This window comes from Rhodococcus sp. 14-1411-2a, from assembly GCF_002259485.1.
Taxonomy (GTDB): Bacteria; Actinomycetota; Actinomycetes; order Mycobacteriales; family Mycobacteriaceae; genus Rhodococcoides.
Window position 1 is genome coordinate 1 of the sequence record NZ_NPGA01000012.1, and the last position, 57,671, is coordinate 57,671.

Sequence of the window (57,671 nt, forward strand, 5' to 3'; positions counted from 1 at the left end):
GGACTCCGGGGCGGCGGGGGCGGTCAGTCGAGGCGAGCGAGCACCACGCGCAGTCCGATGACACTGGCGATGGGGAACAGGGCGGCGACCAGCCATGGGATGGCTGCGCCCCAGCCGGTGTCGGGGGAGGCGTCGATCACCACACCGAGTGCGGTCGATCCGATGAGCACTCCGATGCCCCCGAGCGAGGCCATGAAGCCGTAATACGAGCCCAGGCGACGTTCGGCGGCCATGCGCGGCACCAGGTCTCGGGCCTGTGGCATGGCGATCATCTGCCCCAGCGCCAGCAGCAGCACGAACAGAGCGGCCGGGACGAGACCGACCGGACCTTCCAACTCGAAGGGACTGAATGCCGCGACCAGGGCGAAAGAAACTGCCATGACGGCGAATCCGATCGGCAGCGTGATCCTCGGTGATACCCCGGCGACGCGTCGGGTGATGGGCAGTTGCGCAGATACCACCAGTACTGCCGAGATCGCGAAGAACCACCCCAGCACCGTCTGCGAACCCCAGGCGCGTTCGACCTCGAGGGGCAGCAGCAGGTACAGCTGGTTGTAGGCCACCAACTGCGCGCTCATCGCCACCGCGAACAGCACGAAGGTTCGGTTGCGCACCACGTCGGTCCAGCCCGAGAGCCATGGGTCGTCGCGATGCTCGCCGCGCTCACGCGGCAGCCACCGCATGTGAGCGGCGACGACCAGAACGAAGATCGCCGCGGCCACGAGGCACGCGATCCTGAAATCGACGAGCAGCAACACCGATCCGACGAGCGGGCCGGTGAACGAGCCGATCTGGCTGCACACCGACATCAGCGCGAAGCTCTCCACGCGCGTGGGTCCGCCGTCGCGTTCGCTTTTGCCCGCCTCGATCGCCACTGCGGATTCGACTGCAGGGGAGAACAATGCGGCTGCGAATCCCACCATCACCGTCGCGATCAACACGGCAGATAGCGAATCGGCGAAGGCGAGACCGACAAATCCCAGCACCCGCAGAACACAGCCGACGAGAACGACCGGCTTGATACCCCACCGATCGGCGAGGGTGCCACCGACGAAGAACAGTCCCTGCTGCGAGAACGTTCTGATTCCGAGAACCACTCCGACGACCGCGGCACCGAGCCCGAGGTCGCTCGTCAGATGCACCGACAGATACGGCAACACCATGAAAAAGCCGATGTTGAAGGTCATCTGAGTGAGGACGAGCAAGCGAACGGTGGGGGTGGCCCGCCGCAGATCGACCAAAAACGACCACCGCCACCGCGTCGGCGATCCGTCGGTCCTCGTGCTCACGTACTGCGCCCTCCTGCGTCGACTTTCTCGATGACGCTACCGGTCTTGCGCACGCGTCCCGAGGTGGCACCGGCGAGCGAGACTGCGAGAACGGCAAGTGCGATCAACGACGCGAGCGGAGCGGCGGTGACCCACGGTGCCCGCTCGACGGCGGCGACCCCGTCGGACAGTATCAATCCCCAATCCGCAGTGGGGGGTTGCGGACCGAGGCCGAGGAATCCGAGGGCCGCGAGAGCAAGAGCGACACCGGGAAGCCGAATCATGGCGTGCCGCAGAACTACCGGAACGACGCTGGGCACGATGGATCCGAACAGGATTCGCGCATTGCCTGCCCCGAGTGTCGGCAGAATGGAGATGTACGGCCGAGCACGAGTCTCCTCGACCAGAGCGGCAGTGTGCGCGGCGAGCGGAGCCCACGTGACGATGAGAACGGCAACGGCCGCCCCGCCTGCACTCGGACCCCAGATCGCCGCGATGAGAATGCCGGTGACGACGGGCGGTGCCGCATTGGTGACCTCGACCAGACCACGCGAGGCCCGCGGAATCAGTCCCAGCAGCACGCCGACCACCAGGGCCGCGAACGTCACCGCCAGCGAGAGTCCGATGGAGCGCAGTGCGCCGTCGGCGACGCGGGCCAACAGATCTCGGCCCGACGCGTCCGTACCGAAGGGGTGGGCCGATGATGGCGCCGCGAACTTCTCCCGCGTCGTCGCCTGGCCGTCGCGTGGGAGTCCGGCCACGACCATGATCAGCAGGACCGACGCCGCCGCGATCGGCACCACCCAACGCCGGGGTGACGGGTGGAAGACGCCGGACGGGATGGGCATCGCCTTCTCGTGCAGGGCGCTGCCGAGCAGTAGCCGTCGCACGAGTTCGGCGGAAATCCCCAGAACGGCACTGACGGCCAGCAGAAGGATGATGTCGATCTGCAGGGCGGGAAGATCCTGTGATTGCGCATCACCGAGAGTGGTGCGGCCCAATCCCGGTATGGCGAAAACCTTTTCGACGGCCACTGCGCCACCGGTCATGGCGACCATGATCAGCCCGATCTGCGATGCGAGCCCGGGGAGGGCGCGTCGCAGAACCGCACCGGCGATCTGCCGCCGCGAGAATCCTGCGACCGTCCACGTGATGACCCAGCCCTCGGTGAAGGTGACGGCGATCGCGTCGGCGAGAAGGCGTCCGATCAGCCCGCCGGCAGGCAACCCGAGCGCGAGTGCAGGCAACACCGCGTACTCCGGGCCGTTCCAGCCGTACGCCGGGAACGACAGCCACACGGCTCCGACGAGGACCAGCACCGAGGCGAGCAGAAACTCCGGCATCGACGTGAGCGCTGCGGCGACGCCACCCCCGGTTCGCTTCGGGGTGCCGCGCAACCCCGCCCGCACGCTGGGGAGCACGACCAGTGCGGCCGTGACGACCGCAACCAGCATCGCGAAGCCCATGAGGGTGAGCGAGACCGTCAATGCATCCAGGGCACCGGGCAGTACGGGCTTGCCGGTGTTCCACGATGTTCCGGGATTGCCCGACGCGATGCCGGTGAGCCAGTCCCAGAACATCCGCAGCGGCCCGGCATCGAGACCGAGGTCGCGGCGAATGGCCGCCAGAGCCTCGGGGGTTGCTTCCTGTTCGGCCGAGCGAGCTCGCAGAATGCTCAGTGCCGGATCGCGATTCGAGAGCCACGGCAGCATGCCGACGATCAGGACGACACCGGCGACGGCAACCAGCCGCGAGGCGGTTGTTCTCACTGCTTACTCGAAGGCGGTCTGGTTGGTGATGAGCGTGCGTTCCCGCGGATCGCGGGCGACACCGGTGAGGCCTTCGGATTCACCCTGGATGACGCGTTCGTGCAGCATCGGCACGGCCGCATCCTTCTCCAGGATGAGCTTCTCGGCGGCCAGGATCGCGGCGCGGCGGTCGTCTCCGGGCTCGGTGGCCGAGGCGTCTGCCAGCGCCGCGTCGACCTGCGGGTCGCAGAACTGGGAGATGTTGAACGATCCCTCGCAGGCGAAGTCGGAGTACATGTATGCCACCGGGTCACCCGAATCGAGGACGGTGGCGCGGGAGAGGATGAAGGCATCGAATGCACCACTGAGAGCATCGGTTTCGATGAACTGGTATTCGCGCACCACCTGCTCGACCTCGAAGCCCTTCGCCTCGAGTTCCTGCTGCAACAGCACGGCGACCTCGGGAAGTTCGGCGCGGTCGGTGAACGTGGCGAGGGTGATCTTCTTGCCGGTGGCATCGCCCGCCGGGGTCTCGGTGCGCGCCGGACGGTCCGCCGCCCACGGCAGCGCGGGGCCGAGCAATCCGTTCGCGGCGTCGGCACGACCCTCGTACACCTGCTCGACCAGACGATCCTTGTCCACCGACTCCCGTGCGGCGGCGCGCATGGCGGGGTCCGCGAACACTCCGGACGACGTGTTCAGGTACAGGGTGTTGGTGCGCGGCATCGGAACCTCGTGCACCAGCGACTGGTCGATGTTGGCGGCCTGCGACACCGGAATCGCCTCCACCACATCGGCGGTGCCGTTACGTAGCGCTGCTGCGCGGGCCGTACCGTCGGGCACGAAGTCGACGTCGATGCCGGCGAGCTTCGCGGGCTCACCCCAGTAGTCCTCGTTGCGGTCCAGCGTGGCACTGGACGTGCCGTTCACTGCGGTGAGCACGAAAGGTCCGGTGCCGGTTCCGACGGGGTCGCTGCCGCCTGCAGAGTAGGCCGCGGGTGCCAGGATGGCGAGCTGCGGGCTCGAGAGTCGTTGCGGCACCAGTGGATCGATGTCCGCGGTGGACACCTCCACCGTGTCGTCGTCGGTAGCGGTCACCGTCAGCTCGACCCCGTCGAGGATGCGCGGCTTCGGCGCGGCGGTAGTGGCAGCAGTCAGTGCGGTGACGACGGCAGCGGAGTCGAGTGGTGCACCGTTGTGGAACCTCACGTCGGGTCGGAGGTCGAAACTCCAAGTCCGGTCGTCGACGCGATTCCAGGCGGTGGCCAGCGCGGGCTCGGCGTCGCCGAGATCATCGAGGGTGACGAGGGTTTCGGCGGTGGACCAGCGCGACAGCTTGAAGGCATCATCGCTGAACTGCGAGAGCCCCGAGCGCGGCGGTTGCAGCATCGCCACGCGGGCTCGATCTGCGGTGTCGTCGGCAGCGCCCGAAGAGAAGCAGCCGGTGAGCGTGAGGGCACCTACCGCTGCCAGGGTGCCGATACGGAACACGTTGGTAGACAACAGAGTGGTGGTCAATGGATCTCCTGTGGTGGTCATGCAAGCCGGGGTACGGCGTCGATCAGGTCTCGGGTGTAGGAGTGCTGTGGTTCGGTGAGAATGCCTCGTAAGCTGCCGGTTTCGACGATTCGGCCGTCGTGCATCACCGATACGTCACTGCAGAGTCGAGCGACTGCAGACAGGTCGTGGCTCACGATCAGCAACGCGCTGGGCAGTCCGGCCAGAACCGCGAGAACCTGCTCACGCAGATCCGGGTCCAGCCCACTGACCGGCTCGTCCGCCAGCAGATATTGCGGTTCGCATGCCACCGCGCGCGCGATGGCGACGCGTTGATTCTGACCACCGGACAGTTCCGTCGGTCGGCGTTGCAGATAACGCTCGTCCAGCCCGACAGCGGCGAGTGCGGCACCCGCTTTGGCTCGATGATCGCCGTCGACGCCCAGAAGTCGAAGCGGCGTCGCCACCAGATCCAGCACACTGCGGCGTGGATCGAGGCTGGTGGCCGGATCCTGGGGTACGTACTGCACGAGTCTGCGAAACCACCGCAGCGAGCGGACGGAACCGGGACGCACTGGGCACCCGTCCAATTCGATGACCCCTTCGGAGGGCACATCCAACGCCAACAGCATGCGCAGCAACGTCGTCTTCCCCGAACCGGATTCGCCGACGACGGCGACGCGACCGGCCGGTGGCAGCGTGAACGAGACGGCGTCCAGCGCGGTACGAGAAGAGCCGTGCCGTACGTAGGTGCGCGTGATGTCCGTGGCCACCAAGCCCGTCATCGCGCGACCAACTGACGAAACGGATCGGCGGCGCGAGCCCGCTCGAGCATGCGCACCACGAGATCGGATTCCGGGCTGTCGAGAATCGCTGCCGTGGAACCGGATTCGACGACCTTGCCCGAGTCGAGAACCATCAGGTGATCGCACAGCTGCGCGGCGACGGCGATGTCGTGCGTGATCAGCAGCAGAGACGCCACCTCACGGAGAGCGTCGAGCACCCGCGCCTGACTGATCACATCGAGGGCCGTCGTCGGCTCGTCCGCGATCACCAGCGGACTCTCACGCGCCAATGCGACTGCGATACAGACGCGTTGACGCTGGCCACCGGACAGCTCGAGCGGGTGCGAGGCCAGGATGCGTTCGGTGTCGCGCAGACCCACGCGCTCGAGCAGCGCGGAGGCGTCGGGCGTGCGGAGTTGCTTGCCGACGGTGACCATCGGGTTCAGTGCGGTGGCCGAATCCTGGAAGACCATCGCCGGACGGGCGGGGCGTGGCCGGCGGGGCGTCGGAACTCCGGCGACGTCGTGGCCGTCGACGACGATGCGGCCGGTGCAGGTGATGCCCGGCGGGAGCGCTCCGACCAGTGCCGACGCAATCAGCGACTTTCCCGATCCCGACGCACCCAGCAGGCCGAGGCGTCGACCCGCTGGGATCTCGAAGGAGACGTGCCGGACGATGCGCGAGCGTCCGGCGTCGATGCAGAGGTCATCGACGGCGAGCACGGTTTCTCCTGAGGATAGACATGGGAACGACTTCGACAATCGTTGTCGATAGACGACTGTAGGCGAGTCGGGGGGACGACACAAATTAGGCTGACCGGATGAGCAGGGCGAGGGACGCGCAACGAGCGGCCGTCTACGACGCAGAACAACTGGTTCGCACCATGTTCGATCGCGCCGAGGAGCGGGACCTTCGCATGGTGCAGGTGATGGGTTCGCAGATCACGCTGCCGATCGAGCGCAAGTTCGCCTCCATCGACTCGGTGCAGGCATACGTCGATGCGGTGCTCGCTCTGGAGTGGGTTGCCGCAACGTGGCCCGACGCCGGTCGGGTGGTCACCGTCCGAGCCCGATCGGGTTCGGCTGCGGCGCACTACGAATCGGACACCGCCACCATCGCGGTGCCCCTGCACAGGGGCAACAGGGCGTGGGCGTTGCGGGAACTGGTGGTGTTGCACGAGCTCGCGCACCACTTCGCCGACGAGAACGAGGAGCAGCACGGCGGCGCATTCGTCGACCACTACATCACTCTCGTCGGCGAGATCGTCGGCTCCGAGGCCGGGTTCGTCCTGCGCGCGATGATGGCCGAGAGCGGCGTCCGCATCGGCTAGTGGTTTTCGGGTGCATCATGGGAGACGCAGCCCACACGACGAGGAGATGTCCATGACCGTCAAGATCGGTGTTCAGCTTCAGCCCCAGCACGCTCCCGACTATCAGTTGATCCGCGACGCGGTGTTGCGCTCGGAGGATGCGGGCGTCGACATCGTCTTCAACTGGGACCACTTCTATCCGCTGTACGGCGACCTCGACGGTGCGCACTTCGAGTGCTGGACGATGCTCGGGGCCTGGGCCGAGCAGACATCGAACGTCGAGATCGGCGCACTCGTCACCGGCGGCGGATACCGCAATCCGGACCTGTTGGCCGACATGGCGCGCACCGTCGACCACATCAGCGGCGGACGGTTGATCCTCGGCATCGGCGCCGGATGGAACGAGAAGGACTACGACAACTTCGGGTACGAGTTCGGCACGGCCGGTTCGCGACTGGCCTTGCTGAAAGAGAGCCTCGCCAGAATCCGCCACTGCCTCGACGTCGGAAACCCGGCCCCGACCCGCGACATCCCGATCCTGATCGGCGGCGGCGGCGAGAAGAAGACGCTGAAGATGGTGGCCGAATACGCGCACATCTGGCACAGCTTCGCCGACCTCGAGGCGCTGAAGCGCAAGTCCGAGATCCTCGCCGAGCACGGCACCACCGTCGGACGCGACGTCTCGGTCATCACCCGCTCGGTCGCGTGGCCGGGAGCGGACACCGCCCAGGACTTCGTCGACGCCGGAGCCACCCTGTTCACCGTCGGCGTCAACGGACCCGAGTACGACCTGGCCGAGCTGGGCCAGGCCATCGAGTGGCGGGACGCGCTCGAGTAGTCACACGTCACTCCAGTTCGCTGAGCGAAACCCTTGCGCGTGGCGCGTTTGGGTGAGTGGGCCCTGGTCCGCTTAGGGTTTTGTACATGGTTGCCGTACGCGCCTCACGCGCGCTCGTGGTTCTCGTTCTCGGACTGTTGATGGCCCTCACGCTCGCCGCGTGTGGCACGTCGAATTCCGATGATCAGGCGGCGGCAGGTCCGACCGACCTGTGCGCCCCTCCCGGAGTCGACAGTGCATCGTCCACCCCGACGAACTTCGACGCTGCCGCAGCGGCCGCGACGGAGGACAGATACACGACGGACAATGTCACGCCCCTGGACCGGATCGACACCGCATCCCTCGGATTGGCGACGCCGGGAGTGCTCACCGTCGGAACCCTGTCCGACGCCCCGCCGAGCATCTGCCTGGACTCGGCCGGCCAGTACACCGGCTACGACAACGAACTGCTGAAGGCCGTCGCCGAGAAGCTCGGTCTGCAGATCAACTTCTCGGGCACCGAGTTCTCGGGTCTGCTCGCGCAGGTTGCGGGCCGCCGCTTCGACGTCGGGTCGTCCTCGATCACGACGACGGACGAGCGACGCAACACCGTCGGGTTCACCAACGGATACGACTTCGGCTACTTCTCCCTCGTGGCCACCACCGGTGGCCCGATCACCAGGTTCGAGGACCTGAACGCGGGCAGCAGGATCGGCGTCGTGCAGGGCACCGTGCAGGACGACTACGTGGTGAACACGCTCGGCCTCGATCCGGTGAAGTTCCCGGACTACAACACCGCGTACGCGAACCTGCGCACCGGGCAGATCGACGCCTGGGTGGCCCCGTCCCAGCAGGCGGAAGGCTTGGTCAAGCCGGAAGACGGCACCGCGATCACGCAGAACACGTTCTCGCTGAACAACTTCGTCGGCTGGGCCGTCGCTCGCGACAATCAGCCGCTGATCGACGCGTTGAACTCCGGGCTCGACGCGGTGATCGCCGACGGCACCTGGGCCACCCTGTACTCCGACTGGGTTCCACGCGAGCTGCCCGACGGCTTCAAGCCCGGCAGCAAGGCCGCCCCCGAGCCCGAGCTACCCGACTTCGCTGCCATCGCAGCACAGAACGACGCGGACGCTCCCGAAGCCGTTGCCGTTCAACCCAAATCCACGCTGGCACAGCTGGGGGATACGTTCTTCGACTGGTCGCTGTACAAGTCCGCCATCCCCGACCTGTTCAAGGTAGGCCTGCCCAACACGCTCATTCTGGCGTTGGCGTCGGGCATCATCGGTACGGTCCTGGGCATGTTGCTGGCCCTGGCCGGGCTGTCTCGCACACGCTGGCTGCGCTGGCCGGCGCGTGTCTACACCGACATCTTCCGCGGATTGCCCGCCGTGGTGATCATTCTGATCATCGGACTCGGAATCGGACCGGTGGTGCAGGGGGTGACCGGCGGCAATCCGTACTGGCTCGGCGCCGCGGCACTGTCACTGCTCGCCGCCGCGTACATCGGTGAGATCTTCCGATCCGGCATCCAGAGCGTCGAGGCCGGTCAGATGGAAGCTGCGCGGGCACTGGGCTTCAGCCGTCGCCGGTCGATGAACCTGGTCGTCGTCCCACAGGGTGTCCGACGCGTTCTGCCGGCGCTGATGAACCAGTTCATCTCACTGATCAAGGACTCGTCGCTGATCTACTTCCTCGGACTGCTCGCCACTCAACGCGAGCTGTTCGCCGTCGGTCGAGATCTCAACGCACAGACCGGAAATCTGTCCCCGCTCGTCGCCGCCGGATTGTTCTACCTGGTGCTGACCGTGCCGCTCACCCATCTCGTGAACTACATCGACAAGCGACTGCGCACCGGCAAGGCCGAGCAGACGCTGGACCCGGTCGAGCAGGCCGTCGTCGTGGAAAGAGGCTGACATGACTTCTGTTTCGCTCGTAGGCAAGGACATTCACCTGTCCTTCGGTACCAACAAGGTGCTGCGCGGGGTGAGCATCGACGTTCCGGCGGGCACGACGACGACGGTCATCGGACCGTCGGGCTCGGGTAAGTCGACGCTGCTGCGTGCTCTCAATCGACTGCACGAGCCCGAGCAGGGAGACATCCTGCTCGACGGCAAGTCGGTGCTGAAGGACAACCCCGACGAGCTGCGTCAGCGCATCGGCATGGTGTTCCAGCAGTTCAACCTGTTTCCGCACAAGACCGTTGCGGACAACATCGCTCTGGGCCCGCGCAAGCTGCTCGGCCTGTCCAAGGAGGCGGCTCGTGCGGCGGCGATCGATCAGCTCGAGCTGGTGGGACTGACCGACAAGGCGGATTCGCGTCCGGGCAACCTCTCCGGTGGCCAGCAGCAGCGCGTCGCCATCGCCCGGGCCCTCGCCATGAAGCCCGAGGTGATGTTCTTCGACGAGGCCACCTCCGCTCTGGACCCCGAGTTGGTGAAAGGTGTGCTGGCGCTGATGGCCGACCTCGCGAAGGGCGGAATGACGATGGTGGTGGTGACCCACGAAATGGGCTTCGCGCGATCGGTGTCCAACAGGGTGCTGTTCATGGACCACGGCAGCGCCGTCGAAACCGGAACGCCGGAGCAGTTGTTCGACGATCCGCACACCGATCGACTGAAAACGTTTCTGTCGCAGGTGCTGTAGCGAGCATCGGTCAACCCGGTACCCGGTACAGACGCCAATCCGGTTGATCTGCACCGTCGTTCGGAACTTCGAGGACGAGTGGATACAGGTCGGCTCCGTTGTCGTAGATCGTCGGATATCGCCGGTTGACCGCATCGGACACTCCGCGGCCCTCGTTGGGCACCGTCAGCAGATACTGCACGCCCGCCGATGCCGGGTCGTTGAGGATCTCGGTGAAGTCCAGGTCGGACGGAACCACGAACCGCTTCGGGTGTTCCGACGCTGCCACGACGGCGAACCCGTAGACGGTGTCGAGGAGGATCGACCCCTCCGGGAGGTTCTGGCCGTCGAGGTACGACGCCAGTCGGCGTTCGGTGGAGAAGGAATCGATGACTCGACGGGCCGCCATCGCCTGGGGATCGTCGGCCCGGGGATTTTCGTCGAGGAGACTGCCGAGGGCGTACTGCTGACTCGACAACCCCGGCTGCACCATCGCCCACCCAGTTACCGGAAGAGCCAGCGCACAGACCGTCATTGCCACCGCCGCGGCGGCAGGACGCAGCGGCGCGAGCACGGGGCGGTGCCGTCGATAGGCCCCTGCGCGCCGGGTCGGCCGATCTCCGGTGGCCGGAAACAGTTGCACCACAACGACTGTCGCCAACGGAACGGCACAGATGAAGAACCGCAGGAAGCCGAACGTCGAGCCGGTGATGTAGCTCGCGGCCTGAAATCCGAGCACCCCACCGAAAAGCAATGGTGCCACCAGGAATTCGAGGTCTCGGCGACGCAGCGCCAGCACCACGGCCAGCGGTAGCGTCACCAGCAACGCCGGTCCCAGCACGACGACGGCACCGAGCGAGAACAGGCCGGTGCCGATCAGGTCACCGCTGGGCCCGCCGGACTGCGTCAGAATCGCGGCGTTTCCATAGCTCGAGGACAGCTGGGCGAGCGCCTCACCGGTGATCAGCCAGCTCGTGCTGATCCACACCAGAAACACTGCCGTGCCGGGCCCTGCAACGAGCACTGCGTCCAGAATTGCTCTGCGGCGCATGCTTTTCCAATACGGCTGGCCCCGACGAAGAGCCGTCACGACCGCCACCAGTACCGCGGCCAGAGCTATCGGAACGACGCCCTCGTAGCGAGCGAGGAAGGCGAGAGCCAATGCGACGCCTGCCAACAGGAGATCGTGAACGTCGTCGGTGTTCATCCATCGAATCAACCGTCGTACAGCCCAGCAGAGGAAGAACAGGAAGCCTGCCTCGCTCATGCCGTTGGCTCCGTAGAAGACGATCATCGGGTTGATCGCGAAGACGACGGTGAGCAGGAGGCTGTATCGGCCGGGCAGTCCGCGGTCTCGGCAGATCCCGTGGATCATCACCACTGCACCGGCCATGAACATCGCCGACACCGCGATGCCCGAGATGTTCCACCGGGTGATCGCCGGCCACCACGATGCGAAGGCGACCATGGGCAACTGTGCGAGGGCCGTCAACGGCGTGAAGATGAAGCCGATGGCCGACACGTGTGGATCGCGGCTGAGCAGCACCGCCTGCGCGGCCGAGGTTCGCGACAATGCGTCGCCGAGGAGATAGCCGAAACGCATGCTCAGAGTCAGCCCCACCGCCAGGTAGCCCGCCAGCGCGCTGCCGAACACGATCCAGGGGGTGCGCCGATTCACGTGTTCTGCTCTTCGCCGACCGGCGTCGGCGCGGCGGGGCCGGACAGGCCGTGGAACGTCTTCTCCCAGTACGACGGATTGCGAACCAGCTGCCAACACCCCTTGATGGCGGCCACGCTCATCATCACCCAGTACAGGGGCATCGTGAGGCTGGGAACGAGCAGGTACGCGTTGTCGCTCTCTCGGCTCGCGATGAGGTACATGTACACCGTGGCGATGTTGCCCACCACCAGAGACAGCAACGAGAAATAGTAGATGTACGGCGGAAAGAGCTCGGCCACCAATGCCGGCTGGCCGAGAATCCATGCCGCCGTGGTGAACCAGAAGACCATGTTGATGCACGCGGTGATCGGTGTTCCCGCGAGCAACAATGTGAAGCGGTAGGTGCCGACCGGGCCGAGGGCACGCACCGTGGCGACCGGTCTGCGCATGTGCACCAACCACGTCTGCAGATAGCCCTTGTACCAACGAGAGCGCTGGCGAACCCAGTTGATCGGATCGCTGTTGGCCTCTTCGAGAGTGGTGGAGTCCAGCACCGCCGTCGAGTAGCCCGAGGCCGCGATGCGCACACCGAGATCCGCGTCCTCGGTGACGTTGAAGCCGTCCCAGGCCCCCACCTCGTCGATGACGTCGCGGCGCAGATGATTGGAGGTTCCGCCGAGGGGAATCGGCGAGGTGCTGGCCATCAGGCCCGGCAGCAGGTACCCGAACCACAGGGCGTAGTCCGCGGTGAACCACCCGGTCAGCAGATTCTGAGAACCGTTGTGAAAAGCCAACTTCGCCTGCACGCACGCGACGGTGTCGGGCAGCCGCTCGAAAGCAGCGACGACGCGACGCAGTTGCAGTCGCTCGGGCAGATCCTCGGCATCGAAAATCGTCACGATCGTCCCGGTAGCGAAATGCAATCCGTAGTTGCATGCTTTCGGCTTGGTGCGAGGGTCGCCTGCGGGGACCAGGACCACGTCCACCGAATCGCTGACGCCGCTGCGCGCGGCCGCCTCGATGGTGACCTCGTCGTCCTCTTCGAGCAGCAACAGAACCTGCAGCTTGTCGGCTGGATAGTCCAGGCCGGTCATCGCCGCGATGAGGTCACCCACCACCTCCGGCTCGTCGTACGCCGGAACCAGAATGGTGTAGTACGGCAACCGATCGTCGGGAACGGCCCTGGCTTCCTCGTCGGTCACCGTGACGATCGCCGACGCGTCCAGACCTCGGGAGAACAGCAGTAAGCGGTCGATCATCGCCAGCAGATATCCGATGGTGCACACGACCGTGACCACGAGCAGCGTCCCGACCGGAGCGAACACTCCACAGGCGAGGAGCGAAAGCGCAGCCCCGATCGCCGTGTACTTCTGCCAGGGAACGAACGCAATTGCGGCCGACGCCAGCGGATTTCGATCGGCCAATCCGTTGATCGCGTCGTAGAGCGCAGCTGCTCGGAACTCTTCGGTTTCCGTTCCGACACGCGGGGGCGTCGGTCGTCCCTCCGTGGGAGTTGTGGTCACAGCGGCGCACCGTTCGCCGGGGCCCACTGCTGGCGAACGAGCCCGGTGCCGAAGGTCGTCAACAGCTCACGATCCTTGTACTCCGGATCGTCGTCGATGGAGATGGCGTTGCCCCGAAGCAAGGTGCCGATCGCTGTACCGAGATTCGATGCCATCGACGGCATCGGCTGCGGGAACGCGGCATCGAGGTCGTGATTGTCGACGCTGATGACGGTCACACGTTGGAACACATCGCCTCGCTGCCAATGGAACACGAGCTTGGTCCAGGTGAGCAGCAACGCGTCGCTGACCGAGGTGTACAGCGCACCCGTCACCCCGCGTCCGAGATCGATGGTCAGGGGTTGGCTCGTGCGCGTGTTGGTCAATCGATACAGGGTGCTCTCCGGATAGACGGCCAGACTGGCCCGATTGGTCGTCGACAGAACGTCGACCACCACGGTCCGTGGTCTCGACCGCAGGTCCCAGGCGGAATTGCCTTCGTCGGCGCGCATCGTCTGCCGGGTCAGAGTGGCACGACTTCCGAAGAACGCGCGGACCCAATCGAATTGCTCCATGTCGATCTCGCTGAAACCGACCGGCGGAACCAAGGGAACAGATGCCGCACCAGGTGGTCCCGTCGGTGCCGCCACGGGGGTGCGGTCGGGTAGGGGAACGAGAGCCAGGACCGCAGCCGCCACGATCGAGACGACGATCGAGCTCGGCGACCACTTCGCCGTCGGGACAGCGAGGCGTCGCGGCCGTCGCTCGTCGAATCGGCCGCGACGCGCAGTGAGATAGAAGCCGCTTCCGGTGACTGCTGCCGCGCCGACGGTCGGGACGAGCTGCAGCCAGGTGATGTCGATCTGGGGCCACACCGCCAACATCACTGCCGCAACTGCCAATCCGGACGAGACGGTGCACACGAACCCGAGCCATCCGCGACGCCTGGTGCGGCCGACGGCGATGGCACCGGCGATTCCTGCCAAGAGCACCATCACCGCCGCGTAGGCGAAACGGCCTCCGCCCAAACCGATGGCGACCAACCGGTAGCCCAGCGGACTCAACGCGAGCAGCAACAGCCAGACGGACCAGAACCGACCCACCGGACGCAGTCCGAACATCAGGATCGCGCCACCGAAGAAGAACGTCAGCGCCGCAAGGACATCCAAGTGCGCCAGCTCGTACTGATCGGCGTAGCGCGGCAGCCACAGCGCCTTGATCGCGATGGACACCAGCAAGCCGATACCGCCGACGATGTTGTCGGTCTGCCGATCGTGGATGGGCAGCTCGTCGGCCCTACGCCGCGCTACTCCCTGCGCCGCAACGACAGCGAGCAGGGGCAACACGAAGATGTACGCGGTGATGGCACCGTCGGACGCCTCCTGCGCCAGCCGCACCCAGGTGGGAAGGAACGCGAGAACGACACAGGCGAGGAGAACCACCCAGCGCACGACCAGGATGGCGAGCGGACGCCGTGCTCGCCACCGAGGTGGCGCGGTCGGTACCGCGCCCGTGTTCGGTGCGGTGTCCACTGTCATGTCGAGTCGCTCATGTCGAGTCGCTGTGCCGGCTCGGCGCGGTCGTCGACCGGCGCGCTCGGAGCGCGAGCACGAGTGCGCCCACGCCCGCGGCTGCGAGGACCGCAAGACCGACTCCCACGACCAGCACCGTCGTTCGGTCGGTTGTGTTCTCGGGCGCCGCTGCGGTGTCGTCCGCACCGGACAGTGCCGCGCTCGACAGAGAGATCGGTTCGGTGTTCTGCGCAGCGAACACGATGTCGCCGTCGAGCGCGAACCACCGAGCCGGGTCGTCGTCGAGCCAGGACAGCATGGCGTCGAATCGGTCCGGTGCCGAGTTCCAGGATCCGACGAGGACTGCGTTGTCCTGCACCGACGTCACCTGCACCGTCGCGAAGGGCTCGTCGGTGTCGACCGTCAATTCGGTGGCACCGCCGGCGGAGTCAGGGTCGGCGACCCGGAATGTCGTCTCGTCGATCGACGACAGCGGCAGGGTCACCGTCTCGGGCAGTTCCGAGGCAGGCGCGATCACGAGGGCGGGTCCACTACCGTCGAGCGCCTGTTCCATCGACACGACCTCCGGGAGGAGGGGCAGACTCGACAGACGCTGCAGTCCGGTTGCCATCGTGACCGCTCGGACGACTCCCGCGTAGGACTCGTCGGCCATCGCGATCTCGAACTGCGGCATCAGCGCCTGCGGCATCGATCGCAGGCCGAGCGGGGCCGGTGTCGTGGAATCCGACGACCGCACCAGAGTCGAACCGTCCACGGTCACACTCGTATCGGCGGCCGCGGAGCAGCCACCGCCACCCGTGGTCGACGGATGGTCGACGGAAATGTCGAGTGTCTCGACGCGGGACAGGGACGAATTCGGAATGTCGATCCAGCGATCGAGCCGACCGGTGTCGTCGGCCTCCCACACTGCGAGCGGTGACCCGTTCACCGTGGCCCGCACCGATCCCGCGCCCGGTGTGTAGCTGCCGATCAGGTGCACGGACAGGTTCGATGCCGATCGGCCGAGCCGCGTCTGATCGATCGTGATGGACGCAGTCGCCGTGGCACCGCCCGAACCGGTCACCGTGCCGATGCCGAGGTCGTCGAGCGTGATCGATTCGGGCGGAAGTTGCGCTGTTGCCGACGATGGTCCTGCCGAAGCAGCCGTGGAGACCGCGATGTCGGAGAGATCACTGGTGACGAGGCGGGCCTGATCGGTCAGATCCGACCCCGTTCCGGTGAGGTACATCCGTGGTGGAGCCTGGTCGACGGGGTAGATCAGTTCCACACCGGCGTCGGAGCTCCTTGCCAATACGACTGATCTCTCGAACGGTCCGTCCGGTGCCGCCCCTGCAAGCTCACTGTCCGGCCGAACGGCCACCCGGACCGGCTGCGCCCCGTAGTGGTGGATCACCGAGGTTGCCACAATCGTTGCGGCGGTGACGGTTTCGCGATCCGCGTCCGACGGGACGAACAGCGTCAGCGTCCTCAGCACTACCGGCAGAAAGTCCGCAATGGTCTCGGGCACCGCCGGTTGCCCCTGGTAGGCCACGGTTGCGTCGATCAATCGGACGGCATCGGAGGCAGGATCGGGGCAGTAGCGATCGTCGGGAATCAGAGACGGGATCAGATCGAGGGCGATTGCTCCGTCGACCGTCGGTGCCGCAGCCAGTGGAATCGACACCGCGGTGGTCGGTGCGGTGTTGTCGAGCGTGATGCGGGTGATCGGCCGACCGTCCGATTCGACGTCGACCCAACCCCGGTCGAGCCAGGCAGGCACCGTCATCACTGCATCGAGCATCGAGGGCACCGAGCCTGCAGGGGACGGCACGGTCAGTCTGGTGGCCTGTCCGGTCGAGTCCACGGTGGTGGACCGACCCAGTCCCAATTCGCCGAAGGTGAAGCGATCAACATAATCCTGTTGCTCTCCATCGATCGGCTGCGCCGATACGAACGGGGCCGTAAGCAGAAACGTAGTTGCGACGAGAACTGCCGTCGATGCAACGTATGCGATTCGCATTGGGGGATTTCCAGCTTTCGCATAATGAAACGGAAACCCGAACTGTACTGCGTATTCCCGATCTTCGGTACATCGGAAAGTCGTACATTTACCCATCTGGATCGAAATTCGGCCAGAAACATACTGGGAGACACGAAAGTTCGACTCAATGAGCGGCTCGGCCCGGTGGAATCGAATTCCGACGCAACGGAGCTCGTCGAATTGTACGAATACGGTGATATTGCCGTCCAGGGGCCGTCGAATTCACAATTCGGAAATTCGTGCAGCAGACATCTAGCATTACGCCGATGCGGATCGTTTCGATGTTTTCACGGTGCGCAGTGGGCGCAGCAATGGTGCTGTCCCTCGCGCTGAGCACCGGTGTGCCCGACGCGGCAGCAGCCCCCGAGTCCGGTGCCCGCGTCACGGCAAGCGCCGACGGTCTCGCACTCGACGGAAATCCTTGGTGGCCGACCGGATTCAATGCCTATCAGCTTGCGACCGATTGGTCGGTCAACGCAGGCTGTGGAGCGATGGTGGACCTGAACGGCTACTTCGGTGCCCTGCCTTCACATTCCCTCACGCGGTTCAACGCGTTCCAAGCGCTGACGATCAACCGATTCACCGGCGCACTCGACTTTCGCCCGATGGACGCGGTCTTCGCGGCGGCCGAGGCGCACGGGCAACTGGTCGTCCCGGTTCTCTCGCCACAGGACGGGGCCTGCGAAGGAAACGCCTTCAAGGGCAGACAGTGGTACGTCGACGGATGGACGACGCCCCCTGCCGTCCCCGACGCGAATGCGGTGACGAGTTTCGAGCAGTGGATGCTCACTGCTGTGAACCGGTGGAAGGATTCGCCCGCACTGGCAGCCTGGGAATTGGTCGGTGAGCCGGAAACCAGCTCGTGCACCGACGCGGCGTGCTCGTGGACCACCCGAACCTGCACCGCAGACGCCGCCCAGGTTCTGCGCTCCTTCTTCGACACCGCGGGGCAACAGCTCCGCACTGTCGATCCCCGCACCCTGATCACCGCCGGTCTCACCGGCGGCGGACAGTGCGGTAGCCAGGGTGACGAGTACGAGTACCTCGCCCAGTCGCCCTTCGTCGATGTGCTGCAGTACCACGACTACGGATACGACGGTGTGCCGTTGCCCGGAGATCAGTGGAACGGGCTGCAGCGGCGGATCACCCAGAGCGCTGCGGTGGGCAAACCCCTCCTGGTCGGGGAGATCGGCCAACTCGCCGGTTCCTGTGGCGATATCGGCTCTCGCGCAACGAGTATCGCCACCAAGATCGACGGCCAACGCGCCGCAGGCACAGCCGGAGCCCTGCTGTGGGCCTTCGTACCCGACCCGCGGCCGGACGAGTGCACCTACGACATCGGACCCGGCGATCCGTTATGGCAGACGATCGGACGTTAGGGCATCCTCGTTGTCCGCGACTTCACCTGAACGTTCCTTTACTTTCGCTTTTGGGTGACAGCGTGCCGTGACATGAAGCCACTACCCTTGTTCGCGGTTCACGACGGAAGCTCCAAGCGGTCAGCATTGACGTGCAAGTACAAGTGCGGGGATGCGTGTTTCCACGAGGTTCCCAACACGTCGAAGGGTCAGTACTTCGGCGACATCGTCAAGACCGCCATGTCGCGGCGCGGTGTGATCAAGGGCGGTGCCATGGCGGTACTCGCCGTGGGTGCCGGTAGCGCTCTCGCGGCGTGCTCGACCGACGAGCCCGCCACCACCGGAGGCGCAACCTCGAGCACGTCGGGTACCGATACCCCGCCCGTCGACGGCGTGGATTTCGTTGCGGTGGAACCGAACACCGAGGACGCAGTCGTGATACCCGAGGGCCACGAGCAGGCCGTCGTCATTCGCTGGGGCGATCCGGTGCTCGACGGCGCTCCGGCGTTCGACTTCGACAACCAGACCGGTGCGGCGCAGGCCATGCAGTTCGGCTTCAACAACGACTTCGCCGGCCTACTGCCGGTGGAGGGCACGCCCAACGCATTCCTGCTGGTGGTCAATCACGAGTACACCACCGAGCCGGCGATGTTCAAGGGCTACGACGAGGAGAACCCGACGCGTGAGCAGTTCGACGTAGCGCTCGCCGCGCACGGTCTGACGGTGGTTCAGGTTCAGGGCGAGGGCAACTCGGGCAAGCTCACCCCTGCGATGGGCCGGTACAACCGCCGTATCACCGGCACCACGGAGTTCGTCGTCACCGGCCCCGCCGCGGGCAGCGACTTCCTCAAGACGAGTGTCGACCCGACGGGCACCCGCGTGCTCGGTACGTTCAACAACTGTGCAGGCGGCCTGACGCCGTGGGGCACGGTGCTCTCCGGCGAGGAGAACTTCAACCAGTACTTCGGCAACGCGGAGTCGGTCACCGAGACCGTCGCCGCCGAGCGGCTCGCCCGCTACGGCATCGAGGGTGCCGCCAGCGATCGCAAGTGGGAGACCTTCGACAAGCGCTTCGATCTTGCCCAGGAGCCCAACGAGGCCAACCGATTCGGGTACATCGTCGAGGTGAACCCGTGGGATCCGCAGTCGGCTCCGATCAAGCACACCGCGCTGGGACGCTTCAAGCACGAGGCCGCCACCATCTACGTCACCGACGACGGCACCGTCGTCGCCTACAGCGGCGACGACGAGCGCTTCGACTACATGTACAAGTTCGTCTCGAGCCGCAAGATGATGCCCGGCACCGGCGCGGCCGCGATGCGCAACAACCTGACGCTGCTGGACGCGGGCACGCTGTACGTCGCTACGCTCACCGGCGACTCCCCGGACGAGATCGACGGCTCCGGCACCCTTCCCGCCAGCGGTGAATTCAAGGGCACCGGAACGTGGGTGCCGCTGCTGCGCACGAACGAGGACGGCCGCGGCGAATCCCTCGTCGACGGCATGACCGCCGAGGAGGTGGCGGTGTTCACCCGCCTGGCCGGCGACAAGGTGGGCGCGACCAAGATGGACCGCCCGGAGGACTTCGAGCCCAACCCGGTGACCGGCAAGGTCTACGTCGCGTTGACGAACAACGCCAACCGAGGCACCGAGGGCAAAGCCGGGGCAGACGAGGCCAACCCCCGCAACACCAACAAGAACGGCCAGGTGCTCGAGCTCGAGGACGACCACGCGGGCACGTCGTTCACCTGGAACCTGCTGCTGGTGTGCGGTGACCCGAACGAGGCCGACACGTACTTCGGCGGCTTCGACAAGAGTCAGGTCAGCCCCATCTCGTGCCCCGACAACCTCGCGTTCGACTCGAAGGGCAACCTGTGGGTCTCCACCGACGGAAACGCTCTCGACTCCAACGACGGCCTGTTCGCCGTGGTGCTCGACGGCCCACGCCGTGGTGAGACCCGCCAGTTCCTGACGGTTCCCGCGGGCGGCGAGACCTGCGGTCCCATCGTCTCCGACGAGCGGGTCGTGGTGTGCGTGCAGCACCCGGGCGAAAGCGACGATGCCACCGCCGACGCACCGATCTCGCATTGGCCCGACGGCGGCGACACTCAGCCTCGGCCGTCCGTCGTCGCAGTGTGGAAGTCGGCGTAGCCATAGCTGTTTCGCATCGATCGGAACGCGCCCGTGGTCGAAGACAGTCGACTGCGGGCGCTTCGGTTGTGTCAGGCGTCCTCGGGGGCGCTCAGTCGGCAGCCGTATCTGCCATCAGCCGTGCGACGACCCAGGCCATCGCACGGCTGACGGCATCACGCGATTCGCCGGTGTGATCGAGCATGTCGAATCCGTGTTGTCCGTCGGGTACGTCGGGTACGTCGATGATGTCTAGGTTCGTAGCGTGGGCAGCCTCGACGAAAGCGTTCACCCCCGAGACGAATTCGGGGCGATCGCGGCCCACACGTGTGAGCAGAATCGGCAGTGCTCCCGAATCCGATACGGCGAGAGTGGAATCGAATCGCGGCTCGACCCCCCATTCAGGGAGGGTCTGCAGCACCGGGTATGTCGATGCGAGACAGGTCAACCACGCCGGAGGGTGTTTCAACCAGTCGGCAGCGAGCAGCCCGCTCTCGGAAAAGAACCACAGCGCAACTCGATTGGGATCCACTCCGGGGAGTTGTCGAACCTGGTCGACTCCGATGGCGATCTCATCGGCAGCCGCAGCACACTCGGCCAGCGAGGACATGTGATGTTCGAGTACGACACCGACGACACCTGCTGCCGCAGCGATGGATCCGTATCCCACGAAAACCGGTTGATCTCGGGGTCGCCATTCGACGCCCGGCGGACGCGGACCACCGTGGACGAAGACAACAGCGGGCCGAGGAGCGTCTTCGCCGGGTGCCGTGTCGGGTGCCCGATATACGTCGAACGATGGTGCGCTGGAATCGGTCGAGTGCCCAGGCGTCACGCTTCACCTCACGACCCGGGTTGTGCGGCGATTCGCCTCGCTGCCTCCACGACAAAGCGTCGACGTGCCGCCCGTGCCTGCTGGTCGTTGGGTCCAGCACCGGTGATCATTTCGGCGAGCTGCGGGACGGTCTGCCACCAGGCGGCCAGCGCGATCAGCGTGAACACCAAGTGCGCAGGATCGATCTCCGAATCGATGAGGCCGTGTCGCTGGGCGTCGGCGAAACGCGCCACCTTCTCTCGGTAGTGCGTCGTGCGCACCTCCGCGTGAGCCGGCGGGCCAGGCTGGAGACCCTCCCACTGCAGCAGGCGGCCCAGTTCGGGATGAGATGCGTGATAGTCGAACGTCGCTCCGGCGAATTCGCCGATGTCGTCCAAGTCGACCCCTGTGAGTTCGACGCCGGTCGCAAGGCGCTCCAACTCGGTTGCCAGGACGAGGTCCCAGAGAGCCTTCTTGTCGCCGAAGTAGCTGTAGAGCCTCTCCTTGTTGACGCCTGATCGAGTTGCGATGGATGCGACGGTCGTGCCCTCGAACCCGTGAGCTGCGAATTCCACCAGCGCGGCATCACGGAGTCGACGCCGTGTCCCGTCCGTGTCCCAGGCCATCCGCCGAGATTACCAACTTCTGAGTTGGAATTTCCCCGCGCTCGAGAGGTAGCATTCCAACTACATCGTTGGAGTTGGAGAGTAAACATGAACGTCGTCGACAGTCTTCCCGCAGAAATCCGATCGCCCGCGCCGAACTCGGTGGCTCTGGTGACGGGAGGGAACAGTGGCATCGGTCTCGAGACGGCGCGGCAGCTACTGGCTCTCGGCGTGAACGTATGGATCGGAGCGCGGGATCTCGACAAGGGGCAACGCGCAGCCGCAGAACTGGGCTCGGGCGCGCGCGTCGTGCAGCTCGATGTCACGGACCCGTCTTCGGTCGCCGCAGCCGTGCAGCAGGTCGGCGAACTGGACATACTCGTGAACAACGCCGGGGTGAACCCAGGCAACGACGACGTCGTCGGCACCACGCTCGAGCAGTTGCGTACTGCGTACGAGACCAACGTCTTCGGTCTCATCTCCGTCACTCAGGGATTTCTCCCTGCGTTGCACAGGTCCGCGCACCCACGCATCGTCAACGTGTCCAGCGGAACCGGATCCCTGACCTGGAACAGCAGCCCGAACCCACAGTTCGACTGGGAACGAGTGAAGGGCGGCGGCGTGGCCTACCGAAGCTCGAAGACAGCCGTCAACGCCGTCACGCTGCTGACCGCTCAGACCCTCGGCGAGAAGGTCAAGGTCAACGCCCTGGCACCCGGGCTGCGCCACACCAACCTCGTCGCGGGCATGTCGGCGGGCGGAGACCCGGCCGAGGCGGCTACGGGAGTGGTCCGTCTCGCCCTCCTCGCCGACGACGGCCCCACGGGAGCCCTGTGGTCGTGGGACGGTACGCGCGTGCCCTGGTGACGGAGTGCGCAGCCGTGCAGTTTCAGGAACGTCACCAGCGAGCGAGTACTCGCAGTGATTCCGGTGTGCCCGAATAGTGGTTGATGTCGGTACGCCCGTCGATTCCGGGAATCGTGCCACGGTCGGTGAACTGCCAGAAAAGCCAGTCGGTCCAGCCGCCGGGCAGCGGCCCCAGCTCGTCGTCGTAGTCGGCGATCCACAGCGGATAGTTGTTGAACTCGTGGGTGTCGGCCATCGCCGTCCGCCAGAAGTTGGGATAGGTGTAGATGATCGGCTGACGTCCGGTCAGCGTCTGGACGGTATCGAGGTACCGGTGCGTCCAATCGATCACCTCGGCCGGCGACCTGCCCTTGGCATCTTCGAGGTCGAGCACCGGCGGCAGATCGCCCGGTCCGTTGATGCCCAACACCAGTGCCGAGTAGTACGCGGCCTGCAGCTCGGGTGACAACGTCACATCGGCGTAGTGGTACGCCCCGCGCGCCACGTTCGCCGTGCGCATGACGATGGAATCCTCGACGAAGTACGGGTTGACGTAATCCAGCCCCTCGGTGGCCTTGACCATCGCGAAGCCGTGGCCCGCAGCCTTGACGGCATGCCAGTCGATCGCGGTGCCGTCGATGTGTTGCCACGACGAGACGTCCGGACCCTGCGGAACAGCGGACGCGATGCCGGGCGCAGCGCAGGCGATGACGCCGACGGAGAACAATCCGAACAGGGCACGCAGCGTGCGGGAGAAGACCACCCGGGTGAGGTTAGGGGCCCGGACCTGGGCACTCAATGGTGAACAGTCACTAATGCGTTCTGTCCACAGACGTGATTGAGTCGTCGGTGATGAGACGTGGGTAACACTCACGCTGCCGATGGCGACATACCCAGAGTCGGCACGAACAAACAAGTCCAATGGAAACACGAACTACATCTCTTGGCTCGGAGGCGCACCCATGACTGTCGTGAACGATCTCTCGCATCTGGCTCTCACGGAGCTCGACCCGTCCGACTACGCGGTGCCGACAATCGCACCGATCCGAACCACCGGACACCTCGACCCCGTGTTCTGCATCCACCCCTTGGTGGGTCTGGTCGATTGCTACGCGGGCCTGACCGCTCACGTGGACGACGACCGCCCCATCTACGGCGTCCAGGTACCCGCGTCCGGTGAGCGCGCGGAATCCCTCGCGGCACTGGCGGCGCAGTACGCCGACGACATCGTTCGCATCCAGACCGACGGCGCCGTCCACCTCCTCGGCATGTCGTTCGGTGGAGTTCTCGCTCACGCCATCGCCGTCGAACTGCAGAATCGGGGCGTCACGGTCGGCGCACTGACGCTGCTCGACAGCGACCCTGTCCGGGCCCGCGCCGAGGGTGCCGATCTCCTCGCCGCCATGGGTGACGAGATCGATCGCAGCCATGTCGAAGAACTGCTCGCCGTCGCCTCGCACAACGACGAACTCGTTCAGCGCCACCTACCCGGCATATACTTCGGCGACATCCTGGCCGTCTCGTCCCTGGGGACCGACTCCGGTTCCGCATGGCATCCCTTCGTCTGCGGCACCGTCGCCAAGTACCTCGTGCCCGACGCCACCTCGTTCGACGTCGTCGGCCCGTTGGTCGACAGCTACCTCAGCTGATCTCGCGCTACCCCAGCCAGTCCAGTACGGCCGCGGCCGTCCACGATTGCTGCATGCTGCCGAGCGGCTTGCCGGTGAACGGTTCGTAGTACTCGGCGAAGCTGCCGTCGCTGGCCTGGCGCAAGCCTTCGTCGCGCAACGACAGTGACCGCTCGGACCACCCACGACGCGCGAATGCCCACGAGAACAGCCACGTCATCACCGGCCACACCGGCCCGCGCCAGTACTCACGGGCACGGAAATCCTTCGAGACGGGCGACGTGGACGGCGGAACCGCGTACCGCAGATCCGGGTGACCGCAGAATCTCGTGCCCTCGAAGATCCGAAGCAGATTGCGTTCCTGCTCGCGGGGCAGGCCGCCACACAGCAACGGCGCGAACATCGCGATGGTCTCGGTGCCGATCCACTGGCCCGTCCGCAGATCGAAGTCGCGGGCCCCGCCGGAGCGCGCGTCGGTCGTCGCAATCACTCCCTCGCGGAACTTCTCCGCCCACGACCGCAGCTCCCGAACATCGGAGTGGGGACGCGAATGATCCTCGCCGATGGTCGCGAGCACATCGCAGGCCACCGCGAAGATGGCGCTGACGAACACATCCTCGACGGCGAAGCTCATCTTCGTCTTCAATGCGTCGTCGTCGTACCCGACCTGCTTCATCTCCTCCACCAGCCAGATGTAGCGGTCGTACTCGAGATTGCTGGGCCGCTGGGAAGCGTCGCTGATGACCGCCTTGTCCTCCCGGAAGTACGGATCCATTTCTCCCGGAACCACATTCGCGTAGGCCGAATCCCACCGCGGCGAGTTGTCCATCCCCGACTCCCAGCCGTGGAAAACCGCGATTCTTCCGTTGTCGTCGACATCGCGGGCCTGGGCGAGCCACCTGTGCCACCGCACCAGATCACCCCAGCGGCGATCGAGAAACTCCTCGGCGACGGCACGCGTCGTGCGTCCGTGGCGCTTGGAGTGGTCGAGGATGCGCTGCACGGCGATCGCGTGGACCGGCGGTTGGGTGATGCCCGAGGTCTGCGGGCTCATCGGTGCGTGCGACGCGAGCGTGCCGGTGGCCCACCGCGCCGGGCCAGGGAAGTAGCCGTCGACACCGTTGGCGAACACGATGTGCGGGATCATCCCGTTCTTCCACTGTGCGGAGAGCAAGGTGTCCATCTCCACCACGGCCCGCTCCACGCTCAGCGGGGCCAGTCCGACGGAGACGAACGCCGCATCCCAGCTCCACATGTGCGGATACAGCCGCGGAGCCGCACTGGTCATGGTGCCCAGGTCGTTGCCCCTGAGCAGATATGCCGCGCGCGCTGCCAGCTGCGTGGAAGTGAAACCTCGATCGCCCATGCAGACAGTTTGCGTGCACAGGCGACATTCCGCTCGTTTGAAATTGCGGACCGAACCTGTCCTCGATCGCTCCTACTGTGAACATCACCAACCACCAGGAGGAACAATGACCACCGAGAACACCGACATCGTGAAGATGCTCGACGAACAACGCGCCAATTTTCACATCACCGTCCGCGGAATCACCGAGGAGCAGGCGCGCACCCGCACCACCACGAGCGAGTTGACCCTCGGCGGGCTGCTGCATCACGTGATCAGCAACGAACGGCACTGGATGAAGGTGATCGCCGACCTGGACGAGAACGCGGAATTCGACATGGCCAGCGCCGGCGGCGAATACGTCATGGCCGAGAACGAAACCGTCGCGGGGTTGATCGCCGAATGGGACGAGGTGGCGGCCTCCACCTCGGCTGCGCTCGAGACGTTGGACCTCGACCTGTCGGTCCCGGTGCCGACGGCACCCTGGGCACCCGAACGCATCTGGCAGAGCGCACGATTCACGGTGCTGCACATTCTGCGCGAGATCTCCCAGCACGCGGGACACGCGGACATCATTCGTGAAGAACTCGACGGAGCGAACACCACCCGGACCTGGGCAGCCGAAGCCGGTATGAGCTTTTGAGTAACCTGCTTTCATGACTCGTACTGCGTTGGTGACCGGAGCAAGCCGTGGCCTCGGGGCCCACATCGCCCGACTGCTCGCCCCGGATCACCACGTCCTGCTCGGCGGACGATCGGCCGAGTCTCTCGAGCCGATCGCGTCGGAACTGGCAGGAGCTACCCCGTGGCCGGTGGAACTGACCGATCCCGACGCGGTTGCGGCGGCCGCGTCGGGCATCGATTCTCTGGATGTGTTGGTGCACAACGCCGGAGTCGCGGCGCTGGGGACGGTCGAGGAGTCGACGGCCGATGATTGGCGTCGGCAGTACGAGGTGAACGTCATCGCCGTCGTCGAGCTGACTCGATTGCTCCTTCCGGCGCTGCGAAAGGCGAACGGCCATGTGGTGCTGATCAATTCGGGTGCGGGTATTCGCGCGAACCCCGGGTGGGGCGGCTACGCGGCGAGCAAGTTCGCGCTCCGGGCCTTCGGAGATGCACTACGGCAGGAAGAACCGTCGCTACGCGTGACCTCGCTGCATCCCGGACGCATCGACACCGAAATGCAGCAGGAGATCGTCGCGCACGAGGGTGGGGAGTACGACGGCTCGAAGTTCCTGCAGCCCAGTACCGTTGCCCGTGCGGTACGCAATGCCATCGATACGCCTGCCGACGCACATCCCACAGAAGTGGTGCTGCGCACCAGGTGAGCGAAAGTCCCCTCGGTCGTTGGGCAGGCTCCACTCCGGCCTCGTAGTGGGGGTCGAGTTTCCGCTCACAACAGAGGGTTCGGCGTGAGTCTGGTAGTTCGTTGGCCAGACGACTTGCGTGGGCCCCTCGGCTACGCACGTTGCCTGCAATCAACCCCGCCGACCTTCGTCGCTCAGAGGTCGTCGAGTTTCACTATGCCGTCTTGCAGGGCCCTGGCGACGAGTGCCGCCTTGGTCGGCGCTGCCCGACCGATGCGGGAGTATTTGTCTCGAATTCGTGTCAGGTGGGTGTTGACGGTTCCCAGGGCGATGTGGAGGCGCGCACCGACTTCGACCTTGGAGTCGCAGTCCAACCAGACTTTCAGGACTGCAACTTCACGCTTGGTCAGTCCGGGTGACGCGTACGTCGGCGCTGGTCGTCGGCCCTGGACTCGCCCCGATGCAAGAGTGGAACGGGTGACGGGCGGCCTCGGGCCGAGAGGGTTGCGCACTGTCCCGGGCACTGCGACGCGCGTCTGGACTTGGGGTCGACGATCGATCAACACCATGGGGTCCTCCTCGAGATACCGGCCTTGAGGCCGATGAGTATCCGACCACGGCCCGCGAACCCCCTGCAACACAAACCAATTCGAGAACAAGATCGATTCGAGTGTTACGACTACACAGACATGTAGTTAGAACTAAACACTGCGAGCTCGGCCACTGGATTGCTATGGTTCGTGATCCATTCAGGTGCTGTGAAGTCCAGTGAAGGCGGTTGACGTTGAACCCTAGGCCCGTCCCGCGTGAACAATTTCTCCACGCCGGATACCGGCTCCTGAACGACGTGGACATGACCGACCTCGCCCGGTCGCTGTCCATCTCGGCGGTGGTCGACGGTGCCGGGCTGTCGCATCAAACGTTCCACAACACCTACCCCGGCAACTCCCGCAGCGGAGGTTCCGGCGGCAAAGAAGCGTTCGTGGCGGATCTTCTCGACAACCTCACCGTGAATTACACCGGCACGACGCCCATCGACCCGCCTGCCGGGCTGCGAGACGCGGCCGCGCCGGTGTCCGCCCTGTTCGAGGACCTGACCTCCGGCCTGATGCGTCGGCGCCTGGTCGCCACCCTGCTCGCCAGCGACCACGACGGGGCGCGCAAAGCCGTCACCCCCGAATTCGAGCGCCTGGACGCCGACCTGCGCACCATGGTGGGTCGGGCCATCCAAGCTCAGGGCGGGTCCGTGCGTCGGCCGCTGTCGTTGACGTCCCTGTCCACTGCCCTGGGCGCACTTCTCGACGGCTACGCTCTTCGCGAGATGCTCACGCCCGGTTCCGTTGCCACGAGCGAGGTAGCCGAGGCAGTCACCTCGATCCTGCGCTGGGCCGTCGACCCAGTGCATTCCGATCGGAACTCGACCGAACCCGACCCCGTCGACGTGCTCGACGATGCCGCGTCCCTCCGCCCCGATCTGGAGGCCGACGTCATCGCGGCCACGGAAGCGCTCTTCCTCGACAACGGATACTTCCTGGTGACGCTCGCCGACATCGCCGCAGCAGCAAAAATTCGAGTCGAGGATCTCCGACGCCTGTTTCCCAGCAAGGTAGACATCATCGTCGCCGCACTGAAACCCGAGTTCGATCGCGTCCTACGGCTGCGCCGAGCCGACGAACGCCTCGGCGTCGAGCCCGCAATCGCTCTGCAGCGCACGTTGATTGCGGTGGGCGAGTTCGTGATCGACAACCGCGCGATGAGCACAGGGATGCTCCTCGCGCTCAGCTTCGAGCAGTTCCAACAGCCGAGCACGATCACGACCGTGATGGAGAACCTGTACCTACCTGCCGCCGTCGTCCCCATCCTCGAACGCGGTCGCGAAACCGGCGTGTTCAGCGACGAGGCACCGACGATCGAGGCGGCAGTCATGCTGACCAACAACGTGCTGTTCCGATGCTTGACGCGGCCGACCGAATCGGCAATCGACGTTGCCGACGGCGTTCTCCGACTACTCATGCCCGGCATCTCGACCAGGACGCCCTGACGTCACCCGGCCCGAGGGTTCGTCTCAGGTCTAGAACTTGGTCTGCGAAAGTCCTACGGTTGTTTCATGGCACTGTCGAAGGCAGAACGCGAAGAATTTCTGGCCGAACCTCACATCGCCGCGCTGTCCGTCGCTGCAGGCCCTGATCGTGGTCCGTTGACTGTCCCCATCTGGTACGACTACACCCCCGGTGCCCAGGCGTGGGTCCTCACCGGGAAGACGTCCAGGAAGGCCGAATCGATCAGAGCTGCAGGTCGATTCACGCTGATGGTCGAGCAGTCGGACCCGAGGATCAGGTACGTCTCGGTCGACGGATCCGTTGCGCGGGAACAGCCGAGTACACCGGAGTTACTGCGCACCATGGCAGCGCGCTATCTGCCGCCGGAGAAGGTCGACGGCTACCTCGAGATGGCCGACAGTGAGCACGAAGAGAACGTGGTGTTCTACCTGCAGCCGGAGCATTGGCTGTCGGCCGATCTGGGCGCGATCTGACAGAACCACCCGGGTTCTACGGAGTCGGTGCCAGGCTGTTTCCGGGCGGCATGGTTCCGCAGTTGCTCCGCGTCGGCCCACCGGAGAACCGCTCGGTCAGGAATTGCAGACTCTGGGCCTCGAATGCCGGAAAGGCTTCGCTGTGCGACAAGCCGTCGTACTGCGCGTACTGCACATCGACGCCCCGGCCGCAGTATTCGTACGCCAGTCCCTGTACGTCCGCGGTGATCATGACGGAATCGCCGATCGGATCGGCTTGCCCCACAGCCAGGAACATCGGCGTCCGCGGAGTGCCTTGGCTACCCATGATGTTGTCGTCGATCGCCGCCACCACCTCGGGTACGTCGAGCATGGAGGTGTACGGAGCCTTGACCATCGACGCGTCGGTGAGCGTCGGGTAGTCGTCGGCGAACTGGGCGATGCACTCCTGATCGACCTGATCGATCACCTGGCGACCGTAGTCGGAGATGAAATCGTCCAGGTCGAGACCGTAGGCGCGTTGGTAGGCGACGATGAGAGCCGGAATGACGCCCGCCCACTCCTTGCTTCCGCTGACGTACGGCAGGTTGTGAGCCAGGTCGACGGGCAGCCCGCCGGCCGCCGCTCCGACGAGGTTCAGCTCGGGTGCGTACTCGGGGGCAATCTCGGCACCCCACTGCGTCGGGACGGAGCCTCCGGAGTATCCGACCATACCGACGGGCGTGTTCGACGGAAGCTGCAGAAAAGACTGTGCCGCGCGAACGCCGTCCAGAGCTGCGTAGCCCGACTGCCGTCCGATCGTCCACTCGAGTTGCTCGCCCTCGTAATCCGGCACGACGACGGTGTAACCGGCTGCGAGATAACCGGCAATGACCACCTGTTCCGCGCCGGCAATAGGACTCGTGGACCCGCCGCTGAGGGTGTACGAGGGGTTGCACTGGGACCCGAGGGCGTCGTATGCCATGTGGTACGACACGATTCGCGTCGGGCCGGGGATCAGGGGCCGCAGCACCGTGGCGACCGTGACGACGGATTCGCCCTGCTGGTCGGTAGTTCTGTACAGAACCTGGCTACCGGTGACCGGCGTCGGCTGGTTCGGCGTTCGGAACGTCATGGGCCTCGACCGAAGCACCGTTCCCGGGGAGACGTCCAGCCCGCCGTCCCAATCGTAGAACGGATCGTCGGCCGGAATCGGTGAGCCGGGCCCCGGATCTGCTTGTGCAACAGGCACACTCACGAGTGTGACGGATCCCAGAACCAGGACGACGGAGGCCACCAGCCTCACCACGAATCCTTTACCGACCTGTGACATGGAACAAATTAAAGCCCCGAGCTCGAAGTTATGGACGGAAATCGCCAGATTTTCATCCACAACTTCGAGTTCGGCGGGGGCTACTTCAGGACGATGTTCACCATTCGACCCGGGATCACGATGATCTTGGTCGGGGCCTTGCCGTCGAGCAGGGCCACGATCTTCTCGTCGGCCAGTGCAGTCTTCTCGACGTCGTCCTTGGTCGCATCGGCGGGGACGGTGATGCGGCTGCGTACCTTGCCGTTGACCTGAATGGGGTAGTCGACGGTATCGGCGACGAGCCACTTCTTCTCCACGCGCGGGAAGGGACCGTGTGCCAGCGACTTCTCGTGGCCGAGCTTGCTCCACAGTTCCTCGGACAGGTGCGGAGCCAGCGGAGCGAGCATCAGGATCAGCGGCTCGACGACCCCACGCGGAGCACCGTCGGGGTACGCCTTGGTGATGTGGTTGGTCAGCTCGATGAGCTTGGCACCGGCCGTATTGTCGCGCAGCGCAGCGTAATCCGCGTGCACACCATCGATCACCCGGTTGAGCACGCGCAGTGTGTCCTCGGTGGGCTTGTCGTCGGTGACGCGGACCTCGCCGGTCACCTCATCGAGTACCAGTCGCCACACCCGCTGCAGGAACCGCTGCGCGCCGACGACGTCCTTGGTCGCCCACGGCCGCGACGTGTCCAGCGGGCCCATCGACATCTCGTAGAAGCGCAGGGTGTCGGCGCCGTACTCGGCGAAGATCTCGTCGGGGGAGACCGAGTTCTTCAGAGACTTACCCATTTTGCCGTACTCACGGTTGACGGGCTGGTCCTGATGGAAGTAGCCGCCGTCGCGCTCGATCACCTCGGCCGCGGGTACGTAGACGCCGCGGGCATCGGTGTAGGCGAAGGCCTGGATGTAGCCCTGGTTGTACAGGCGACGGTACGGCTCGCTCGAGCTGACATGGCCGAGATCGAACAACACCTTGTGCCAGAAGCGCGAGTACAGCAGGTGCAGCACCGCATGCTCGACGCCACCGACGTAGAGATCGACCCCGCCGGGATCGTTGGGTCCGTGGATCTCCGGACGCGGCCCGACCCAGTACTTCTCGTTCTCCGGGTCCGCGAAGGCCTCGGAGTTGGTGGGGTCGATGTAGCGCAGCTGGTACCAGGAACTGCCGGCCCACTGCGGCATGACGTTGGTGTCGCGGGTGTAGGTCTGCAGCCCGTCGCCCAGATCCAGTTCGACGTTCACCCATTCGGCCGCCTTGGCCAGCGGCGGGGACGGCTCGGAGCCGGCGTCGTCCGGATCGAACGAGACCGGTGCATAGTTCTCGACCTCCGGGAGTTCGACCGGCAGAGCAGAATCCGGCAATCCGTGCGGGTTGCCCTCGGAGTCCCAGACGATCGGGAACGGCTCGCCCCAGTAGCGCTGGCGAGCGAACAGCCAGTCGCGCAGCTTGTACTGAATGGTGCCGCGGCCGGTGCCGTCGGCTTCCAACCGCGCGATGACGGCGGCCTTGGCCTCGTCCACCGGCAGACCGTCGAGGAAGTCGGAGTTCACCACGGCACCGTCGCCGACGTACGCGGCCTCGGTGACGTCTCCGCCCGAAATGACCTCGCGCACCGGTAGACCGAATGCCGTGGCGAACTCCCAGTCGCGGGCATCGTGTCCGGGTACGGCCATGATCGCGCCGGTGCCGTAGCCCGTCAGCACGTAATCGGCGATGAACACCGGCACCTGCTCACCGTTGACCGGGTTGCTCACGTAGGCGCCGATGAAGACGCCGGTCTTCTCCTTGTTCTCCTGCCGCTCCAGATCTGACTTGGCGGCAATCGAAGCGCGATATGCCGCAACGGCTTCCGCGGGAGTAGCGGCTCCGCCGGTCCACTTCTCGGACACGTCGGAAGGCCACTCGGGAGCAACCAACCCGTCGACCAGTTCGTGCTCGGGGGCGAGCACCACGTAGGTGGCACCGAACAGCGTGTCCGGGCGGGTGGTGAACACCTCGATGTTCGAGAACGAGACCTGCGCACCGCGGGATCGCCCGATCCAATTGCGCTGCATGGTCTTGACCTTCTCGGGCCAATCCAGGTACTCGAGGTCGTCGACCAGGCGGTCGGAGTACGCGGTGATTCGCATCATCCACTGCCGCAGGTTCTTTCGGAACACCGGGAAGTTGCCGCGATCGCTGCGTCCGTCGGCGGTGACCTCCTCGTTGGCGAGCACCGTACCCAGACCGGGGCACCAGTTGACCATCGAGTTGGACTCGTACACCAGACGGAACCCGTCGATCACCTCACGGCGCTCACCGACGGTCAGCGATTCCCAGGAGCGGCCGTCGTCCAAAGACCGCTCACCCGAGGCGAACGCCGCCTCCAGTTCCGAGATGGGCCTGGCCTTACCGAGGTCCGCGTCGAACCACGAGTTGAAGATCTGCAGGAAGATCCACTGTGTCCAGTGGTAGAAGTCGACGTCCGTCGTCGCCAAGGACCGTCGGCGATCGTGCCCGAGACCCAGCCGACGCAACTGGCGTCGCATGTTGGTGATGTTGTTCTCGGTGGTGCTGCGCGGGTGCGTGCCCGTCTGCACGGCGTACTGCTCGGCCGGCAGACCGAACGCGTCGTAGCCCAGCGCATGCAGCACGTTGCGACCCTGCATGCGGTGATACCGCGCGAACACGTCGGTGGCGATGTAGCCGAGGGGGTGGCCGACATGCAGGCCACTGCCCGACGGATACGGGAACATGTCCTGAACGAACAGCTTGTCCTTCGGGACGTCTCCGGCGAGGGTTCCGACCGGGTTGGGAGCGTCGAAAGTGCCCTGTGTCTCCCACAGGTCCTGCCACTGCTCCTCGATGTGCCCGGCGAGTTCGGCTGTGTAGCGGTACTCGGGGGCGGACTCGGTGGGTGCTTCAACGGAATCGGTCACACCTACCAGCCTAAAGTGTGATGCGGCCCGCCTGGTACCAGGACCTCGCTGCGCCGTATCCTGGCCAGGTGGTCATCGTCTCGGTTGTGTTGTTCGTGCTCGCGCTCGTCGTCGGCGCTGTCGCTGCCATGTCGCTGCTGGGTCGGCTCCCACGCAACCGCTTCGCCGGTGTCCGCACCGCCGAGGCCATGCGTGACGACGAGACGTTCACCCTCGCCAATCGCGTCGCCGGTCCCACGACAGCCGCATCGGCGCTGGTACTGGCCATCGGCGCAGTGGCCGCCCTCGCACTGAACGGCATCGCCGCCGTCGTCGGCGTCGTCGTTGCCCTCGTGGCCGCGCTGTTCATCGCCGCAGCCGGCGGATCCATCGGGGCCCGCGCAGCAGCGGCCGTTCCGCCACCCGCCGAGGCGGACGGATGCGGAAGCTCGTGCATCTCGTGCAGCCTCAAGGACGCCTGCCAGCCGAGCTGAGCGGATGAAGGCGAAGGCACTACGCACGTTCGACCCGGCCGGGGTCGTGTTCGGCGTTGCCGTCCCCCTTGTCGTCGCCGCACTCGGACTCGTCCTGGCCTACCTGTGGCAAGGCCGTCTGCCCGAGCAGGTCGCCACTCACTTCAGCGGCACCGAACCGGACGACTTCTCCAATCCACTCTCCAACGCCTGGACCCTCGCGATCGTGATCGTGCTGGTCGGCGGTGGGTGCAGTGCCGTCGCGTCGTTGACTCGGGTGCTGCTGATCATGCGTCGAACCATGCTGGTCATCGGGCTGACCGTCGTCGGAACGATCGGTGTTCTGCAGATCGCGACCCTCGTCCGAGAACTGGACATGGCGTCCGAACGGAGCGTGACCATCCCCGGCTGGGCTATCGCGGTGGGAACCGTCGTCGGATTCGCGGCCGGGTTGTTCGGTGCGTCCAGGCTGCGTGACTACCGCGAACGCGTCGACGCCACATCACCGCCGCACGCAGATCTTCCGCGCTGCAGCCCGGAGTTGCCGCTGGTGGTCCGCGTCGGAGCCAGCCGGGTCGCCGGCATCACCGTCGTGGCAGTCTCCCTGGCCGGCGCCGCTCTGACGTGCTGGCTGTCCGGCTCACTGTGGCCGATCTTCCTGTTCGCCCCACTGACGATTCTGATTGTGTCGCTCCTGCGCTTCACCGTGCACATCGACAGCGACGGCCTCTTCGTCTCGAGCCTGGGCATGGCGGCATTCGACTACGACATCGACGAGATCACCGGCGCCTCGGTGCGGGCGGTCGATCCGTCGAAGGAGTTCGGGGGCTGGGGTCTTCGGGCCAAGGGACGCGGGAACTACGCCGTCGCCACCGACGCCGGTCCCGCGGCCTTCGTCACCTTCGCCAACGGGGATCGGCTCACCATCGGATCTGTGCACGCCGAGAAGATCGCGGGCACGCTCAACACCCTGACCGCCCGCAGTCGCAACGCCACGGTGGATTAAGTTAGCCAAGTGAAGTTGTTGCGGGATACCGTGCTGGATCCCTTCCTGTTGGGCATCTTCGCGGTCGCAGCGCTGGCGAGCCTGTTCCCGGCCACCGGCACAGCGGAGGACGTCCTGGGCTGGGTGACGCGCATCGCCATTGCTCTGTTGTTCCTCATTTACGGCGCTCGACTCTCGCCGCGCGACGCCTGGAACGGCGTCAAGCACTGGCGGCTGCACGCGGTGATCCTGGCGTGCACGTATCTGCTGTTCCCGGCACTCGGGCTGGCCCTGCGGATTCTCGTCCCCGGCGTGATCAGCGACGACCTCTACACCGGAATGCTGTTCCTCTGCCTGGTCCCGTCGACCGTGCAGTCCTCGATCGCCTTCACCTCCATCGCCCGCGGCAACGTCGCCGGTGCCGTGGTGAGCGCCTCGTTCTCCAACATCATCGGAGTGTTCGTCACCCCACTGCTCGTGATCGCCCTGATGACCACGACCGGTTCCGTGACCATCGACCCCAGCTCGGTACTCGACATCGCCCTGCAACTGCTGCTTCCGTTCGCCGTCGGTCAGTTGATCCGGCCCTGGGTGACAGGCTGGCTCACCCGGCACAGCGCGCCGACGAAGCTCGTCGACCGTGGTTCGATCCTGCTGGTCGTGTTCGCCGCGTTCAGCGAATCCATGAACCAGAACGTGTGGTCCTCGGTGCCGGTGTGGCGCATCGGCATCGTCGTCGCAGTGTGCGCTGCGTTGCTCGCCGTGGTGCTGGCGATCACCTGGTACGGAGGCAAGTGGCTGGGCTTCGCTTTCGAGGATCGGGTGGTGCTGCTGTTCTGCGGATCCAAGAAGAGCCTGGCCAGCGGGCTGCCGATGGCCGCAGTCCTGTTCGTCGGCCAACCCGTCGGACTGATCGTGCTGCCGCTGTTGATCTTCCATCAGATTCAGCTGATGGTGTGCACCGTGATCGCCCAGCATCTCGCGCGACGACCGCAATCGGAACAGAGCCCGGTGGGCAGCGTCGCGGACTAGATTGGGTGTCACTCGAGCCGATCACGGGAGAAGACGATGACCAGGAAAATCCATGCCGACGGTATTGTCTCTGCGGCCTACACCGGCCGCCTCGCCACCAATCCCGTACCCGCACTGAGGCTTCCCGAGGAACAGCTCGATCCCGACGCCGCCTACCGCTTCATCCACGACGAACTGATGCTCGACGGCAGCTCGCGCCTGAATCTGGCGACGTTCGTCACCACCTGGATGGATCCACAGGCCGAGAAGCTCATGGCCGAGACGTTCGACAAGAACATGATCGACAAGGACGAGTACCCGTCCACTGCCGCCATCGAGGAACGCTGCGTCAACATCGTCGCGGACCTGTTCCACGCCCCCGGACTCGACCGGGAGGACCCGTCGTCGGCCACCGGGGTCTCGACCATCGGCTCCAGTGAGGCCGTCATGTTGGCCGGCTTGGCACTCAAGTGGCGCTGGCGAGCGAGGGGAGCAGGTACCGGCACTCCGAACCTGGTGCTCGGCAGCAATGTTCAGGTGGTGTGGGAGAAGTTCTGCCGCTACTTCGACGTGGAGCCCAAGTACCTGCCCGTCGAGCGCGGACGCTACGTCATCACCCCGGAACAGGTTCGAGATGCAGTGGACGAGAACACCATCGGCGTCGTCGCGATCCTCGGCACCACGTTCACCGGAGAACTCGAACCGGTGCAGGAGATCTGCGCTGCACTGGACGAGATCGCGGGTAGCGGCGGGCCCGACGTACCGGTTCACGTCGATGCAGCCAGTGGCGGATTCGTCGTACCGTTCCTGTACCCGGAACTGGAATGGGATTTCCGATTGCCTCGGGTCAAGTCCATCAACGCCAGCGGCCACAAGTACGGACTGACCTATCCGGGAATCGGATTCGCCGTCTGGCGAACCAAGGAAGACCTGCCCGAGGACCTCGTGTTCCGCGTCAACTACCTCGGCGGAGACATGCCTACGTTCACGTTGAACTTCTCCCGGCCGGGCAATCAGGTGATCGGGCAGTACTACAACTTCCTGCGCCTCGGTAGATCCGGCTACACCGACATCATGAAAGCGCTGCGCGACACCGCAGTTCGCGTCAGCCGACACCTCGCCAAACACCCCGACATCGAGGTCGTCACCGACGGCTCGGCGATCCCGGTCCTGTCGTTCATGCTGAAGGACCACTGCGAGTTCACCGTCTTCGACGTCTCCCACGAACTACGCGCCCGCGGCTGGCAGGTGCCGGCATACACGATGCCCGACAACGCAACCGACGTCGCCGTGCTCAGAGTCGTAGTGCGAGAGGGTTTCAGCGCGGACCTGGGCCGAATGCTGTGCATCGCCATCGACGAGGTGCTCGCCGGCTTGAAGTCAGGTGGACACTCGAGCGCGCAGGCCTTCGCTCACTGAGCGCTGCGCGCATGTGAGCGGAAACTCGACCCCTGCTACGAGGTTTCGCTCACGTGCGGCGCAGCCGCTCTAGTTGCGGTCGACGTCGATCGGATGAGATGCCAGCAGCGCCAACGGCATCGGCTGCCTGCGCAGTACATGCGCCCACAGGTCGATCCGCGGCGGACCGATCACGTCGGATGCCAAGGCCGACAACACGATCCAGTCGTCACGGTCGAGTTCACCTTCGAGTTGCCCGAACGTCCAGCCCGAGTATCCGGCGAAGATGCGCACGCCCTCGACGAGTGGGGCGATGTCGGCAGGATCGGAATCGAGATCGACCATCACCACTCGGCCGTCAACACGGCGCAGACCGGGAACACCGTCGATCGACACACCGGTCCGCAGCGTCGCCAGGCACAGAGCCGAATCGCGCTTGACCGGGCCACCGACGTACAGCGCCTGCGGTTTGGCTGCCAGCTCGGACCAGTTGGGCAGTACGTTCTGCACCGCCGTCTCGCTGGGACGGTTGATCACGACACCGAGGCTGCCCGCATCGTTGTGTTCGATGATGTAGATGACGGTGCGCCGAAACGTGGGCTCGACGAGTTCGATGGACGACACCAACAGACTGCCGGGACGGACATCGCGCAAGGCCGATGCCGTCTGGTCCTCGGGTTCCTCCGCATGCGCTGCCACGCTAGTCATTGTGGCACCGCCCACCGCCGGATGTGGCGCAAGCGATACGGCCAGTCCTCATGGGTCGTTCCGCAGGCTCCACTCCCGCCCTTGTTACCTACTCGAGCCCGGCGACCTTCGTCAACAATCCCAACTGGTACTCGAACAACGCGTCCCTGCTGGAGAACGTCGTGGCACCGTACTGATCGAACACATCGAAGCTGATGGCCCCGAACAGCGACGCCCACACCATGACGCCCAGTGCGATCAGCCCGTCGGGCAGATCCATCTCCATCTGCGCACGGATGTCCTCGAAGCTGCCGTGCAGTGACGCCAGCTCGGGCGGGTCGGTCTCGACGTCCGGTCGACGTGTCTGCCACGCCGAATTCAGGACGGCCACCAGGGTGGTGATCACCCGGGTGCCCGGCCCGGTGGTCTGCTCCGCAGGGGCGTGATACCCGGGCACCGGGCTGCCGAACAGCAACGCGTAGCGCGCCGGCTCCCGCAGACCCCACTGCCGGACCGTCCGGCCGAGAGCCAAGAACTTCTCCTTGGGTCCGTCGGCCGCGTCCACCGCTGCGTCGACGGTGTCTCCGAGCTCGGTGTATCCGTCGACGACGAGCAGCGTCAGCAGCTCGTCGCGGCTGGCGACGTATCGGTAGACGGCCGAGGAGACCACACCGAGGTCCCGCGCGACAGCGCGCAACGACAGGGCCGCGGCGCCGTCGGCGGCCAGGTGTTCGCGTCCGATCCGCGTGATATCGGCCAGGGTCTGGGCGCGGGCTCGGGTGCGGGGAGTGCTCGCCATGGCTGCCACTGTAACTGCTGCTCTTTTCAGAGAGCAGTGCTCTTGCTTTATCGTTGCCGCGGGTGCACACTCTTCATAACAGAGAGCACCGCTCTCGTTTTCCTCGAATGGAGCGATCATGACCGAACTTCACGTCGTCACCGGAGCCGGGCCCGTCGGCTGGACAGTTGCCGAACAGCTTGCTGCACAGGGTCATTCGGTGCGAATCCTGACCCGATCAGGCAACGGGCCCGAGCACCCGATGATCGAACGCCGCGCAGTCGACATCGAATCCGACGATCTCCGTCGACACCTCGACGGCGCCACCGCCGTGTACCACTGCACCCACGTCGCCTACGAGAACACGGTGTGGCGGAACAAGCTCGTCGCCATGCAGAACCGCGTGCTCGACGCGGCCGCGGGCACCGTCGTCGCGTTTCCCGAAAGTCTGTACGCCTACGGCCGGGTCGACGGACCGATCCGCGAGGACTCACCCCGCGAGGCGACGTTCCGCAAGCTGGGTGTGCGCACCCAGCTTCTCGCCGCGCGCGACGCTCACGCGACCCCCACCGTCAGCGTCGCCGCCTCGGATTTCTACGGGCCTCGGGTGATCACCTCGCACATGGGTGAGCGGGTGATCTCGCCGATTCTCGCCGGAAAGCCGGTCCGCGTCCTCGCCTCCGCCGACCTTCCTCACTCGTTCACCTACGTCCCGGATCTGGCAGCCGCCATGCTCACGGCCGCGGCGTCCCCGTCGATGTGGAACACCGTCCTGCATGCGCCCACCGCGCCCGCGGTCTCGCAGCGCACGATGATCGAGATGTTCTCGGCTGCTGCAGATCTGCCGACTCCGAAGATCGGTGCCATTCCGACCTGGGCACTGCGACTGCTGAGCGCGGTGCCCGGTCCGATGAAAGAGCTCGGCGACACCCTCTACCAGTTCCGCTACCCCTACCTTCTCGACTCGAGCCGCAGCGAGGCGATCCTCGGGCTACAGCCCACTCCACTCGCCGACGGCACGGCCGCAACGATGGCGTGGTGGACAGCCTCGACGCCCGCCGTCTCCGCATGACGGGTGGGGGCTAAAGTCCCGTCGGTGAGCGACGCTTCCTTCCGTACCCGACTGCGTGAGTCTCCGGGGGTCGGCAAGCTGACGACCATTCGGTTCGCCGGTCAGTTCGGCGACGGGTTGTTCCAGGCCGCGCTCAGTGGTGCCATTCTCTTCAACCCCGAGCGCGCGACGAATCCGGCCGAGATCGCGGCCGGATTCGCGGTGCTGCTGGTCCCGTATTCCCTGGTGGGTCCGTTCGCCGGAGCGCTTCTCGACCGCTGGGATCGCCGGTCGGTCCTACTGTGGGCCAACATCGTTCGTATGGTGCTGATCGTCGCCACCGCAATCCTGCTGTGCGCCGGGGTGGATGCCACACCGTTGTTGCTGTTGGCTCTGGCCACCGTAGGGCTCAGTCGGTTCGTTCTCGCGGGCGCGTCGGCATCACTGCCGCACGTGGTTCGGCAATCGTGGCTGGTCCCGATGAACTCGGTGCTGGCCACCGTCGGATCCGGTTTCGCAGCGGCAGGTGCGGGCCTCGCCGTAGCGGTGATCGGAGTGATCGGTGCCGGGGATTTCGGCTCGGGTGTCGCCGTGGGCCTCTCGGCCACCGGGTCGGTCGTCGGGGCGCTCGCCGCCGCGCGGTTCCGACCACGATCCCTCGGACCGGGCATCGAGAGCCGCACCGACAGTCCACTGAAAGACGTTGCTGCAGGACTGAAGTCGGGTGCCCAGGCCGTCTGGCGCTCCGCCGGTGTCACGACCGCGATGCTCGGCATCGGCGCGCACCGCATCGTGTTCGGCATCAACACTCTGATCATGGTGTTGGTTCTCCGCGAAACGACGAGCAGCACCCTGCCCGGCGGCCTTGCCGGCTTCGGCATCGCCGTCGGTGCCTCGGCGGTCGGCATGTTCCTCGCCGCCCTGATCACCCCCTTCGCCGTTCCCCGGTTCGGGCGCACCCGCACGATCGCTGCCGCTCTGGTGCTCGCCATCGTGGCGCAACTCGGTGCCGTCTCGGGCCTGACGCAGACCAGCCTGCTGCTCGGAGCCTTCCTCCTGGGCATCGCCGGGCAGACCGTCAAACTCAGTGGCGACGCTGCCATGCAGATCGAGATCGACGACGCCCATCGCGGACGCGTCTTCGCGTTGCAGGACACCGTGTTCAACGTCGCCTTCGTCGCCGCACTCGCTGCGGCGGCCTTCGCCGTCGGCCCCGACACGACCGATCTGAGCCAGGACCCCACCGCGCACGTCCTCGTGTTCGTCGGGGCAGGTATCTACGCCCTCGGCCTGGCCGCAGCGGTGGTGAACACCGGGCGCACACGCCGCTGACGTGGTGTATCTTTCCGTATCGGACCGATGGGTTTCGTCGGAGAACACGGGGGCACCGCATGCACGGCCGCTTGACGTCACTCGGCTGCATACTCGCGGTTGCCGCAGGTACGGCCGTTCTCGCTGCGCCACCGGCGTTCGCGGCGCCGCCTCCGCCGGTGAACTCCTGTGGCGAAACAGGATTCGACCCCAAGGACTACCCACCCGAGCCCATCGGACCGGGCAATCCACCACAGCTGCCGCCGTTGCCGGATCGTGTGGTGATCCCCGTGCCCTATCCGTCGATCGAACTCGTACCGGTTCCCGATCCGGCCCCGAACAACACCCGCGTACAGGCCGAACCGTTGACCGACCCGTGCGCGGACCCGTGCCCCGATCTCACCGACGACCCCCATTCACCGACGCCGGCAACGGGCTCGGCAGACCATCTGCCGTTCCCGCGCATCGAGATCGACCCGCAACCCGAGACCATTCCGATCCCGATTCCCGGCCCCGCTGCCCCGGGAACGCCGCCGCCCGCGCCCGCCGTCAACCCAGCGGAGCCAGGACCCACGACGGTCCCGCCCGGAGCACCTGCCGTCGGAACCGTCGAGGTCGTCTCCCAGCTGACCGGACCGGGATCGGAGAACCGCACCCACAAGCGCTGGCAGGTGAACGGAACCGACCTCGGCATCATGTGGGAGAGCAAGCCCGGTGAGGTCGCCGTGGCCTTCGGCGATTCCTTCGGCAAGGGGTGGGAGTTCGGCGTCGTGGGCGGCGACGACTGGCGTTCCAACGCACTCGGCCACAGCACCGACACCGACCTGTCCGACGGCATGACCCTGGACTCCATGGTGCAGGATTCCCGTTGTCACGCAGCCGAACTGCTGCCGTCGCGCAAGATAAAGAACTGGGAGACGACGGTCATCCCCACGTCGGGTTTCGCGATCGACGACCGGCAGTACATGTCGTACATGTCCATCAGGCGCTGGAGCACGATTCCCGGCATGTGGTGGACCAACTACGGCGGCATCGCCTACTCGGACGACAACGGCTCCACCTGGGTCAAGGACGAGCATGCCAAGTGGGACAACGTCTTCGGCTTCTCCAAGTTCCAGGTGTCGACGATGGTTCCGGCGGGGGAGTACGTCTACATGTTCGGCACCGTCAACGGACGCGCCGGACAGGTCGGGCTCGCCCGCGTCCCGAACGCCGACGTGTTGAACAAGACCGCCTACCAGTACTGGGTGAACGGCACCTGGGCTCCCGTCGGATCGAACGAGGCCACCCCCATCGCCGACGGTATGGCCGGGGAACTGTCGGTCCATCACGACGAGGCCCGTGGCCTCTGGCGGATGACGTATCTCGATCCGCTGCGCGGCGATATCGTTCTGCGCGAATCGAATTCACCGCAAGGTCAGTGGACCGCACCGACCACCCTGATCGACACCGCCGAGTACCCCAAGACCTACGGCGGATTCGTTCACCCGTGGTCGACGGCGAACGAGCTGTACTTCACCGTCTCGGAATGGGACAGCTACAACGTCTATCTGGTCAAGGCCGAGCTTCGCGCGTCGTGAGCGGAAACTCGTAGCAGGCTACGAGGTTTCGTGCACGTGCGGCGCAGCCGCTCCTACTGCGTGGGCCACCATTCGAGCAGCGCGGCCTCCGCGTCCTCGCGGGAGAGCGGTCCCCGGTCGAGACGCAGTTCTTTCAGAAACTTCCATGCCTTGCCCACGTCGGGTCCGGCCGGGATGTTCAGCAACTCCATGATCGCGTTGCCGTCGAGGTCGGGCCGCACCCGCGCCAGATCCTCCTGCTCGGCGATGCGGGCGATGCGTTCTTCCAGGTCGTCGTAGGTGGCCTGCAACGCGGCGGCTCGACGCTTGTTCCTCGTGGTCGAGTCGGCCCGAACCAGCTTGTGCAGCTTGGGCAGTAGCTCGCCGGCGTCCGTGGCGTAGCGCCGCACGGCCGAATCGGTCCACTGGCCCTTGCCGTAGCCGTGGAAACGCAGATGCAGGAACACCAGATGCGAGACATCCTCGATCATCTTCTTGGAATACTTCAAGGCGCGCATGCGCTTTCGCACCAATTTGGCACCGACGACCTCGTGATGATGGAAGCTGACTCCGCCGCCCGGCTCGTTTCGCTTGGTATCGGGCTTGCCGATATCGTGCAGCAGTGCGGCCCAACGCAATACGAGGTCCGGATCGCCGTCCTCGAGATCGATGGCCTGCTTCAGCACGGTCAGCGAGTGGGTGTACACGTCCTTGTGCTGGTGATGCTCGTCGATCTCGAGCTTCATGTTGGGCACCTCGGGGATGATCCGCTGCGCCAGGCCCGTCTCGCACATCACGTCGATGCCGTCGATCGGGTGCTCGCCGAGGATCAGCTTGTCCAGCTCCACCTGGATTCGCTCGGCGGTGATGCGGTCGATCTGCTCCGCCATGTCCTCGATGGCCCGGTGCACCCGTGGCATCAGAGTGAACCCCAGCTGGGAGACGAACCGCGCGGCCCGCAGCATGCGCAGGGGATCGTCTCCGAACGAGACCTCGGGTGCCGAGGGAGTATCGAGAACGCCCTCGAGTAACGCGTCCATACCGCCGAGCGGATCGACGAATTCCTGGGCACCGTCCGCGCCGAGACGTACTGCCATGGCGTTGACGGTGAAATCGCGTCGAACGAGATCTTCTTCGAGGCTGTTGCCGTACTGCACCTCGGGATTGCGGGAGACCTGGTCGTAGGAGTCGGTGCGATAGGTGGTGATCTCGATCGTCTGGCCGTCCTTGGCCGCGCTGATGGTCCCGAACGCGATGCCGGTGTCCCACTGATGGTCCGCCCAGCCCGACAGCAACGCCTGAACGTCCTCGGGCCTGGCGTCGGTGGTGAAATCCAGATCGGTTCCGAGTCGACCGAGAACTGCATCGCGCACCGAGCCACCGACGAGGAAGAGCTCGTGCCCCGCCGCGGCGAACAGTGCGCCCAGCGGAGTCAACACCGGAGCGAGTTCGCGCAGCGTCACAGCAGCTCCCGCCAGCAACCTCTCCCGGCGGGCATCGGTCTGCTCGGCGGAAACGGAGGACAGGGACTGATCGGCCACGGTGGGAGAGCCTACTTGCGCCGAGCCGATCGATTGTCCCGGCCTTCACCCCGCGGTGCGGCACGGTAGAAGAGTGCGCACAGGCAACTAGTATGGATCGGGTGTCTGCTGCCGAACGTGCGAACAGGAGCCGCCGCAACCCGCGGCGGCGTCAGGCACGCGCCGACACCGAAGCACCCAAGCTGCGGACCGTCCGCGAGACCTCGGCAGGCGGCCTGGTGGTCGACGGCCTCGACGGGCCGCCTGCCAAGCGCTGCGCCGCCCTCATCGGCCGCACCGACCGCCGCGGACGCCTCCTCTGGTCCCTGCCCAAGGGGCACATCGAGCAGGGCGAAACCGCCGAGCAGACGGCCATGCGCGAGGTCGCCGAGGAGACCGGCATCCGCGGTACCGTCCTGGCCTCGCTGGGCAGCATCGACTACTGGTTCGTCACCGAGGGCCGACGCGTCCACAAGACCGTCCACCACTACCTGCTCCGATTCCTGGGCGGCGAACTGTCGGACGAGGACCTCGAGGTGACCGAGGTCGCGTGGGTCCCGCTGACCGAACTGCCCTCTCGACTCGCCTACGCCGACGAACGCAAGCTCGCCGCCATCGCCACCCGTCTGATCGAGGACATGAGCAGCGGCAACTCGGGCGCACCCATCCCCGGCGGGAAGTGATCGTGCGGGCCCGGAAGGTCGCTGCCGCCGCATTGACCACGTTCGTTCTTGCGGTGGCACCGTCGGTCGGCTCCGCAGCACTGGTCCCCACGCAGCTTCCGAACGCCGCGGCCCAACCCGACTCCTCCGTCGGCGATGCGTCCGGCACCACCAGCGCCGTTCCGGACACTCCGATGACGCAGGACGGCAACCCCTTCCTGACGCTGAGCATCGAGACCGTCGCCCCCTCCACCGTCACCACCAGCAGCGACCCGTTCGTCACCGTGCGCGCCACGGTGACGAACACCGGGGACCGCCGCGTCGACGACGTCAGTGTCCGGATGCAGGCCGCTGCCGCCGTCGACACCACCGCCGGCCTGCGGACCTCCCTGACTCTCGACCAGGACCGATTCGAGCGAGTGGGCGATTTCGTCACGGTCGCCGACTCACTGGAGAAGGACGAGAGCCGCCAGTTCGACATGTCGATGCAGCTGCGCAGCACCACCGAACCTTCACTGGGAATCGAGGTGCCAGGCGTCTACCCGCTGCTGCTCAACGTCAACGGCACCCCCGAGTACGGCGGAACCGCACGACTCGACGACGCTCGCTTCCTGCTCCCGGTCGTCGGGTTGCCCCGCAACCCCGGTGAGATGGACCCCACCGCTCCCGGCGCGATGCCGCTGCCCCCCAACACCCGCAACCCCGTGGCGATGACGGTCCTGTGGCCGCTGGCCGACATCCCTCGCCTCGCTGCCGGAATCCCCGGATCCGTCGACGAGCGCGTGCGACTGATCGACGACGAACTCGCCGGCGAACTCGCCACCGGCGGGCGACTCGACACCCTGCTCAAGGCCGTCGAGTTCGCGACGCAACCCGGCCTCGATCCCGACGGCAGACTGGCGTCGAGCCTGTGTATCGGCCTGGACCCCGACCTGCTCGTCACCGTCTCGAACATGACCCGCGGCTACCTCGTCGTCGACAACCCGGCCGATCCCGCCAGCACGACGCGTGAAGGCACCGGAAGTGCAGCCGCAGCCGAGTGGCTGTCCCGACTCGAGACGATCGCGTCGAGCACCTGCGTGACGGCGATGCCGTTCGCCCAGACGGATCTGGGGGCGGTGGCCGATATCGGCGATCCCACGTTGCTGAGCAGTGCGGTCAGCGCCCCGGCAGACATCGTCGACGGCATCCTCGGCATCACCTCGACGCGCGGTTTCACCTGGAGCACCACCGGTGGCGTGGACGAGGACACCGCCGATGCCCTGCGCACGGCAGGAACCGGCACCGTACTGGTCGCCGATAACAGCATCAGCCCGCCGACCTCGGCCCCGACCTCGCTGCTGGTCTCGTCCGCGACCCAGCCATCGGACACCCAGCAGACCGAGACGCTGGCCGCCACCCAGTACGACGCCGCCACCGCGGCGGCGCTGGCCGGCGTCGGAGACACGCCGTCCACCCCCGCCCTGACCGCCACCGAGCAGCGTTTCGATCTCGCCACCGACTCGCGTACCGCGCGCCTGCAGGACGCGCTCGGAGCTGTGAACTTCCATGCGCTCGTCGGCACCGATCGGCCCGGGCGCACCGTCACCGTCGCGCCCCCGCAGTATTGGACCGCGGGGGGCGACGAACCGTCTGCCATTCTGTCGACGGTGTCCTCGCTGCTGCGTTCGGGGTTGGCCACTCCGCGCCCACTGGCCGAGTTGCTCGCCGAGCCCACGTCCGGACCTCCGGTGACCGGCATCGATGCAGCCACCGAACTCGATACCGGCACCATCGGCCTGGTGCAATCGCAGAGCGCCCGGGTCGACACTCTGATGCAGTCACTCGTCGAGGACCCGCAGTCGGCGCTGACCCCGCGCCTGTACACCGCCCCGCTGCGCGAGGACATGCTCCGAGCGCTGTCGACGGCCGGTCGCGCCAGTGCCGCCAGTGACGACACCGGCGTGATGGCGCGCGACCGACTCGCCGCCATTCGCATCGGATTGGACACCATCTACGGGTCGGTGACCGTGCTGGCCCCTGGCGGGGTCTACACCCTCGCCTCGGAGCAGAGTCCGCTGCTCCTCGTCGCCCGCAACGACCTTCCGGTCCCGGTCAACGTGCTGCTCAGGGTCGATGCGCCGCCGGAGATGACGATCAGCGACGTCGGCGTCACCCAACTTCCAGCCCGTGGATCACGGACCATCACCGTGCCGGCCGAAGTGGACGACACGCGCAATCTGTCGGTCGACTTCTCCGTCACGACGCTCGACGGGTCCCGGCTCGGTGAGGTCTCGACGGTGTCCGTGCGATCGAACGCATACGGCCAGGCACTGGCGATAATTACCGCCTGCGCCGGTGCTCTCCTACTGTTACTTGCAGGTCGACGCCTCTGGCACCGATTCAGAGGTCAACCCGACCCGGCCGACGAAGGGTACGAGAGACCATGACAGGCAACGTCCCGTACGACGGCGACCTGCCGCGGTCACGCATGCCTGCATCGCAGGTGTTCCGACGCACGACGCCACCGCGGTCCGCCCCCTGGGAGCGGCAGTCGCGGCCGGAGCTGCGCTCCTACCCGGCACCGCCGTCGCTCGACGGTCAGCCGGCCGCCGACGACACCGTCACGCAGATGATCCCGCGATTCCGGGACGAGGACTACCCCTATCCGTCGTCGAGCACAGCACCGTCCGGAACGGTTCCGCCGACGACAACTCCACCGGGCGGGCCCGCCCCGGCACCGCAGCCCGAGCCGCGGCCGCAGAAGTCACTGCTGGCCGCGTCGGGTTCGATCGCGGTGGCGACACTGGTCAGCCGCATCACCGGATTCGCCAAGCAGGTCGCCATGACGGCCACCCTCGGCGCGGCTCTGGCGAGTGCGTTCACCGTCTCGACGATCCTGCCGAACATGATCTCCGAGCTGGTCCTCGGCGCCGTGCTCGGAGCCATCGTCGTGCCGGTGTTGGTCCGAGCCGAGCAGGAGGACGCCGACGGCGGGCGGGCATTCGTGCGACGCCTCTTCACCATCGCAGTGGCGCTCCTCGGAACCGTGGCGCTCGCGGCGACGATCGCAGCCCCGCTGCTGGCGCGGCTGATGCTCGACGGCGATCCGAAGGTCAACGAGGACCTCACCATCGCGTTCACCTACCTGGTGCTGCCCGCGCTGATGTTCTACGGACTGTCCGGCCTGCTCACGGCCGTGCTCAACACCCGGCAGAACTTCAAGCCCGGCGCCTGGGCCCCGGTGTACAACAACCTCATCGTGCTCGCGGTGTTCGCCCTGTACCCCTTCGTCCCGGGCGAGATCACCGCGAACACCATCGAGATGAGCAATCCCAAAATTCTCGTTCTCGGCCTCGGTGTGACCGCGGGTGTCGTCACCCAGGTTCTCGCTCTGATCCCGGCCCTGCGCCGCGAACGCATCGACCTGCGCCCGCTCTGGGGATTCGACGAGCGACTCAAGAAGTTCGGCGCGATGGCCGCCGCGATCGTGCTCTACGTCGTCATCAGCCAGATCGGGCTGATCGTCGCCACCAGGATCGCGTCGGGCACCGACGATGCCAGCAACGTGATCTACTCGCAGGCCTGGATCGTGCTGCAGCTGCCCTACGGCATCCTCGGCGTGACGGTGCTGACGGCGATCATGCCCAGACTCAGCCGCAACGCCGCCAACGGTGACACCCCGTCCGTCGTCGACGATCTGTCGGTAGCCACCCGCCTGACGATGGTCGCGCTGGTGCCGATCGTGGTGTTCCTGACCTTCGCGGGGCCTTCGGTGGGCGAGGCGCTGTACGGCTTCGGCCGGTTCGCCGAGGTCGCACCCAGACTCGGCGAGGCCGTCAGCTGGTCCGCGTTCTCCCTCATCCCGTACGCCCTGGTGCTGATCCACCTGCGTGTCTTCTACGCCCGTGAGAAGGCCTGGACGCCGACGTGGATCATCCTCGGCATCACCGCCGTCAAGATCGGCCTGTCGTTGCTCGCGCCGATCGTCGCGTCCTCTCCGGAGCAAGTGGTGCTGCTCCTCGGCGCCGCGACCGGCCTTGGGTACACCGTCGGCGCGATCATCGGCGGATACCTGCTGCACAAGAGCCTGGGCAGCCTGCGGATGGCCAACGTCGGCAAGACGGTCTGGCTGGTGCTCATCGCCTCACTGGCCGGCGGCGCGGCCATGCTCGCGATCGACCGGATCCTCGGGCTCGACGCCATGATGAACGGCTGGGTCGGCAACTTCGCCCGCGTGGCGATCGACGCCGTCATCATGCTCGGCATCACGTTCTCGATCCTCTGGTTCGGCAAGATTCCCGAAGTTCTTGCGGTCACCGTAGCCCTGAGCCGCCTCGTCCGCAGGTTCCGCGGAGGATCCGACACGCGGGACGCAGATCTGGCCGCTGCAGAAACCGGCGTTATTCCGGTTATTCGAAGCGAGCCCACATGGGACACTGCGCGGGATCGGCTCCCGTACCCTGGTCATCGGCACCCGGGGGCACAAGCTCATGAGGGTCGACCGTTCGTAGATCAACACGGGGCATATTCGCCTGAAGGAGTGACAGTGACCGACGACGAAGTTGCTGGGGGGCCGGCACAATCTCCAGCAAGCGAAGCCGACCGAACGAGCGGCGGCGTCGAGGTCGACACCCAGGACCGCACCGAGCCCGTGAAGGCCGAGGCTTCTTCCTCCAAGACTCCGAAGCCCGCCGAGACGCCGGCGAAGACCGCGCCCGAATCGAAGACTGCAGTCGAGTCGAAGGCACCTGCTCCCGAGAAGGACGTCGAAAAGTCCGCCGACGAGCCCGCTGTCGACAAGCCTGCTGCCGCCAAGTCTGCTCCGAAGCCGGCCGACAAGACCGTCTCCATCTCCAAGGCTGCCCTCGCGGCGCGTCCGACCGACAAGACGATCTCCATCTCCAAGGCCGATCTGCCGGTCGAGACCGACGACGAGAAGTCCACACAGGAGTCGAAGCCCGCGGCGGATGCGGATCCCGAGAAGACCGCAGCCGTACCGGCCACACCCGGTAACGACGACTCGTCTTCCACCGACGACGTCGACACTGCTGCGGCTCCGGCGAGCGCTCCCGGGCGCACGCTCCGCGGCCCGACGCTCATTCCCGGTGCCTCCGTTGCCGGTGGACGGTACCGACTGCTGGCACCGCACGGCGGCGCGCGCGGCCTCAAGTTCTGGCAGGCCCACGACGTCAAGCTCGATCGCGAGGTCGCGTTGACGTTCGTCGACGCCGACCAGCAATCCACCGCCTCGACCGACGACCGCACTCAGGGACCGCAGGCGATCCTCTCGCGCACGCTGCGTCTGGGTCGAATCAATTCGCCCGGCCTCGCACGCGTGCTCGACGTGGTGCGTGGCAGCTCCGGCGGCATCGTCGTCGCGGAATGGACTCCCGGCCGGTCGCTGCGCGAGATGGCCGATACCGTGCCTGCACCCACCGGCGCGGCACGCGCGATCAAGGTGCTGGCCGAAGCGGCCGAGGCCGCGCACCGCAGCGGAGGTGCGCTGTCGATCGATCATCCCGATCGCGTGCGCATCAGCTCCAGCGGCAATGCCGTCCTCGCCTTCCCTGCAACACTGGCCGACGCCGACCCCAGTTCGGACGTCCGCGGACTCGGCGCGATGCTCTACGCCCTGATCACCGCAAAGTGGCCCCTGTCCGACACCACCGGCGGTGCCGTCGTATCCGGCGACGCAGCTCCGGCCCGCAGCGTCGGCGGTATGCGTCCGGCCGACCGCGACGACAAGGGTGCCCCGCTCGAGCCGAGGCAGGTTCGTCCCGACGTTCCGTTCGAGATCTCCGCCGTCGCAGTGCGGGCGCTGGAACAGAACAGCGGAATCCGTACCGCTGCCACCGTGCAGCACGTCCTCGACCAAGCAGCTGTGGTCAACGACAAGACGGATCTGATGCCGGCTCTGCGATTGGGCCAACGCGCGCCGGGCGCCAGTGGCCATTCGCTCGCCGACCCCGAGGAGATCGCCGCCGAGAAGGCGAAGTCGATGCGCACCAACATCGCCATCGCGGTACTCGGTGCCTTGACGGTCGTCGTGCTCGCGTTCGCGGGCTTCTGGCTGTTCACCTCGATCGCAGGCGACAACACCGAAACTCCGCTCGACACCCAGGACTTCGGACTCACGACTCCGGCCGAGGCACCGCCCGCAGCCGATTCCGCGGCCCCCCCGGCTCCAGCCGGTGGCCCGGTGGCGTTGGACGACGTCAGCGTCTTCTCACCCCAGGGTTCCGCCGACAACCCGAGCACCGCGTCCAACGTGATCGACAACGACCCCAGCACCGCGTGGACGACCGACTCGTACTTCCAGCAGTTCCCGGCTCTCAAGAACGGCGTCGGCCTGCTCGTGTCCATCCCGTCCTCGACGCTGCAGAACGCATGGATCGAATCGACGTCTCCGGGAACCGTCGTCGAGATCCGGTCGGCCCCGAACGACTCACCCAGCCTGAGCGACACCACGCTGCTCGGTGAGGCCACGTTGCAGAACGGCCGAACCGACATCGCCCTCAACGACGCGGAGCCGACCGGGAACGTCCTCGTCTGGATCACCAGTCTCAGCGAACAGGGTGGCCGCATCGCCACCTCGATCTCCGGGATCGGTTTCGACACCTGATTCGGGCACTCGGTAATCAATACCGGCTCGTTTCGTACTTCACGGTATTCATGGCCTAGGCTCCCCCCAATGCGTTAACACGGGGGGAGCCGTTTTCGTATGACCGAACGTTTCGATTCGGCGCCAGGGGAGCGCACGGATGCGGAGCTTCTGGCTGCTCATGCGGCCGGAGAGCCGAACGCCTTCGCCACGCTGATCTACCGACACCACGAACACCTGTGGCTGACGGCTCGGCGCACCAGCTACACGCCCGAGGACGCCTCCGATGCGCTGCAGGAGGCGTTGCTCTCCGCTCATCGCACGGCCGGGTCGTTCCGCGCCGACGCCGCGGTCCGAAGCTGGTTGCACAAGATAGTCGTCAATGCCTGCCTCGACCGCATCCGCAGAAACAAGGCACGCCCGTCGGTTCCGTTGAGCGAGAACGAAAGTCACGAGCCCGTATCTCCCAGAGATCGAATTTCCGAGACGGAGACGAGCATTCTCGTTCGACAGGCTCTGATGACGTTGCCACCCGACCAACGCGCAGCCGTCGTCATCGTGGACATGGAGGGCTACTCGGTGGCCGACGCTGCCGACCTGCTCGGCGTTCCCACCGGTACCGTGAAGAGTCGATGTGCCCGCGGTCGGCTCAAGCTCTCGACGCAACTCGCGTACTTGAAAGATGCAGGGAACCGAATCTGACCCCCTCGCGTCTATACCGTGTGAGAGAGAAAGCAGACTCGGCGAAGGGAGGCAGGATCGTGCCGTCGAGCACCGACGCTCTACAAGCCCCGTTCTCGCCGGAGCTACTCGCCGATCTGCATGCCGATGCACTTCCCGAGGACGTCAGTAGGCGACTGTGGCCACTGGTTCGCCTCGACGAGGATTCGATGCGGATCCTCGCCGGTCTCGACGCCGTCTCGGCTCGACTGCACGAGTTGGGCGAGGACCCCACCGGGACGTTGTCGATTCCGCCCGACGTCGCCCAACAGATCGATCGCACCCTGCACGCGGTCGAGCAATCGACGTCCCCGGTGGGCGTCGTCGTTCCGCTCCGTCCGCGCAGACGCCGTATGGTTCTCGGAACCGCCGCTGCCGCAGCACTTCTGACGGCCGGATCGGTTGCTGTCGCGGCGGCCGTGTTCACTCCGGACGAGCCCGAATCGATCGTTGCCGACCCCACGCAGGCTCCGGATTCGTCTCTGGTGCTCGATTCCGCCGACCTCGACTCCGGTTTCGCGTTCGGCATCATCGGCAAGCGGGATCCCGGAGCATTGGCCGATCCGGCCGACCTCGCTGCCTGTCTGCAGTCCAACGACGTGGATCCGGCCACCACCGTTCTCGGATCGAGTCGAGTGCGCGTCGACGGCCGAGACGGAACGCTGCTCGTCCTCGCCGGAGAACAGCCCTCACAGTTCATCGCCCTTGCGGTGGGCAACGACTGCAGCACTGCGAACCCGGACGTGCTGACGCGTCGCGATATCGGCTGACAGATCTCTCACCGGGGAACAACTGCCTCTAGGGTGGTGTTGACCAGATGTACGTCGACCGGCGTGTGCGCTGAACACTCGGTTGTCGACTGCACGTATACGCCGCACATGATCGGAAGGTCTGCATTGAGTACCCCCAAGGTTCACGATCTCATCATCGTCGGCTCGGGACCGGCCGGTTACACCGCCGGCGTCTACGCCGCACGGGCGGAGCTGGAGCCGATCCTGTTCGAGGGAACACAGTTCGGCGGTGCGCTGATGACCACCACCGAGGTCGAGAATTTCCCCGGGTTCCGCGAGGGCATCATGGGCCCCGATCTGATGGAACAGATGCGCGAACAAGCGGCGCGATTCGGTGCCGACATCCGGACCGAGGACGTCGAGGAGCTCGATCTGACGGGCCCGATCAAGACGGTGTCCGCCGGCGGCGAGACCTACCGGGCTCGGGCGATCATCCTCGCCATGGGCGCAGCAGCTCGCTATCTGTCCATCCCGGGTGAGGAGAAGTTGCTCGGACGCGGCGTCAGCGCCTGCGCCACCTGTGACGGCTTCTTCTTCCGTGATCAGGACATCGCCGTCATCGGTGGTGGCGACTCGGCCATGGAGGAAGCGACCTTCCTCACTCGCTTCGCACGCAGCGTCACGATCGTGCACCGCCGCAGCGAGTTCCGCGCGTCGCGCATCATGCTCGAGCGCGCCAAGAACAACGACAAGATTCGTTTCCTCACCGACACCAAGGTGCTCGAGGTCCTCGGTGACACCAGCGTCACCGGGCTTTCGCTCGAGCACGCCGAAACCGGCGAGAAGACCACTCTGGACGTGACCGGAATGTTCGTCGCGATCGGCCACGATCCGCGCAACGAGCTGGTCAAGGGCCAGGTCGAGCTCGACGACGCCGGCTACGTCAAGGTCGCGTCGCCCACGTCGGCCACGTCCGTCGAGGGCGTCTTCGCTGCCGGAGACCTCGTCGACCACGTGTACCAGCAGGCCATCACCGCTGCGGGTACGGGCTGCACCGCGTCGATCGACGCCGAGCGGTGGTTGGCCGAGCAGGGCGACATCACCAGCAACACGCTCGAACACGCCGACCAGCCGGTCGACGCCGTCAACGCCTGACAGGCACCGAACTTCCACATCGAGGAGATAGAAAATGTCCGACGACAAAAGCACTGTCACCATCACCGACGCGTCGTTCGCCGACGACGTCCTGACCAGTGAGAAGCCCGTCCTGGTCGACTTCTGGGCCACCTGGTGCGGCCCGTGCAAGATGGTCGCCCCGGTTCTCGAGGAGATCGCGGCCGAGCACAAGGACAAGCTCACCATCGCCAAGCTCGACATCGACGCCAACCCGCAGGCCGCTCGCGACTTCAAGGTCATGTCGATTCCGACGATGATCCTGTTCAAGGGTGGAAAGCCGGTCAAGCAAATTGTCGGCGCAAAGGGCAAGGCCGCCCTGCTCAAGGACCTCGAAGGCGTTATCTGACTCACCTGCACACAGTGTGGATTGCAGCGGAAGCCAGTCTTTCTGCGACAATCATCTGATGTGCCGATGCTTCGGCATCGGCACATCAGCCGCAAGGTGTGAGTGCCGTCGGAACAATCGAGAGGCTTTGTCGAGGATGCAGGAACTCAGTCACGGCGATTCCGGACCCGCCGTCGCCGAGGTCCGCGGCACTCTGTCGGCTCTCGGCTTTCTCCACGAAGCGGTAGTTCCCCCCGGTCCCATGGACGACGGCCACTGGACGGCTCCCGGTTCCGTCTTCGACGGTGCCCTCGGAGGTGCCGTCCGCGCGTTCCAACAGCACCGCGGTCTGTTGGTCGACGGCGTCGTGGGCCCGGCCACATATCGCGCACTCAAAGAAGCGTCGTACCGCCTCGGCGCTCGAACCCTCATCTACCAGCTGTCCGCTCCGCTGTACGGCGACGACGTCGCCTCGTTGCAGACGAGACTCCAGGACCTCGGTTTCTACAGCGAGCGCGTCGACGGCTTCTTCGGTCCCCGCACGCACGAGGGACTGTCCTCGTTCCAGCGCGAGATCGGTCTCTCCCCGGACGGCATCTGTGGACCGGCGACTCTGCGCTCTCTCGACCTTCTCGGAACTCGCGTCACCGGTGGATCCCCGCACGCCATGAGCGAGGAAGAACTCGTTCGCAAATCCGGACCGCAGTTGACCGGCAAGCGCATCGTCATCGATCCAGATCTCGGCGGAGCAGACACAGGACGCATCGTCGAGGGAACGTTCGGCCGCGTCTCCGAGTCCGAGATCCTGTGGGATATGGCGAGCCGGCTCGAGGGCCGCATGGCCGCGACCGGAATGGAAACCTTCCTCTCCCGTGCGCGCGGGACCAATCCTTCGGTCGCCGACCGCGCCGAGACGGCCAACGCTTGGGGTGCCGACCTGATGATCTCGTTGCGCTGCGCATCGAGCACCAGCCCCGTGGCCAACGGCGTCGCGAGCTTCCACTTCGGTAACTCGCACGGATCCACCTCGATGATCGGTCAAGTACTGACCAGCTACGTGCAGCGTGAAATCGTCGCCCGCACACCGCTTCTCGACTGCCGCAGCCATGGCCGCACGTGGGATCTGTTGCGCCTGACCAACATGCCGACCATCCAGATCGACCTCGGCTACCTCACCAACGAATCCGACGTCGAAGTTCTCAGCGACCCGCGGTTCCGCGACATCATCGCCGAAGCTATTTTGATCGCCGTGAAGCGCCTGTACCTACTCGGTCAGGACGATCAGCCGACCGGAACGTTCACCTTCGCCGAGTTGCTCGCCGAGGAACTCGCTGCTTCCGATCGCCCCTGAACTACCGCGCGCGAGCGCGTCGGTGGGTGAGGTGTCACCGCGCCCCTACCGTCGACTTCTGCTCGATATCGACGACGGAGATGCTGGCCGCGATCAGTAGCTGCTCGAGTGCAGACTCGACATCCTGCTTCCACCCGTGATCGCGATCGAGCTCGAGCCTCAGTCTCGGGAATCTGTGGTGGGGAGCAATCACTTCGAACCCGACCTTCTCGAGGAAGTCCGCTTCGATCATGCACGTCGACGCCGAACACGTCAGCTGTGCCGTGGCGTTCGGAACCGCCGGCGCAGCATCGTCGGCGTTGCGCCGAATACCGAACGCCTCCAGAGCGCGAACTCCACGATTGACGAGATCGCCCACGACCGCCTGAATCAGCGTGGCCGAATGCAGGTCTGCGTCGTCCGGCGAATCGATCCGGAGTTGGGTCAATAGAACTGCATCGTGACTGACCGGCGACGTCGGGAACGTCGTCGCCCGCGGAACTGCGCGGGGTGGACAGTAGAGGGCGCATCCGATCGTCCTGCCGTCGACGGACAGCAACTGCCCGCAGGATCCCCATTCGAGCATGATGGTCGACAGCCATACTTCGTTCTCGAACTCGAGGTCGACCGAGGAACTCTCCGACGCGGGGTCGAGGACCCAGAAGCTGCATCGCCGCGAATGCGTCGGCAAGTGCTCGAACGAACCGAGCGTCACTCCGGTCACCATCGCCGACACCGCTTACCTCAGCCTTCGTGCTCTCGTTCACCGCGAGAATTCTCGATCGGAGCCGATCTGCCCCTCGAACAGGATAGGCGATTCGTTCGTCTGACCCGTCGGGTGGAGCCGATCATTCAAATATGTTGTATCACAGTACTTTTCGAGTAGATTTCGAGATTTCAGGACCTCCTCCGACCGAGCTACGTCACAGTGACGTTTCGACCGCGTATGACTGGTCCTGAAAAATCGCCGCTACTTTTTCTTCTGTGCTTCCATCATCTCGACGATCCTCTGAAGGTCATCGACCGATCCGAATTCGACCACGATCTTGCCTTTCCGCTTGCCGAGGCTGACCGTTACCCGCGTATCGAACGAATCCGAGAGGCGATCGGCGACGTCCTGGAGGCCCGGCATCTGAATGGGCTTGCGCCGGGGCGCCGGTTCCGGGCTCTTCCCGTCCTCTCGATTGGCGAGGGTGACGGCTTCTTCGGTCGCGCGGACGGAGAGACCTTCGGCAACGATTCGCGCCGCCAATGACTCCTGCGCATCCGACCCAGCGTCCAGAGACAACAGAGCGCGGGCGTGGCCGGCCGACAGAACCCCGGCCGCCACTCGTCGCTGCACGGGAATCGGCAGCTTCAACAGACGAATCATGTTTGTCACGACCGGACGTGACCGACCGATTTTCGCGGCCAGTTCCTCGTGCGTGACGTCGAATTCCTCGAGCAGCTGTTGATACGCCGCTGCTTCTTCGAGCGGATTGAGCTGGACGCGGTGGATGTTCTCGAGCAATGCATCGCGCAACATCGCGTCGTCCGCGGTCTCCCGAACAATCGCCGGGATCGACTCGAGGCCGGCTGCCTGGCTTGCACGCCACCGACGCTCGCCCATGACGAGCTGATATTTTGCATCTCCGGCCCCAGCGGAACCCGACACGAGACGGACCACGATGGGCTGCATGAGCCCGAATTCGCGGATCGAGTGGACCAGTTCGGCCAACGAGTCGTCGTCGAAGACGTGCCTCGGCTGCTTGGGATTGGCTTCGATTCGATCCGGTGCGATCTCTCGGTAGACGGCACCGACGGGGGAGAGGTCGTCTCCGTTCAGCACCGGCGGGGTCGGTGTGGGTGCTGTCGCGGTCTCCGTGAGTT

The 57,671-nt window shown here is 65.7% G+C and carries 48 protein-coding genes (1 of these 48 running past the window's edge); 27 read left to right on the forward strand and 21 right to left on the reverse strand.

Features of this window, described 5'->3' with window-relative positions; translation table 11 throughout:
* Positions 1 to 23: 23 nt before the first annotated feature.
* From CH291_RS09540 to CH291_RS09560, 5 genes are read right to left on the reverse strand one after another with little or no spacing between them, the layout of a single operon-like run.
* On the reverse strand, positions 24 to 1,289 hold the full coding sequence (locus CH291_RS09540; RefSeq protein ID WP_094687322.1) for an MDR family MFS transporter: 1,266 nt from the start codon (positions 1,287 to 1,289) through the stop codon (positions 24 to 26).
* Positions 1,286 to 3,037, reverse strand: a complete 1,752-nt coding sequence (locus CH291_RS09545; RefSeq protein WP_217901106.1) for an ABC transporter permease subunit — start codon at positions 3,035 to 3,037, stop codon at positions 1,286 to 1,288. The genes CH291_RS09540 and CH291_RS09545 overlap by 4 nt, the downstream gene beginning before the upstream one ends.
* Before the next feature lie 3 nt (positions 3,038 to 3,040).
* The gene (locus CH291_RS09550; protein WP_094687323.1) at positions 3,041 to 4,555 is read right to left on the reverse strand and encodes an ABC transporter substrate-binding protein; all 1,515 of its coding nucleotides are present in this window, start codon (positions 4,553 to 4,555) and stop codon (positions 3,041 to 3,043) included.
* A complete protein-coding gene (locus CH291_RS09555) occupies positions 4,552 to 5,298 on the reverse strand; it encodes an ABC transporter ATP-binding protein (RefSeq protein ID WP_094687324.1) in 747 nt (248 codons plus the stop codon). The genes CH291_RS09550 and CH291_RS09555 overlap by 4 nt, the downstream gene beginning before the upstream one ends.
* Positions 5,295 to 6,020, reverse strand: a complete 726-nt coding sequence (locus tag CH291_RS09560; RefSeq protein ID WP_179276495.1) for an ATP-binding cassette domain-containing protein — start codon at positions 6,018 to 6,020, stop codon at positions 5,295 to 5,297. The genes CH291_RS09555 and CH291_RS09560 overlap by 4 nt, the downstream gene beginning before the upstream one ends.
* A 98-nt stretch (positions 6,021 to 6,118) precedes the next feature.
* On the opposite strand from CH291_RS09560, the gene CH291_RS09565 reads away from it, so the two are divergent.
* The 4 genes from CH291_RS09565 to CH291_RS09580 all read left to right on the forward strand — a co-directional run bounded on the left by CH291_RS09565 (position 6,119) and on the right by CH291_RS09580 (position 10,070).
* On the forward strand, positions 6,119 to 6,628 hold the full coding sequence (locus CH291_RS09565; RefSeq protein WP_094687326.1) for a TIGR04338 family metallohydrolase: 510 nt from the start codon (positions 6,119 to 6,121) through the stop codon (positions 6,626 to 6,628).
* A 46-nt stretch (positions 6,629 to 6,674) separates the two neighbouring features.
* Positions 6,675 to 7,445, forward strand: a complete 771-nt coding sequence (locus tag CH291_RS09570) for an LLM class F420-dependent oxidoreductase (protein WP_179276496.1) — start codon at positions 6,675 to 6,677, stop codon at positions 7,443 to 7,445.
* Between the two features lie 86 nt (positions 7,446 to 7,531).
* A complete protein-coding gene (locus CH291_RS09575) occupies positions 7,532 to 9,340 on the forward strand; it encodes an ABC transporter substrate-binding protein/permease (protein WP_094687327.1) in 1,809 nt (602 codons plus the stop codon).
* A 1-nt stretch (position 9,341) separates the two neighbouring features.
* The gene (locus CH291_RS09580) at positions 9,342 to 10,070 is read left to right on the forward strand and encodes an amino acid ABC transporter ATP-binding protein (protein ID WP_094638378.1); all 729 of its coding nucleotides are present in this window, start codon (positions 9,342 to 9,344) and stop codon (positions 10,068 to 10,070) included.
* A gap of 10 nt (positions 10,071 to 10,080) precedes the next feature.
* Here the strand turns inward: CH291_RS09580 and CH291_RS09585 are convergent, their stop codons facing one another.
* The 4 genes from CH291_RS09585 to CH291_RS09600 are packed head-to-tail and all read right to left on the reverse strand — an operon-like array spanning position 10,081 to position 16,742.
* A complete protein-coding gene (locus CH291_RS09585; RefSeq protein ID WP_094687328.1) occupies positions 10,081 to 11,727 on the reverse strand; it encodes a glycosyltransferase family 39 protein in 1,647 nt (548 codons plus the stop codon).
* Positions 11,724 to 13,232, reverse strand: coding sequence for a glycosyltransferase (locus CH291_RS09590; RefSeq protein WP_094669305.1), 1,509 nt, complete (start codon positions 13,230 to 13,232; stop codon positions 11,724 to 11,726). Before CH291_RS09590 ends, CH291_RS09585 begins: the two co-directional genes overlap by 4 nt.
* The gene (locus CH291_RS09595; RefSeq protein WP_094687329.1) at positions 13,229 to 14,749 is read right to left on the reverse strand and encodes a hypothetical protein; all 1,521 of its coding nucleotides are present in this window, start codon (positions 14,747 to 14,749) and stop codon (positions 13,229 to 13,231) included. The genes CH291_RS09590 and CH291_RS09595 overlap by 4 nt, the downstream gene beginning before the upstream one ends.
* Before the next feature lie 10 nt (positions 14,750 to 14,759).
* The gene (locus tag CH291_RS09600; protein WP_068047570.1) at positions 14,760 to 16,742 is read right to left on the reverse strand and encodes a hypothetical protein; all 1,983 of its coding nucleotides are present in this window, start codon (positions 16,740 to 16,742) and stop codon (positions 14,760 to 14,762) included.
* Between the two features lie 332 nt (positions 16,743 to 17,074).
* Here CH291_RS09600 and CH291_RS09605 point away from each other — a divergent pair, with 332 nt between their 5' ends.
* On the forward strand, positions 17,075 to 18,142 hold the full coding sequence (locus CH291_RS09605; RefSeq protein ID WP_179276507.1) for a beta-mannosidase: 1,068 nt from the start codon (positions 17,075 to 17,077) through the stop codon (positions 18,140 to 18,142).
* Positions 18,143 to 18,214: 72 nt separating this feature from the next.
* Positions 18,215 to 20,272, forward strand: coding sequence for a PhoX family protein (locus CH291_RS09610; RefSeq protein WP_094638382.1), 2,058 nt, complete (start codon positions 18,215 to 18,217; stop codon positions 20,270 to 20,272).
* 91 nt (positions 20,273 to 20,363) lie between these two features.
* Here CH291_RS09610 and CH291_RS09615 read toward each other — a convergent pair whose 3' ends face one another.
* Positions 20,364 to 21,086, reverse strand: a complete 723-nt coding sequence (locus tag CH291_RS09615) for an alpha/beta hydrolase family protein (protein ID WP_094687330.1) — start codon at positions 21,084 to 21,086, stop codon at positions 20,364 to 20,366.
* Between the two features lie 8 nt (positions 21,087 to 21,094).
* Entirely contained in the window at positions 21,095 to 21,691 is a 597-nt protein-coding gene (locus tag CH291_RS09620; protein WP_068047591.1) for a TetR family transcriptional regulator, read from the reverse strand.
* A gap of 87 nt (positions 21,692 to 21,778) precedes the next feature.
* Here CH291_RS09620 and CH291_RS09625 point away from each other — a divergent pair, with 87 nt between their 5' ends.
* Complete coding sequence (locus CH291_RS09625) at positions 21,779 to 22,537, forward strand: SDR family NAD(P)-dependent oxidoreductase (protein ID WP_094687331.1); 759 nt, start codon at positions 21,779 to 21,781, stop codon at positions 22,535 to 22,537.
* 31 nt (positions 22,538 to 22,568) lie between these two features.
* On the opposite strand, the gene CH291_RS09630 is transcribed toward CH291_RS09625, so the two are convergent.
* On the reverse strand, positions 22,569 to 23,279 hold the full coding sequence (locus CH291_RS09630) for a glycoside hydrolase family 25 protein (RefSeq protein WP_094687332.1): 711 nt from the start codon (positions 23,277 to 23,279) through the stop codon (positions 22,569 to 22,571).
* 199 nt (positions 23,280 to 23,478) lie between these two features.
* Here CH291_RS09630 and CH291_RS09635 point away from each other — a divergent pair, with 199 nt between their 5' ends.
* Positions 23,479 to 24,165, forward strand: a complete 687-nt coding sequence (locus CH291_RS09635; RefSeq protein ID WP_068047600.1) for a thioesterase domain-containing protein — start codon at positions 23,479 to 23,481, stop codon at positions 24,163 to 24,165.
* A 7-nt stretch (positions 24,166 to 24,172) separates the two neighbouring features.
* On the opposite strand, the gene ggh is transcribed toward CH291_RS09635, so the two are convergent.
* Positions 24,173 to 25,510, reverse strand: a complete 1,338-nt coding sequence (gene ggh / locus CH291_RS09640) for a glucosylglycerate hydrolase (RefSeq protein ID WP_094687333.1) — start codon at positions 25,508 to 25,510, stop codon at positions 24,173 to 24,175.
* A 106-nt stretch (positions 25,511 to 25,616) separates the two neighbouring features.
* Here ggh and CH291_RS09645 point away from each other — a divergent pair, with 106 nt between their 5' ends.
* Positions 25,617 to 26,132, forward strand: a complete 516-nt coding sequence (locus CH291_RS09645; RefSeq protein ID WP_094638386.1) for a DinB family protein — start codon at positions 25,617 to 25,619, stop codon at positions 26,130 to 26,132.
* 13 nt (positions 26,133 to 26,145) lie between these two features.
* The gene (locus tag CH291_RS09650; RefSeq protein ID WP_094638387.1) at positions 26,146 to 26,817 is read left to right on the forward strand and encodes an SDR family oxidoreductase; all 672 of its coding nucleotides are present in this window, start codon (positions 26,146 to 26,148) and stop codon (positions 26,815 to 26,817) included.
* Positions 26,818 to 26,990: 173 nt separating this feature from the next.
* Here CH291_RS09650 and CH291_RS27325 read toward each other — a convergent pair whose 3' ends face one another.
* Complete coding sequence (locus CH291_RS27325; RefSeq protein WP_094687334.1) at positions 26,991 to 27,365, reverse strand: LuxR C-terminal-related transcriptional regulator; 375 nt, start codon at positions 27,363 to 27,365, stop codon at positions 26,991 to 26,993.
* Between the two features lie 284 nt (positions 27,366 to 27,649).
* Between CH291_RS27325 and CH291_RS09660 the strand changes: the two genes are divergently transcribed.
* Both CH291_RS09660 and CH291_RS09665 read left to right on the forward strand, forming a co-directional pair.
* The gene (locus CH291_RS09660; RefSeq protein WP_143545906.1) at positions 27,650 to 28,837 is read left to right on the forward strand and encodes a TetR/AcrR family transcriptional regulator; all 1,188 of its coding nucleotides are present in this window, start codon (positions 27,650 to 27,652) and stop codon (positions 28,835 to 28,837) included.
* A gap of 66 nt (positions 28,838 to 28,903) precedes the next feature.
* Positions 28,904 to 29,329 (forward strand): pyridoxamine 5'-phosphate oxidase family protein, encoded by a 426-nt coding sequence (locus CH291_RS09665; protein ID WP_094687336.1) that lies wholly within the window; start codon positions 28,904 to 28,906, stop codon positions 29,327 to 29,329.
* Positions 29,330 to 29,345: 16 nt separating this feature from the next.
* Here the strand turns inward: CH291_RS09665 and CH291_RS09670 are convergent, their stop codons facing one another.
* Together CH291_RS09670 and leuS are read right to left on the reverse strand one after the other, a co-directional pair.
* Complete coding sequence (locus CH291_RS09670) at positions 29,346 to 30,620, reverse strand: lipase family protein (RefSeq protein ID WP_094687337.1); 1,275 nt, start codon at positions 30,618 to 30,620, stop codon at positions 29,346 to 29,348.
* A gap of 80 nt (positions 30,621 to 30,700) precedes the next feature.
* Positions 30,701 to 33,523, reverse strand: coding sequence for a leucine--tRNA ligase (gene leuS, locus CH291_RS09675; RefSeq protein WP_094687338.1), 2,823 nt, complete (start codon positions 33,521 to 33,523; stop codon positions 30,701 to 30,703).
* A 68-nt stretch (positions 33,524 to 33,591) separates the two neighbouring features.
* Here leuS and CH291_RS09680 point away from each other — a divergent pair, with 68 nt between their 5' ends.
* The 4 genes from CH291_RS09680 to CH291_RS09695 are packed head-to-tail and all read left to right on the forward strand — an operon-like array spanning position 33,592 to position 37,390.
* Positions 33,592 to 33,996 carry an SdpI family protein gene (locus CH291_RS09680; protein WP_068047655.1) on the forward strand — a complete coding sequence of 135 codons (405 nt, stop codon included), beginning with the start codon at positions 33,592 to 33,594 and terminating at the stop codon, positions 33,994 to 33,996.
* Between the two features lie 4 nt (positions 33,997 to 34,000).
* Positions 34,001 to 34,981, forward strand: coding sequence for a DUF1648 domain-containing protein (locus CH291_RS09685; protein ID WP_094687339.1), 981 nt, complete (start codon positions 34,001 to 34,003; stop codon positions 34,979 to 34,981).
* 9 nt (positions 34,982 to 34,990) lie between these two features.
* Positions 34,991 to 35,992 carry a bile acid:sodium symporter family protein gene (locus tag CH291_RS09690; protein WP_094687340.1) on the forward strand — a complete coding sequence of 334 codons (1,002 nt, stop codon included), beginning with the start codon at positions 34,991 to 34,993 and terminating at the stop codon, positions 35,990 to 35,992.
* Between the two features lie 36 nt (positions 35,993 to 36,028).
* Entirely contained in the window at positions 36,029 to 37,390 is a 1,362-nt protein-coding gene (locus tag CH291_RS09695; RefSeq protein ID WP_094687341.1) for a glutamate decarboxylase, read from the forward strand.
* Between the two features lie 69 nt (positions 37,391 to 37,459).
* Here CH291_RS09695 and CH291_RS09700 read toward each other — a convergent pair whose 3' ends face one another.
* Together CH291_RS09700 and CH291_RS09705 are read right to left on the reverse strand one after the other, a co-directional pair.
* A complete protein-coding gene (locus CH291_RS09700; protein WP_068047637.1) occupies positions 37,460 to 38,077 on the reverse strand; it encodes a YqgE/AlgH family protein in 618 nt (205 codons plus the stop codon).
* Between the two features lie 88 nt (positions 38,078 to 38,165).
* Positions 38,166 to 38,855 carry a TetR/AcrR family transcriptional regulator gene (locus CH291_RS09705; protein ID WP_094638394.1) on the reverse strand — a complete coding sequence of 230 codons (690 nt, stop codon included), beginning with the start codon at positions 38,853 to 38,855 and terminating at the stop codon, positions 38,166 to 38,168.
* Positions 38,856 to 38,973: 118 nt separating this feature from the next.
* On the opposite strand from CH291_RS09705, the gene CH291_RS09710 reads away from it, so the two are divergent.
* From CH291_RS09710 to CH291_RS09720, 3 genes are read left to right on the forward strand one after another with little or no spacing between them, the layout of a single operon-like run.
* Complete coding sequence (locus CH291_RS09710) at positions 38,974 to 39,906, forward strand: NAD-dependent epimerase/dehydratase family protein (protein ID WP_094687342.1); 933 nt, start codon at positions 38,974 to 38,976, stop codon at positions 39,904 to 39,906.
* A gap of 24 nt (positions 39,907 to 39,930) precedes the next feature.
* Positions 39,931 to 41,217, forward strand: a complete 1,287-nt coding sequence (locus CH291_RS09715; RefSeq protein WP_094687447.1) for an MFS transporter — start codon at positions 39,931 to 39,933, stop codon at positions 41,215 to 41,217.
* A gap of 59 nt (positions 41,218 to 41,276) precedes the next feature.
* Positions 41,277 to 42,776 carry a DUF4185 domain-containing protein gene (locus CH291_RS09720; RefSeq protein WP_094687343.1) on the forward strand — a complete coding sequence of 500 codons (1,500 nt, stop codon included), beginning with the start codon at positions 41,277 to 41,279 and terminating at the stop codon, positions 42,774 to 42,776.
* 53 nt (positions 42,777 to 42,829) lie between these two features.
* On the opposite strand, the gene CH291_RS09725 is transcribed toward CH291_RS09720, so the two are convergent.
* Positions 42,830 to 44,296 (reverse strand): CCA tRNA nucleotidyltransferase, encoded by a 1,467-nt coding sequence (locus tag CH291_RS09725; protein ID WP_068047652.1) that lies wholly within the window; start codon positions 44,294 to 44,296, stop codon positions 42,830 to 42,832.
* 101 nt (positions 44,297 to 44,397) lie between these two features.
* Here CH291_RS09725 and CH291_RS09730 point away from each other — a divergent pair, with 101 nt between their 5' ends.
* The 8 genes from CH291_RS09730 to CH291_RS09765 all read left to right on the forward strand — a co-directional run bounded on the left by CH291_RS09730 (position 44,398) and on the right by CH291_RS09765 (position 55,823).
* A complete protein-coding gene (locus tag CH291_RS09730; protein WP_068047657.1) occupies positions 44,398 to 44,958 on the forward strand; it encodes an NUDIX hydrolase in 561 nt (186 codons plus the stop codon).
* Positions 44,955 to 47,366, forward strand: coding sequence for a glycoprotein (locus tag CH291_RS09735; protein ID WP_179276497.1), 2,412 nt, complete (start codon positions 44,955 to 44,957; stop codon positions 47,364 to 47,366). The genes CH291_RS09730 and CH291_RS09735 overlap by 4 nt, the downstream gene beginning before the upstream one ends.
* Positions 47,363 to 51,541, forward strand: a complete 4,179-nt coding sequence (locus tag CH291_RS09740; protein ID WP_179276498.1) for a lipid II flippase MurJ — start codon at positions 47,363 to 47,365, stop codon at positions 51,539 to 51,541. The genes CH291_RS09735 and CH291_RS09740 overlap by 4 nt, the downstream gene beginning before the upstream one ends.
* Positions 51,542 to 51,640: 99 nt before the next feature.
* A complete protein-coding gene (gene sigM, locus CH291_RS09745; protein ID WP_094687344.1) occupies positions 51,641 to 52,222 on the forward strand; it encodes an RNA polymerase sigma factor SigM in 582 nt (193 codons plus the stop codon).
* Positions 52,223 to 52,281: 59 nt separating this feature from the next.
* Positions 52,282 to 53,010, forward strand: a complete 729-nt coding sequence (locus CH291_RS09750) for a hypothetical protein (protein WP_143545907.1) — start codon at positions 52,282 to 52,284, stop codon at positions 53,008 to 53,010.
* Positions 53,011 to 53,136: 126 nt separating this feature from the next.
* Positions 53,137 to 54,126: a thioredoxin-disulfide reductase gene (gene trxB, locus CH291_RS09755; protein WP_094638551.1), complete on the forward strand. Its 990-nt coding sequence runs from the start codon at positions 53,137 to 53,139 to the stop codon at positions 54,124 to 54,126.
* A 34-nt stretch (positions 54,127 to 54,160) separates the two neighbouring features.
* The gene (gene trxA, locus CH291_RS09760) at positions 54,161 to 54,493 is read left to right on the forward strand and encodes a thioredoxin (protein WP_094687346.1); all 333 of its coding nucleotides are present in this window, start codon (positions 54,161 to 54,163) and stop codon (positions 54,491 to 54,493) included.
* 136 nt (positions 54,494 to 54,629) lie between these two features.
* Positions 54,630 to 55,823, forward strand: coding sequence for an N-acetylmuramoyl-L-alanine amidase (locus CH291_RS09765; RefSeq protein ID WP_068047669.1), 1,194 nt, complete (start codon positions 54,630 to 54,632; stop codon positions 55,821 to 55,823).
* Between the two features lie 34 nt (positions 55,824 to 55,857).
* Here the strand turns inward: CH291_RS09765 and CH291_RS09770 are convergent, their stop codons facing one another.
* The gene (locus tag CH291_RS09770) at positions 55,858 to 56,538 is read right to left on the reverse strand and encodes a hypothetical protein (RefSeq protein WP_037195290.1); all 681 of its coding nucleotides are present in this window, start codon (positions 56,536 to 56,538) and stop codon (positions 55,858 to 55,860) included.
* Positions 56,539 to 56,772: 234 nt separating this feature from the next.
* Positions 56,773 to 57,671, reverse strand: the 3' portion of a protein-coding gene (locus CH291_RS09775) for a ParB/RepB/Spo0J family partition protein (protein ID WP_094638399.1). It continues 178 nt past the right edge of the window; the window shows 899 of its 1,077 coding nt (coding positions 179–1,077); its start codon lies beyond the right edge, outside the window; the stop codon is at positions 56,773 to 56,775.

Excerpts from the sequence above, each read along its gene's own strand:
- CH291_RS09605 (WP_179276507.1), top strand. The coding sequence starts at position 17,075 with ATGGTGCTGTCCCTCGCGCTGAGCACCGGTGTGCCCGACGCGGCAGCA.
- CH291_RS09700 (WP_068047637.1), bottom strand. The coding sequence starts at position 38,077 with ATGACTAGCGTGGCAGCGCATGCGGAGGAACCCGAGGACCAGACGGCA.
- CH291_RS09740 (WP_179276498.1), top strand. The coding sequence starts at position 47,363 with ATGACAGGCAACGTCCCGTACGACGGCGACCTGCCGCGGTCACGCATG.
- CH291_RS09575 (WP_094687327.1), top strand. The coding sequence starts at position 7,532 with ATGGTTGCCGTACGCGCCTCACGCGCGCTCGTGGTTCTCGTTCTCGGA.
- CH291_RS09710 (WP_094687342.1), top strand. The coding sequence starts at position 38,974 with ATGACCGAACTTCACGTCGTCACCGGAGCCGGGCCCGTCGGCTGGACA.
- CH291_RS09570 (WP_179276496.1), top strand. The coding sequence starts at position 6,675 with ATGTCCATGACCGTCAAGATCGGTGTTCAGCTTCAGCCCCAGCACGCT.
- CH291_RS09695 (WP_094687341.1), top strand. The coding sequence starts at position 36,029 with ATGACCAGGAAAATCCATGCCGACGGTATTGTCTCTGCGGCCTACACC.
- CH291_RS09580 (WP_094638378.1), top strand. The coding sequence starts at position 9,342 with ATGACTTCTGTTTCGCTCGTAGGCAAGGACATTCACCTGTCCTTCGGT.
- CH291_RS09720 (WP_094687343.1), top strand. The coding sequence starts at position 41,277 with ATGCACGGCCGCTTGACGTCACTCGGCTGCATACTCGCGGTTGCCGCA.
- CH291_RS09550 (WP_094687323.1), bottom strand. The coding sequence starts at position 4,555 with ATGACCACCACAGGAGATCCATTGACCACCACTCTGTTGTCTACCAAC.
- CH291_RS09635 (WP_068047600.1), top strand. The coding sequence starts at position 23,479 with ATGACTGTCGTGAACGATCTCTCGCATCTGGCTCTCACGGAGCTCGAC.
- CH291_RS09660 (WP_143545906.1), top strand. The coding sequence starts at position 27,650 with ATGACCGACCTCGCCCGGTCGCTGTCCATCTCGGCGGTGGTCGACGGT.
- CH291_RS09600 (WP_068047570.1), bottom strand. The coding sequence starts at position 16,742 with ATGCGAATCGCATACGTTGCATCGACGGCAGTTCTCGTCGCAACTACG.
- CH291_RS09670 (WP_094687337.1), bottom strand. The coding sequence starts at position 30,620 with ATGTCACAGGTCGGTAAAGGATTCGTGGTGAGGCTGGTGGCCTCCGTC.
- CH291_RS09595 (WP_094687329.1), bottom strand. The coding sequence starts at position 14,749 with ATGACAGTGGACACCGCACCGAACACGGGCGCGGTACCGACCGCGCCA.
- CH291_RS09650 (WP_094638387.1), top strand. The coding sequence starts at position 26,146 with ATGACTCGTACTGCGTTGGTGACCGGAGCAAGCCGTGGCCTCGGGGCC.
- CH291_RS09565 (WP_094687326.1), top strand. The coding sequence starts at position 6,119 with ATGAGCAGGGCGAGGGACGCGCAACGAGCGGCCGTCTACGACGCAGAA.
- trxA (WP_094687346.1), top strand. The coding sequence starts at position 54,161 with ATGTCCGACGACAAAAGCACTGTCACCATCACCGACGCGTCGTTCGCC.
- CH291_RS27325 (WP_094687334.1), bottom strand. The coding sequence starts at position 27,365 with ATGGTGTTGATCGATCGTCGACCCCAAGTCCAGACGCGCGTCGCAGTG.
- CH291_RS09610 (WP_094638382.1), top strand. The coding sequence starts at position 18,215 with ATGAAGCCACTACCCTTGTTCGCGGTTCACGACGGAAGCTCCAAGCGG.
- CH291_RS09685 (WP_094687339.1), top strand. The coding sequence starts at position 34,001 with ATGAAGGCGAAGGCACTACGCACGTTCGACCCGGCCGGGGTCGTGTTC.
- CH291_RS09665 (WP_094687336.1), top strand. The coding sequence starts at position 28,904 with ATGGCACTGTCGAAGGCAGAACGCGAAGAATTTCTGGCCGAACCTCAC.
- CH291_RS09765 (WP_068047669.1), top strand. The coding sequence starts at position 54,630 with ATGCAGGAACTCAGTCACGGCGATTCCGGACCCGCCGTCGCCGAGGTC.
- sigM (WP_094687344.1), top strand. The coding sequence starts at position 51,641 with ATGACCGAACGTTTCGATTCGGCGCCAGGGGAGCGCACGGATGCGGAG.
- CH291_RS09625 (WP_094687331.1), top strand. The coding sequence starts at position 21,779 with ATGAACGTCGTCGACAGTCTTCCCGCAGAAATCCGATCGCCCGCGCCG.
- CH291_RS09705 (WP_094638394.1), bottom strand. The coding sequence starts at position 38,855 with ATGGCGAGCACTCCCCGCACCCGAGCCCGCGCCCAGACCCTGGCCGAT.
- CH291_RS09645 (WP_094638386.1), top strand. The coding sequence starts at position 25,617 with ATGACCACCGAGAACACCGACATCGTGAAGATGCTCGACGAACAACGC.
- CH291_RS09555 (WP_094687324.1), bottom strand. The coding sequence starts at position 5,298 with ATGACGGGCTTGGTGGCCACGGACATCACGCGCACCTACGTACGGCAC.
- CH291_RS09620 (WP_068047591.1), bottom strand. The coding sequence starts at position 21,691 with ATGGCCTGGGACACGGACGGGACACGGCGTCGACTCCGTGATGCCGCG.
- ggh (WP_094687333.1), bottom strand. The coding sequence starts at position 25,510 with ATGGGCGATCGAGGTTTCACTTCCACGCAGCTGGCAGCGCGCGCGGCA.